We start from the raw sequence: 56631 nt of genomic DNA, 5'->3' as shown, positions 1-56631 counted from the left end.
TGGAACGTCGCGTGGCCGAGTGGGCCGTCCAGCGAGAACGAGGCCCGCTTGAAGGCCGCTCCCGCGAAGCGGGTCGTGCCGTGGAACTGGGCGCCGCAGAACTCGGCGTACTCGGCCTCGCAGCCGCTGAAGTCCGCGTCGACGAGCACCGCGCCGCTCAGGGACACGGACGTGCCCGGCCAGTGGCGGAGGCGGTCGGCGAGGACGCGCTGCGTCTCCCGCCGGGGTGCGTCGTCCCGCACGTCGGACACGACCGGGACGCGCAGGAGGGCGCACAGGGTCGTCACGATCCGCTGGCGCAGGTCGGGGCGGTCGTCGCCGAGCTGCGACAGCGCCGCCAGACCCGACGGGCCGGCGAACGACGGTACACCCGCATCCGGAACCACATCGCCGCCGGACGGCGGGACCGTCCAGCCCAGCGGCCAGCCGGACTCGCCGTCCTCGACGTTGCCGGTCCAGTGCGCGCCCGTGAGGTCGGCGGTGGGGTGGTCGAGGTGGAACCGGCCGGCGAAGCGGGCGCCGGCGAAGGTGGCGGCGGCGCCGAAGCGCGCGTTGTAGAACCAGGCCGGGCCGGCGAACGCCGCGTCGCGGAACGTCACGTCGCCGGTGAAGCGGGCGCCGTCGCCGCCCTCCTCCCAGTCCTGGTAGTCCTCCACGAGCACGGCCACCGGCCAGTCCGGGTCGGCCTCGTTCGGCTCGTCCCACGGCGCCGGGTCGAGCTCCTCGACCGTGTCCCACGCCTCGTCGTCGTCCCACCACGTCTCGGCGCCCCGGCCGAACCACGCCATGCCGCCGAACCGCGCTCCGGTGAAGTCGGCGCGGCCGCGGAAGCGGGTCCGGCCGAATGCCGCGTCTGCGGCGAACCGCGCGCCGGCGAACGTGGCGTCGCCGGTGAACAGGGCCCGCTGGAACGTGACCGTCTCGTCGAACGTCGCGCCGTCGAAGCGGGTCGTGCCGTGCAACCGCGTGTCGGCGAACGTCGCGCCCGCGAGGCGGCAGCCGCTGAAGTCGGCGTCGACGAGCGTCTTGCCCGCGAGATCGACGCTGATGCCGTCCCAGCCGGCCCGCAGGCGGTCGGTCAGCAGCCGCAGCGCCTCGGGCCCGACCGCGCAGACGGCATCCGCGACCGGCTGGCGCCGCGCCGGGTCGGCATCGGCCTGTTCGATCAGGGTCACGAGATCCACCGCGACAGCCTACTTCGAGGCACCGTTGCCCGATCCCGCCGCCGACCAGGACCACCACCGGGCCCGAGCCCGCCCGCGAGAGCGAGAGTGCCGTCCCGTCCCGCGACGTCACCGTCTCCATCGATGCAGTTCAGGGGTGAGAACGGGGCGGATGTGGGCAGGATCCGGGGCATGCGTGCCGCCTACGTCGAACGGCTCGGCCCGCCGGAGGAGATCCGGTGCGGCCCGCTGCCGGACCCCGTCCCCGGCCCCACCGACGTGCTGGTCGAGGTGACGGCGACGACCGTGAACCCGGTCGACACGTTCGTGCGCTCGGGGCTCTTCCGCACGCCGCTGCCGATGCCGTTCGTCGTGGGCCGCGACCTGGTCGGCACGGTGCTGGCGGCCGGGCCGGGGGCGGCCGGGTTCGCGCCCGGCGACGTCGTGTGGTGCAACAGCCTCGGCCACGCGGGCCGGCAGGGCGCCGCCGCGGAGCGGGCCGTGGTGCCGATGGAGCGGCTGTACCGCGTACCGCCCGGCGTCCCGCCCCGCACGCTGGTCGCGGCGGTGCACCCGGCCGGCGCCGCCCACCTGGCGCTGTTCACGCACGGGAGGCTGCGCGCCGGCGACACCGTGATCGTCGAGGGGGCCGCCGGGCACGTCGGCGCGGCGCTCGTCGCCTTCGCCGCCGACGCCGGCGCGCGGGTCGTGGCGACGGCGTCGGCCGCCGACGCGGCGTACTGCACGGCCCTCGGCGCGGCCGAGGTGGTCGACTACCGCGCCCCGGACCGCGCCGAACGCCTGGCGGCGGCATCCCCGGACGGCGCGGCCCTGTACCCTGTACCTCGACACGTCCGGCCACAACGACCTGGCGGCGGCACTGGACCTGCTCGCGCTCCGCGGCCGCGTGGTGGTCCTGGCGGGCGCGGCGTCCCGCCCGGTGCTGCCGGCGGCCGCCCTGTACATGCACGACCGCACGGTCACCGGCTTCGTCATCTCGCACGCCACCACGACGGAGCTGGCCGAGGCCGCGGCGGCGACCAACCGCCTGCTCGCCGCCGGCAAGCTGCGCCCCCGGGCCACCGTCGTCCTGCCGCTGTCCGCGACCGCCGAGGCCCACGCCATGCTCGAACGCGGCGACCTGCACGGCCGCCGCGTCGTGATCACCCCGGGTGACTGAGCCGCGGCGCCCGATGCGGCCGGCGCCGACCGGCCGCATCTGCACGCCGCAGGACGTGGCCTCGGCGGTGACGTACCTCGGCTCGGCCGCGAACGGCCACATCAATGCCGAGACGCTGTCGGTGGCGGGTGGCCGGCACCTGACGAGGTGAGCGCCGCGCCAAATTGGGTACCCCTCCGTGGAGGACCGAGGAGGTTGACGATGCGCAGAGCATTCGGGCGGTGGGCGATCGCCGCCATTGCGGTGCCCCTCGCGGTGGCCGGAGCGAAGAAGGTCAGCGACCGGATCGAGGCCCGGCGCGGTTCGACGCGGGCGTCGCGGTTGCTGCGGCGGGGCACGACGCTCGCCGAGAAGCTGACGGGGCGCAAGAAGCGCCGCTTCGCCTGGTAGGACGGGGCCCGGTAGCCGGCGGCTGCCGGGCCCCGCACGTGCGTTCAGACCTCCAGCAGCCACCAGGCCACGGGCACCCCGCCGGCCGGGGCGGCCGCGTTGAGGTACACGCGCAGCTGGCCGCTCGCCTGGACCGGGACCGCCGCCTTCACCCAGACCGCCGTGCTGCGCTGGGCGACGGCGAGGGCGTGCGTCGAGGCGTACACCTGCAGGCCGGTCACCGTCGCGCTCGTCGCCCCGGCGGGCACGGTGACGACGCCGCTGCGGGCGAAGCGGACCTGGCCGCGCACGTCGAGCGCGGTCTTGCTGAACTCGTCCGGCGCCGACGCGACCACGCCGATGCCGCCGAGGTCCGACGCCGCGCCCACCACGCCGTAGCCGAGGTCGCTGCGGCCGACGAGGCCGTTGCCGTTCGAGCTGAAGCCGACCACACCGGCGTCGAAGCCGGACGCGTCGACGCCCACGTCGGCCGACGCCTTGACGCCGACCGCGCCGCCCACGCCGACCGCGTTGCGCACCTCGAAGGTCGCGCCGGCCGCGGTCGAGCGCAGGATCGTGCCGGCGGCGCCGGCGTCGTTGTCGGCGCCCTGGACGACCGGGTCACCCGGTGCGGCCCCGGCCGGGCCGGCCGCGAGCACGCTCGCGCCGACCGCCGCCGCGCCGAGGCCGGTGAGCATCCCCCGCCGGCCGATCCGCTTCGCTGACTCCTGCTGTGTCATGCAGACCATCCCTCCCCCTGGTTGCTGATAGGAGGGCCGGTCTCGCAGGAAAATACCCGCGGACCGGCACGACGGCTACTGACCGATGTTCGACTGCGGCCCGGAGTACGTGCGCAGCAGCGACGGCACGTCCGCCGCCGCGTCGAGCGTGTAGGAGTAGAAGCTCGACGGGTTGAACGCCGAGCCGTTGGTCTGCTGCTTGCCCGTGCAGTTCACGACGATGCTGCCGCTCTGGCGCAGCTGCGCCGCGGACGTGTCGTTGTAGTACGGGTTCGCGACCTTCTCGAAGTAGCTGTTCTCCAGCACCATCTTCGTGGCGCCCCGCGACAGGTTGCCGTACGAGGCGATGTTCTGCAGGTAGTTGTTGTACAGGTGCGCGTAGGCGACGTTGTCCGTGCTCGGGTTGCGCTGGTTCGTGTCGTGGATCCAGTTGTGGTGGATCGTCATGCGCGCCGTCACGTTGTCGGTCCAGCCGATGCCGAACGCCTTGTTCGTGGAGCCGAGGTTGTTCCACGACACCGTCAGGTTCGTGGTGTCCTTGCGGCTGTCGATGAGCCCGTCGTTGGTGCGGCTGATCGTGTTGTGGTCGATCCAGACGTGCTCGGCGGTGTCCAGCTGGATGCCGTCGTAGTCGAAGTCCTTGTCGTCCGGGTCGTCGGAGGCGACGAGCGTGTCGCCGATGGTGAGGTTGCGGATGATGACGTTGCGGGTACCGGCGGCGAGGTTGAACCCGCCGTTGAAGATCCGGCCGGTCTTGCCGACGCCGATGATGGTCTTGTCGGACGTCACCGGGATCTCGTAGCCGTAGGGGGTGACGGTCACGGTGGCATTGACCCGGATGACGTACTTGCCGCTCATCGCCGCGTATCGCTTGAGATCGGCGAAGGTCGACACGGTGACGGTCGTGCCGCCGGCGCCGCCGGTGGTCCCGGCGGCGAAGCCGTCGGCGGTGTCCGACCAGGTCCGCCCGGAGCCGGTCGTCGTGCCGGTCGTCGGCGCCGTGCCGGCCAGGTTGAACGCGAACTGCATCCGCGCCACGTCGGCGCAGGGCTCCTGCACGATCGGGTTGCCGCCCGCGGTCGAGCCGTCCTTGTCGCTCACGCACAGCCCGGTGGCGGCGTTCTTGATGAGGTACTTCCCGGCGGCCGCGGACGACGCCGTGAAGGTCCACAGCTGGTTGGTCTTCGTCCCGTCACCGCACCCCCACTGCTGCAGCTGCAGCCCGGAGGTCGTGGCGCTGTTGGGGACGTCGACGCACCTCGTGCTGCCGACATTCACCAAGTTGTACTGCGAGGAGCCGGCGACCTTCCATTGCTGCTTCGTCGAGCCGGCAGCACACGCCGCCTGCTGCAGCAGGGCGCCGTTGTCGGCCGACCCGCCGGCCACCTCGACGCACTTGCCGCTGGCACCCGGCACGACCGTGTACACGCCGCCGGCGACCGGCGTGGTGGCCGCCTCGGCGGAGGGCAGCATCACCAGCGCGACCGCGCCGGCGGGCACCGCCACCGCGGCGGCGAGGAGCACTCTCTGCACACGCATGGAAACTCCCATAGGGTTAGAACGGGTTCCAGCCGTCGGAGCCGGCCAGGTACTTCTGCGGGGTGTAGCTGGCGGCCTGCGCGTCGCTGAGCTGCGGCCGGTTGCTGTTGGTCCCGGCGCCGGCGCCGGTGTTGCGGTACTCCAGGAAGCGCGCGTTCTTCCACGAGTTCGACGACATGTCGGTCCACGGCTGCGAGGTGCGGATCGTCGCCGAGAGGCTCGACTCGCGGTACAGCACCTGGGCGGCGGGACCCCACGGCCGGCCGAGCGTGGTGACATTGTTCGCGGCACCGGTGATCGTGCACTGGTAGAAGAGGATCCCGTAGGTCTTGCTCGCGTCGGTGTTGGCCGCGGTGATCGGGCCGCCGGTCGATCGCTTCTCATAGATCGTGCTCGACCGGAACACGACGGTCGCGCCGCCGAAGATGAAGTCGACGGTGCCCTCGACGTAGGAGTTCACGACGTACGCGCGGTAGTTGTTCACCAGCAGGGTGTCCTGGTTGCCGAGGAACCGCACGCCGTCGAAGACCGACCGGTCGGCGTTGAGGTTCGCGGCCACGGCCTGGCTGCCCTCGCCGTAGTCGTTGGACATCGTGAGGTTCATCGCGACGAAGTCGTGGCCGTTGACGAACACCGTCGCGCTGCCCGACGTGCCGTAGCCGCCGGCCGAGCTGTGGTTGTTGACGATGACGACGTTCGACGGCCCGGAGCCGAGGCCCTGCAGCGTGATGAACGGCTTGTTCGACGGGATCGTGACGATCTCGCGGTACGTGCCCGCCTTGATGGTGATGACCCGGCGGGCCGGGTTATTCGCCGGTACCGCGTCGATCGCCGCCTGCACCGTGCGGTACGTGCCCGAGCCGTCGGCGGCGACGGTCGGCGTGGCGCCGTTCGTGGTCGTCGGCGTCGTCGGAGTGGTGCCGCCGACCTGGTTGAACGCGAACTGCATGCGGGCGACGTCGGCGCAGGTCTCCTGGACGATCGGGTTGTTGCCGGCCGTGGAGCCGTCCTTGTCGCTCACGCACAGCCCGGTGGCGACGTTCTTGATCAGGTACTTCCCGGCCGCGGCGGACGACGCCGTGAAGGTCCACAGCTGGTTGGTCTTCGTCCCGTCGCCGCAGCCCCACTGCTGCAGCTGGAGGCCGGAGGTCGCGGCGCCGTTGGGGACATCGACACAGCGCGAACTCCCCGCATTCACCAAGTTGTACGGCGAGGAGCCGGCGACCTTCCATTGTTGCTTCGTCGAGCCGGCAGCACACGCCGCCTGCTGCAGCAGGGCGCCGTTGTCGGCGGATCCGCCGGCGACCTCGACGCACTTGCCGCTGGCGCCCGGCACGATCGTGTAGACGCCGCCGGCGACCGGCGCGGTGGCGGCCTCGGCGGCCGGCATCACCACCGCGACCACGGCGACGGTGGCGGGCACCGCGACGCCGAGGGCGGCGAGCAGCACATGTCGGCGGAGCCGACGCTGTCTGGGCATGGGGCGTTCCTCTCTGGAGCTGGTCACGCAGAGCTACGGTGCCGCCGGGGCGGACCGGCGGCACCCTGGTAGATGCGCCGACCGTGGGAGCGATAACACAAATTCGCGGACATCCCGGAAGATCTTGGAAGGCAACGGCGACCATCGCTGCTTTACAGCCCGGACGTGCCGTGCAACCATGCGGGACGCGATTTTCCGCCCCGGCGGCCACCGGACGGCCGAGCGACGGCCGCCGCAGCGGCGCCGGGGTCGCCGAGCACGTCCGGAGGGACCAGACCGTGACGGAGAGTAGGACCGCGCCGATCGGCGGCGCGGCTGGGCGCACGGTCGGCAGCACGCTCGGGAGCACCGCCGAGGACACGGCCGAGCTGGTGCGGGCCGCCCAGGCCGGCGACGACCGGGCTCTCGAACGGCTCGCCGCCGCGTTCCTGCCGCTGGTCTACAACGTCGTCGGCCGGGCCCTCGACGGGCACGCCGACGCCGACGACCTGGTCCAGGAGACGATGATCCAGTTCGTGCGGGGCCTGCCGGACCTGCGCGAGCCCGAGCGGTTCCGGTCCTGGCTGATCGCGATCGCCTACCGGCAGGTCCAGCTGCACCTGCGCAACCGGCAGCGCAACCAGCGCCGGCGGCAGGAGGGGCCGGCGGAGGTCGCCGACCCGCGCGGCGACTTCGTCGACCGGACCGTCACCGAGCTCGTCCTCACCGGCCAGCGGCGCGAGCTGGCCGACGCCACCCGCTGGCTCGACGAGCGCGACCGGCACCTGCTCGCCCTGTGGTGGCAAGAGGCGTCGGGCGCGCTGACAAGGGCCGAGCTCGCCGCCGCGCTCGGGGTCGGGCCGGCCCACGCCGCGGTCCGCGTCCAGCGGATGCGGGCCCAGCTGGAGGTGGCGCGGTCGGTGGTGCGCGCCCTGCGGGCCGAGCCGCGCTGCGCCGAGCTCGACGCAGTAGTCCGGCCCTGGCACGGCACCGCCGACGGGCTGTGGCGCAAGCGGCTGGCCCGGCACGTGCGCGGCTGCCCGGACTGCGGCGCGCAGCGGGCCGGCCTGGTCGCGCCGGAGCGGCTGCTGCGGGGGCTGGCCGCGGTACCGCTGCCGCTCGCGCTGGAGACGCTGCGCGTGACGAGCCTCGGGTCCGGCGCGGCGACCGCCCCGGTGGCGAGCACCGGGCTGCTCGCGCACCTGCAGCACGCCGCGGGCACCAAGCTCGCCGCCGCCGGGGCGGCCGTCGTGGTGGCCGGCGGCGGGATCGCGTTCGCGGTGTACGAGACGCCGCTCACCGACGGTGGCGGCCCGGTCGCCGCACCGCCGCCCGCGGCCACGGCGACGGTCGGGGCGCCACCCTCCGCGACCGGACCGTCCGGAGCCGTGAGCGCCGCACCGTCGGCGCCCGCCGCCGTCCCGCCGCCCGGCGGCACCGGTGTAACTTTCGCGGACCTCTACGTGGCGCCCGGCGGGTCCGACTCCGGCGACGGCACCGCCGGGCGGCCGTTCGCCACGCTCGGCAGGGCCGTCGCCGTGGTGCGGCCCGGCCAGACGATCGCGCTGCGCGGCGGCACCTACCGGCCGACCGCCCCGGTGACGATCGGCACCAGCGGCGACGCGCAGCACCGCATCACGCTGAGCGCCTACGGCGACGAGCAGCCCGTCATCGACGCCGCCGGCATCCCGGCGGACAAGTACCTGGTTACGCAGCGCGCTTCCTACTGGACCGTCCAGGGGATCGAGGTCCGCAACGCGCCCAGCCACGCCTGGGTCTGCTTCTCGTGCCGGTACAACACCTTCCAACGCCTCACGATGCGCGACAACGCGTCGTCCGGCCTCACCCTGCGTGACCCGGGCACGGTCGGCAACCAGATCCTCAACAGCGACTTCGCCGGCCGCAGCGGGATCGGCCTGGGCATCAAGTTCGGCGACGGCGAGGGCAACGTCGTGCGCGGCTGCCGGATGACCGGCGCGTCCGGCGACGGCGTCGACCTCGGCGAGTTCACCAGCCCGGTGACACTGGAGTACAACTGGGCCTACGGCAACGGCAAGAGCGGCTTCAACCTCGGCGGCGGCAGCCCGCCCGCCGCCGCCGAGCACAAGCTGCGCCACAACGCGGCATGGGACAACGCCCGGCACGGCTTCGCCGACGACGGCAACCCGGCCGCGATGGAGCTGCAGAACAACACCGCGTTCCGCAACCGCGGCGCCGGCTTCAACATGACGTCGGCGGCGGCCGTGCTGCGCAGCAACGTCGCGGTCGGCAACGACACGCCCAGCAACACCAACGCCGGGGTGCGCAGCAGCCGCAACACGTGGGACGAGGGCGGCTGGGACGCGTCGATGTTCTCGTCGACCGACCCGGCCGTCGCCCAGGGCCCCCGCCGGGCCGACGGGACGGTGACACCGACCGATTTCCTGCGCACCGGCAACGGCATGGGGTCGTCGATGTCCGGCGGATGATCATGTACCGTGCGCGCATGCCACGTGCGCCGCGCGCCCCATTGATCGCGGGCCTCACCGCCGCCGCCGTCGCGGTCGCCGGCCTGACCGCGCTCGTCTGGTCCACGTGCACAGCGGTGGGTCCCGCCCGCGCCGAGCCCTCCCTGCGGGCCATCACGGAGGCGAACGCGCTGATCCTGGCGATCCCGGCGGCGCTGCTGGGTCTGGCCCTGCTGGTGCTGGCGGTCCTGGTCCCGACCGGCCGCCCGGCCGCGCGCAGCGCGCTGGTGTGGGTGGCGAGCACCGGCACCGCCCTGGTGCTGTGCTTGTGCCTGCTCCACTACTCCGTGGCGTACCCGAGCGGCTACGACGCCTGGCTCGTCCGCCCGTGGATCGGCGCCGTGGTCACGGTGGTGACGCTGTTCGCGCTGGTGGTCACGGCGGTCGGTGTCGGCCTCCCGGTCACGCGGCAGGTCCTGGCCCGCCCGCCCGCGCCGCTGAGCCCTGCCACGACGCTGAGCCCGCCGGCCCCGTTTGCCCAGCCCGCGCCGCTGAGCCCTGCCGCGACGCCGAGCCCGCCGCCCCCGTTTGCCCAGCCCGCGACGCCGAGCCCGCCCGCGCCTGCGCTGCCCGACTCGGCCGCGGGCCTCACCTCGGCGGCGGGCCTCACCTCGGCCGCGCCGGCCGCGTCCGACGCCGCGTCCGACGCCGCGTCCGACGCCGCGTCCGACCCGCCGGCCGCGGCCGGCGTGGCCGCGCTCCACGGCTTCGCGGTCACCGCCGGCCCCGGCGACGCGCCGGCGCCACTGCGGCGGGCGCTGGCCTGGATCGTCGCCGGCAGCGCGGTCGGCATCCTGGCGTTCGCGGCGGCCGTGGGCCTCGACAGCACGGTGACGGCCGACCCGTTCAACGTGATCATGTACGCGTTCTTCGGCGGCCCCCCACTGCTCGCCGGCGCGCTGCTGGCGTCGATCACCACCGGCCTCGCCCGCCGCGGCCGGCTCATGTTCGCCCACTTCGCCCGGGCGGGCGGCGCTCTCCTCCTCGCGGGTCTGTGGTTCGCCCTCGTCCAGGACGCCGAGATCGGGGTCATCAGCCTGGGCCGCTACCCGGAGGCCGACCCGGTCCCGCCCGCCGTCGCCGTGGCCCTGCTGGTGCTCGGCGCAGCCGCGATCGCCGCGACCGTCACCGGCCTGACCGGGCTCGCCGACCCGCGGACCGACCGGTACATCCGCGACACCGAGACCCGCATCGACACCCCCTGGATGACGTGGCAGCGATGGCCGGCCCCGCCGCTCACCGTGGTGGCCGCCGAGGAGTCGACGCGGGCCGACAGCTGGCCGGCTCCCTGAGCCTTGGTTCGTCGCGGCTGGTCTCCTCGGGAGTGGTGGCCCAGCCGCGTCATGTGGTCGCCGCTGCCGGGGCTCACCGTCGTGGCCTGGGTCGGCACGTTCGTGGTCATGCTCGCCACGCCCCGCCACCGGTACGGTAACCGTTGGGCCTGGTTCTGGCTGTTCACCGTAGGCCAGGTCGGCGCGCCGCTCTACCTGCTGCTGGAGACCCGTCCCCTGTGGCGCGACCGCGCGTGGTCCGACCGCACTCCGGCGAACCCGGTTGGCGGCGGGGTCGGCTGCCTGTGGTCGATTCTGCTGCCGATCGCCGCATCCCTCGTGCTGTTCGCGGGCACCGCGCTCGGGTGACCCGGCGAGGACCGGCGGGCCGGCACGCCCGGCGGACCGAGCGGCTGGTCGGCCGGGCGCTTCCCGGGCCGGGAACCGGGCGCGAAAGACGGCCCGGCCGCGCGGCGCGGCCGGGCCCGAGCGAACGTCAGGCGGTGGTCGCGGCCACCTCCTCCGGGGTCAGGCGCGGCTTCACGACCGCCGAGCGGGCGGACGCCGCCGGAGCCGCCGGGTCGGCCGGGCGGCGGGTATGCCAGTCCGTCACCGCCTGGTAGGCGGCGCCGACCTCGAGGAGGCGGTCTTCCTCGTACGGGCCGGCGCCCAGGATCGTGCCCACCGGCACCGCCGGGTTGGCGCCGACCGGGGCGAAGCCGATCGGCAGGCCGAGCTCGGGCAGGCCCAGGATGTCGAACGGCACCGGGCCAGTCTGCAGGAGGACGTCGCACTTGCTCATGACGCCGTCGAGGAGCTCGCGCAGGAGGTGGTGCTTGGCCCGCTGGCCGGTGATCCACTCGTCGCCCGACAGGAACAGGCCCTGCAGCCAGCTCAGCAACGATACGCCGAACAGCTTGGGGTCCTGCTTGAGGTACGGCAGGAACGGCTCGGTCCGCTCGCTCAGCCGGATCGCGTTGAAGGTCCCCGTGAGCAGGCCCCAGTCGGCCGGGTACGTGACGTCGACGAGCTTCGCGCCCGGGATCGCGGCGAGCGTGTCGAGGAACGTGCGGCGCAGGGCGACCACGGCCGCGTTGCCGGTGAGGAAATCGGGCGGGACGCCGATGGTGGTCGACCGCCGCAGTACCACCCGGCCCTTCTTCCGCACGGGCAGCGCGGCGGTGACGAGGTCGGGCACGGCGGGCAGGCCGAGCGTGCGCGGGTCGTTGGGGTCGGGCCCGGCCAGCACGGCGGTCATGACGGCCGCGTCGAGCACGTCGCGGGCGAGCGGGCCGGAGTGGTCCCTGGTGTACGACAGGGGAATGATCCCGTAGATCGACGTGCGGCCCATCGTCGGCTTGAGCCCGGTGAGGTTCTGCTGGTTCGACGGGCCGACGATGCTGCCGCCGGTCTGGGTGCCGATCGACGAGCAGGCCAGGCGGCCGGCGACCGCCGTCGCGGGGCCGGTCGACGAGCCGCCCGGGTCGACCGACGGGTCCTGCGGCGTCCACGCGTTCACGGTGGTGACGGTGCCGTTGGGCTGGGTGGCCCGGGTGGTCGCGAGCGGGCCCATCTGGCCCTTGCCGACGACGATGCCGCCGGCGGCCTTGAGCCGGGCGACGGCCGTCGCGTCGTACGGCGGCACGAACCCTTCGAACACGAACGAGTTCGCGGTGGTCTCGACCCCGGCCGTGAAGTAGTTGTCCTTGATGCACAGCGGGATCCCGGCGAGCGGCCCGCTGCGGCGCCGGTCCGCGGCCTTCGCGGCGGCCCGGGCGGCGTCGGCGGTGACCGCGTTGAACGCCTGGTAGGTGGGCTCGAACCGGGCGATCCGGGCGAGGTGCGCCTCGACCAGCTCGGACGGGCTGGTCGCCCGGCGGCGCAGCAGGGTGGCGGCCTCGGCGAGGGTGGCCTCGGTGAGGTCGGCGCGGGCCGCGGGGCGCACGTCGACGTCGGGCACCTCGACCGGGCGGCCCTGCTGGAGGGCGGGCGCGGCGTGGGCCGAGGTCCACGGGATCGCGGTGGCGCCGATGGTACCGGCGGCAGCCGCCGCCGAGCCGGCCAGGAAGACCCGGCGGTTCAGTCCCCGGCTCATCGCCCGCCCGCCTTTCCGGTCCACGCCTCGGTGATGGAGGGGTACTCCAGCGGCGGGGCGAGCTGCTGACTCTCGGCGGCGCTGCCCGGGGGCCGCCAGCCGTTGACCGCGGCGGGGCTGGCGAGCAGGAACGACCGCAGCGACGCGAGGACCTGGGTCTGCGTGGGGGCCCCGGTGGCGGGGTCGGGCTCGGTCGGCAGCAGGTTGATGTCGACGCCGGAGATGGCGAGCCGGGCGAGGATGAAGGCGTTGAGCTGTTCGGTGGACAACGAGGACGGGCCTACGGCCATGTGGTACCTCCGCGTGGTGGTGAAGGCGGCGTTGAAGATCGCAACGCGCGGCCGTTTCCCGGCCACCACGCGGCCGTTACGATCCCGTTTCCGTCAGCCGGCTTCCGTCAGCCGGCTTCCGTCAGCCGGCTTCCGTCAGCCGGCCTCCGTCAGGCGGCGCCCTTGCAGGTGATGACGAGGTCGCTGTGCCACTGCGCGCCGGTCGACGGCAGCGCGAGGGTCACCTTCCGCCAGCGGCTGTCCCAGGTGCCCACCGACACGTCGAGCGGCATCACGCTCGCGAACGCGTCCTCGCACGGCACGAGGGTGCTCACCCCGAACGCGGCGGTCGCGCCCGGGTCGATGCGGTCGCGGGAGCGGACCGTGAGGCCCGCGTCCGGCAGGCCGGCGACCTCGACCGGGCGCTGTCCGCCGTTGGCGATCATGATCTGGCCGTCGACGGCCACGCGCCCGCTGGTGTACTTCCCCGCGCGCAGCGCCACGACCCCGGCGAACAGCGCGACCTCCCCCGCCTCGCGGGCCGCCTCCCGGGCGACCTCCAGCCGCCACCCGGCGAGCACGCCCGCGGCGGCGCCGGCCAGGGCGATCACCACGACGCCGGCGAGCGGCAGGCGCACGGCCGCCAGGCGCGGCAGCCGGCTTCGCCTGGGTGGGCTCGCGGGCGGCAGGTCGAGGTCGATCACGCTCTCTGTCTACACGACGGCGGTCCATGGATCGACCCCATTGCCCTTAGATCGAGATTTGTCCATACTTCGACGCGTGCAGATCACCATCGGCCGCCTCCTGGCCGCCGCCATGCTCACTCTCGGATGCACCGGCATGACTGTCGTCGCGTCGGCGTCGCCCGCACTCGCGGACGGCTGTTACACCTGGAGCGGCACGCTCTCGCAGGGCTCGTCCGGCGAGGCCGTCCGCCAGCTGCAGATCCGCGTCGCCGGCTACCCCGGCTCCGGCGCGGTGCTCACCATCGACGGCGCGTTCGGCCCGGCGACCAAGGCCGCCGTGCAACGCTTCCAGTCCGCCTACGGCCTGACCGCCGACGGCATCGCCGGCCCCGCGACGTTCAGCAAACTCTATGCGCTGCAGGACGACGACTGCACGCCGGTGAACTTCTCGTACGCCGAGCTGAACGACTGCAACACCACCTGGGCGGGCGGCAACGTCAGCGCCGCGACGGCCAAGGCCAACGCCCTGGTGACGATGTGGAAGCTGCAGGCGCTGCGGCACGCCCTGGGCGACCAGCCGATCCGCGTCACGAGCGGCTTCCGCAGTGTGGCCTGCAACAACGCCGTGGGCGGCGCGTCGACCAGCCGCCACCTGTACGGCGACGCGGCCGACCTCGGCGCCGGCCCGCATTCGCTGTGCACGCTGGCCCAGGCGGCCCGCAACCACGGCTTCGCGGGCATCCTCGGCCCGGGCTACCCCGACCACAACGACCACACGCACGTGGACGGCCGCCCGTCCCGCTTCTGGTCCGCCCCCAACTGCGGCGTGGCCAGCCTGACCGGCAGCCTCGACCCCCTGCAGGACAACTGAGCCAAGGCCCGACCGAGACGCGCACCACCCTCCGCGCCCGCGGCGACACCTCCAAGCGTCGATCTTGCAGTTGTGGTGCCTGACAAACCCGGACATCGCGGGAGTGTCGCGGCACCACAACTGCAAGATCGACGGGAGTTCAACCGCGCCGCACGTCGTCCACGGTCGCGGGGCGGCTGACGTCCTCGGCCGCGCGGTCCCACGACAGGTCGACCCGGCCGTCCGCGATCTCCCTCACCGCAAGGCCGTCCGGGGTCAGCACCAACGTCCGCTGCCAGGTGCGCAGCGCCAGGAGCGTGACCGCCGCGGCGACCGCTCCGAAGAACGCGACGGACGGCCACGGGCTGCCGTCCCCGAACAGGCGCGCGTACGACCGCATCCACACCGGGATCAGGCCCCGGGCCGCCAGCGCGAGCATCGGGACGAGGATCGCAACTGCGGCGCCGCCGGCACGACGAACCGGCCGGGGCGCACGCGCAGCGCCTGCGGGACTGCGCGCCTTGGACGAGGTCGACGGGCCCCACGCAGTGGAGCCCGGGACCGAGGTCTTCCACCTACTCGGCGCGTAGCGCCGTCGACGGCCGCGTGCGGCCGGCCCACGTGGCCGGGACCAGGGCGCCCAGCACGGCCAGGGCCACGCCCAGCAGGGCGCACACCGCCAGGACCGGCCAGCTGTAGACGTCGACGACGTCCGTCGGGATGCCGGTGCCGGCCGCGCCCGCGATCATCGGCAGCAGCCGGTGGTGCAGCAGGAGGCCGAGCGGCACCGCGAGCAGGCCGCCCACCAGGCCGACCACCGTCATCGACGCGATGACCATCAGCCGGACCTGGCCGGGGGTCATGCCGATCGACTTCAGCACGCCGATCTCGTGGACCCGGTCGCGGGTGTTGAGCACGACCGTGTTGAACACGCCGAGCGCGGCGACGGCGCTGAGCAGGGTCGCCAGCGTCACCACCAGGCCGACCATCAGGGTCAGCGTCTCGCTGCCGGCCCGCTCGGCGGCCGCGACCGGCAGCACCGCGTTCGAGCCGACGGCCTGGTCGAGCGCCTTGGCGTAGGCGTACGGGTCGGTGCCGGGGGCCAGGCCGATCTCGAAGCGGTTCGGGCCGGCGGACCCGAGCAGGGCGCCGAGCGAGGAGCGGTCCATGAACAGCGTCGGGTCGGCGGACCGGCTGAACACCTCGCCGACGATCGTGACCCGCAGCGGGCCCTTGCCGGTGCTGACGGTGATCGTGTCGCCGACGCGGGTGCCGGTGAGCCGCAGCATCCGCGAGCCGGCGACCGCCTCGCCCGCACTCGCGTACCACCGGCCGCCGATCAGCGGATAGCCGGTCCAGGTCGCGCCGCCGTCGTAGGCCTCGACCTCGATCGGCTCCGCGATGCCGGCCATCGTGACCTCGGTGCGGGTCACGCCGACCACCCGGGCCGTGCCGGGCTGGGCCTCGATCGTGCCGCGCACCTTCGCCGGGTCGACCGGGTCGAGCGCCTCCCCGGGGTTCGGCCCGCCGGCCGGGCGCACGACCCGGCCCTCGCCGTCCGGCTGGTCGCTGACCACGTCGACGAGCACCTGCACCGCGGCGGTCCGGGCGAAGTGCTGCTTGACCACGCCGAACGAGGAGGACAGCCCGATGGCGAGCACGACCGTGGTCGCGCCGAGGAGCACGGCGACGACCGTCATCGCCGAGCGGCCGGGCCGGGCGAACGGGGTGCCGAGGCCGAAGCTGACCGGCCGGGGCAGCGCGGTCGCGGCGAGGAGGCGGCGGATGCGGTACCCCCGGCCCGCGCGTGGCGCCCGCCCGACCGCGACGGCCTGCGTGGCCGGCAGCCGCCCGGCCCGGGTCGCGGGGACGACCGCGGCCAGCCCGACGACGACCGGCACGGCGACCAGCGCGGCGAGGCTGACCCACAGCGGCACGATCCGGGCGCCCGGCAGGCCGTACGCCTCCTCGGTCTGGGCCAGCAGCGGCAGGGCGAGCAGGTTGCCGAGCACCACCCCGAGCGCGGCGGCGGGCAGCCCGACGAGCATCGCCTGCCCGGCGTAGACGGCGACGACCTGGCGGGGCGTGTACCCGAGCGACTTGAGCACGCCGATCGTGCGGTACCCGGAGACGACCGCGCCGCCGACGACGTTGGCGACGATGAGCACCGACATGATCAGGCCGAGGACGGCGAACGCGACGACGAACGGGACCATCGTCGCGAGGTTGCCGTTCACCTCCAGGCGGACGGCGTGGTAGCGGGTGGTGCCGCCGATGGCGTCCGCCGGCAGTCCGGCGGTGGCCGTGGCGAGGGCGGCGCGGACCGCGTCGTCGGTGCCGGCCGAGCTGAAGCGGTACAACATCTGCGTTCCGGTCTCGGCCTCCTTCGCCCGCAGCACGTCGGTCTGGCTGGGCCACACCCACGCCTGTGCGGTCCCGGTCACCGAGGCGGCGAACCCGACGATCTTGAGCTTGGGCTGCCCGGGAACGCCGATCGCGATCTCGTCGCCGACCTTCAGGCGGGGGCCCTTGATCTGGGCGGACAGCACGATCTGCCCGGGGCCGGCGAGCCAGGTGCCGTCGGTGACCTCGAGCCGGTCGACGGCCGGGGCGGCCTCGGAGCGGCCCACGATGTCGACCATCGGGCCGCGCCCGCCGTCGATGAGCAGCGACGCCTTGACCGTGTCGTAGGGGCCGGCGGCCGCGGTGACCCCGCTCGCGGTGGCCGTGGCCTTGAGCGCGTCCGCGGTGACCTTCGACGGGTCGTAGGCGACCGCCGCGTGGGCGCCCTGCTGGCGGGCGAAGGCCCGGTCGAACGGCGCGGTGGAGGTGGCGATGAGCCCGGCGGCGAGCACGGCGGTCGCGCCGGCCAGCAGCACGACGGTACCGATGACGACGCTCTGCAGCCGGCGGCGGCGCACGGCGGCGGTCGCGGCCCGGACGACCGCCCTCACGACAGCTTCCCGTCGTGCAGCGTGACCGTGCGGGTCGCGCAGCGGTCGGCGAGCGCGGCGTCGTGGGTGACCAGCAGCAGCGTCTGGCCGTCGCGGTTGAGCTCGTGCAGCAGCTCGGCGACGCGCGCGCCGGATTCGGTGTCGACGGCGCCGGTCGGCTCGTCGGCGAGCAGCAGCGGCGGCCGGTTCACCAGCGCGCGGGCGATCGCCACCCGCTGCCGCTCGCCGCCGGAGAGCCGGGCCGGGTACGCGTCGGCGCGGTGGGCGATGCCGAGCGCGTCGAGCAGCTCGCCGGCCCGGGCCAGGGCGGCCCGCCGGGGCACGCCGGCCAGCTGGGCCGGCAGCAGCACGTTGTCCCGCGCGGTGAGGTCGTCGAGCAGGTGGAAGAACTGGAACACGATCCCGATGTGCCGGCGGCGGAATCGGGCCAGGCCGGTCTCGGACAGCCCGCCCAGGTCGGTGCCGGCGACCCGCACCGTGCCGTCGGTCGGCCGGTCCAGGCCGGCGACCAGGTTCAGCAGGGTCGACTTGCCGCTGCCGGACGGCCCCATCACGGCGACCGCCTCGCCCGGCGCGACGCCGAGGTCGACCCCGTCGAGGGCCGGCGGCCCGGCCTGCTCGTAGCGCTTCCCGGCGGCCCGCAGCCGCACCACGTCGTCAGTCATGGCGGGGACCGTACGGAGACCGGCAGCAACCGGACATCCGGCGCGGGATCGGTCTGCGGTACCTCGTCGCGCCGATGCGGCCGCGCGGGTCATCCCAGCGATGTAGGTGGCGCGGCCGACGCCGCCGGCGGTGCTCTGCCAGCACAATGTGGTGATGATGGACCGGCTGTCGCGCATCCGGTGGCCGGACGTCGCCGTGGCCGTCGTCCTCGCCGCCCTGTCCGTCTGGTGGACGGTCCACGGCGGCAGCGGCGACGCGCCGGCCATGCCGTTCCAGGACTTCCCCGGGGTGCCCGCCCGGCCGGTCGGCCCCGGGCAGGTCATCATCCACGAGGACGACGACGGCATCGGCCGCGAGATCGCGCTCAACCTGGTCATCACGCTCGCCGTGGCCCTGCGCCGGGCCTGGCCGCTGACCGTGGTGCTCGTGCAGTTCGCCGCGATCCTGGCCTTCGAGAACGGCGCCGACCTGGTGACCCTGGTCGCCACGCTCATCGGGGTGTACTCCGCGTGCCTCTACGGGCGCTCCACCGCGCTCTCGCTCGGGGTCCTGGCGGCGCTCGCGACGATCACGACGCTCGCCTTCGACCACACCACCCCGCAGCTGCCCGACTGGGCCGGGGTGTTCGCCCTCGTCGCCCCGATCGGGCTGCTCGGCGTCACCGTGCGGTCCGCCCGGATCCGGGCCGAGGCCGCCCACCAGCGGGCCCAGGCCCTCGAACGCGGCCAGGAGGCGGCGACCCGGCTGGCCGTGGCCCAGGAGCGGGCCCGCATCGCCCGGGAGCTGCACGACGTGGTCAGCCACCACGTCAGCGTGATGACGATCCAGGCCGGGGCGGCCGGGAAGGTCCTCGACGCGCGGCCCGAGCTGGCCCGCGAGGCCCTGACGGCGATCGAGGCGAGCGGCCGGGAGACGATGACCGAGCTGCGCCACCTGCTCGGCGTGCTGACCCCCGGCCCCGGCGACGACCTGCTGCACCCGCAGCCGGGCCTCGACCAGCTCGACGCCCTGGTCGACAACGTGCGGCGGGCCGGCCAGCCGGTGGAGGTGCGCCGCGACCCGGTGACGCTGCCGCGCGGGACCGACCTGACCGCGTACCGGGTCGTGCAGGAGGCCCTCACCAACGCGCTGCGGCACGCGCCGGGCGCCCGGACGGAGATCACGATCGACGTGGTGGACACGACGGTGCACATCGAGGTCCGCAACGATCCCGCGCCGGCCGGCACCGCGCCCGCCTCGACGGGCAGCGGCACGGGCCTGGTCGGCCTGGCCGAGCGGCTGCGGCTGTACGGCGGGACGCTGGCGGCCGGCCCCCGCCCGACCGGCGGCTTCCGGGTGCTCGCCAGCATCCCGGTCGACGCGAACCTCCCGGCGGGTTCGGCATGACCGGTCCGGAGCGCAGCGGATTGCGCGGGACCAGGGTGGTGATCGCCGACGACCAGGCGCTGGTCCGGACCGGGTTCACGATGATCCTGGTCGCGGCGGGGTTCGAGGTCGTCGGCGAGGCGGCGGACGGCGAGGAGGCGATCGCCGCGGTACGGCGGGAACGCCCGGACGTCGTCCTGATGGACATCCGCATGCCCCGCCTCGACGGCCTGGAGGCGACCCGGCGCATCCTGGCCGACCGTCCCACGACGACGGCCGGCGAGCCCACCCGGGTGCTCATCCTGACGACGTTCGACCTCGACCAGTACGTCTACGCCGCCCTCACCGCCGGGGCCAGCGGCTTCCTGCTCAAGGACGTCACTCCCGACCACCTGGTGCACGCGGTCGGCCTGGTGCGCGACGGCGACGCCCTGCTCGCCCCGGCGATCACCCGCCGCCTGGTCGAGCGCTTCGCCGGCGCCGGCACCGAGGCGTCGGCCCTGCACCGCGACCTGGCGTCGCTGACCCCGCGGGAGGTCGAGGTGCTGACCCTGCTGGGCCGCGGCCTGAGCAACCCGGAGCTGGCGGCGGCGCTGCAGCTCAGCGAGGCCACGGTGAAGACCCACCTGACGCACATCCTGACCAAGCTGCACCTGCGCGACCGCGTCCAGGCGGTGGTCGTCGCGTACGAGACGGGCCTCATCACGCCGAACAGTCGCTAGGACTTCCGGCCCGCCGCGCCCGGTCGCCGACCTGCTTCGGGGTGAGCGGCCGACGGGGCAGCGCCCTGGTCCTGACGGCGGCGGCGCTCGCCTGACGCCGCCGTTCCACAGACGTTGGTCGATCTACCCTCACCCCTGGATCAATCTGAGGGTAGATCGACCAACGTCTGTGGAACGGCCGCGGTCGCCGAGCCGGCAAGCGGCGGCCGATAGGGTGGGCCGATGCGAGTCGTCGTGGCAGAAGACCTGGCCCTGCTGCGCGACGGGCTCATCCGGCTGCTGGAGGCGCACGGGTTCGAGGTCGTCGCCGCCGTCGGCAGCGGGCCGGAGCTGTCGCAGGCGCTCGCCGAGCAGCGGCCCGACGTCGCCGTGGTCGACGTGCGGCTGCCGCCCACGCACACCGACGAGGGGCTGCGCGCGGCGCTCGCGGCCCGCGCCGAGATGCCGGGGCTGCCGGTGCTCGTGCTCTCGCAGTACGTCGAGCGGCTCTACGCCCGGGAGCTGCTCGCCGACGGGCGGGGCGGGATCGGCTACCTGCTGAAGGACCGGGTCTCCGACGTCGGTGAGTTCGTCGAGGCCGTCCGGCGGGTGGCCGGCGGCGGCACCGCGCTCGACCCCACCGTGGTCGCGAAGCTGCTCGACAACCGCGAGCGGGTGCTGCCGCTGGACCGGCTCACCGCCCGCGAGCGCGAGGTGCTCGGCCACATGGCCCAGGGCCGCTCCAACGCCGCCATCGGCACCGCCCTGTTCATCACCGAGAAGGCGGTCGCCAAGCACACCAACAACATCTTCGCCAAGCTCGACCTGCAGTCGTCGGAGGACGACAACCGCCGCGTCCTCGCGGTGCTCGCCTACCTCGACGCATAGGGGTAGTAGTACCACCGCGAGACGGGTTCCACGCTCCTCGAAGCGGGCCGCCCGAAACGGGACGCTGAGCGCATGACAACGACGCTCACCACCGAGGCAACACCGAACCCGGGGCCGGTGCGCCGCACGGAGCGGGCCCTCGCGCCCGACCTCGCCCGCGGCGCCATGCTGCTGTTCATCGCCCTCGCCAACGCCGCGAACTTCGCGTTCGCCGGGCAGCCCGGGCTCGACCCCACCCCGCACGGCCTCGAGCGGGTCGTCAACTTCCTCATGGCGACGTTCGTCGACAGCCGCGCGTACCCGGTCTTCGCCGTCATGTTCGGCTACGGCCTGGTCCAGATCGCCCGCCGGCAGGGCGACGCGGCCCGCCGGGTGCTCCTGCGCCGCAACACCGCGCTGATCTGCTTCGGCCTGGTGCACGCGACCCTGCTGTACTTCGGCGACTTCCTCGGCGCGTACGGCATCGTCGGCATCCTGGCCACCCTGCTGCTGCTCGGGCGGAGCGACCGCTTCCACCGCGTCGTGCTGTGGCTCTGGGGGATCCAGACGGTGTCGGCGACCGTCATCGGCGTGCTCGCCCTCGCCGGCCTGCGCGGCGGGGACAGCGGGCTGACGAACACGCCCAACGCGTCGCTGGAGGCCACGTCGTACTGGCAGTCGCTGCAGCACCGCCTCGCCGAGTGGCCCGTCCACACCGCCACCGTCGTGCCGTTCATCGTCATCGTCTGGCTCGGCATCTGGGCCGCGCGGCGCCGCATCCTGGAGGACCCCGCCGCGCACCGCACCCTGCTGCGCTGGACGGCCGGGGTCGGGCTCGGCATCGCGGTCCTCGGCGGCCTGCCGTACGCGCTGGTGGCGGCCGGTGCCGTCACGTTCGATGCCGGTACCGTCGAGGCCATGGCACGCCTCCACGCGATCACCGGCGAGTACGGCGGCCCCGGCTACGTGGCCCTGTTCGGGCTCCTCGCGCTGCGGCTGCGCGGCAAGCGGTTCGTCGCGCCCGTGGTGGCCCTGGGGCAGCGCTCGATGAGCGGGTACCTGCTGCAGTCGGCGGCCTGGCTGGCCCTGTTCTCGCCGTGGGCCCTCGGCCTCGACGGCACGCTCGTGGCGGCCGGCGCCGCGATCGGCGTCTGGCTGCTGTCGATCGGCGCGGCGCAGGCGCTGGGCGAGCGGCGGGGACCGGCCGAGGCGCTGCTGCGGCGGATCACGTACCGGCCGGGCCGATGACGGGCGTCACCCGAAGGCTGGCCGGGGCCGTGGCGCTGAGCGCCGCGGCCACGGCCGCTTGGCTCGTCACCGGCCGCGGCGAGTTCTGGCCCCGGTGGGTCGCGTTCGCGGCCGGCGTGGTCCTGCTCGGCGAGGCGGTGCTGCGCCGGGCCCTGCGCCTGCCGCCCGGCCCGCGCCGCTGGCTCGCGGTCGACGCCGCCGTCTGCGGCCTCGTCGCGACCGCCGACCTGGCCGTCTACGTGCTCACCGGCGGCGGCTACTTCTGGCCGGCCTGGACCATCCTCGGCATGAGCGCGATCGTCGCCGTGCACGCGTGGGCGGCCACGCGGGAGAACGCCCTCGCCACCCGGATCGCGGCCCTGACCCGCTCCCGCCGCACCGCCGTCGACCGGCAGGCGGCCGAGCTCAAGCGGGTCGAGCGCGACCTGCACGACGGTGCGCAGGCCCGCCTGGTGTCGCTCGCGCTGAGCCTGGGGCTGGCCAAGGACCTGGTCGGGCGCGACGCGGACGGGGCTGCGAAGCTGGTCGAGGAGGCCAGGCAGGCCGCGGTCGCCGCGCTCGACGACCTGCGCGCGGTGATGCACAGCATCCACCCGGCGGTGCTCGCCGACCGCGGCCTCGGCGACGCCGTCCGGGCCCTGGCCCTCGACCTGGCGGTGCCGGCCACGGTGAGCGGCGACCCGCCGGCGGGCCTGTCCCCGGCGACGGAGACGGCGGTGTACTTCGCCGTCGCCGAGGCCCTCGCCAACGTTGTGAAACACAGCGGCGCGACGCAGGCCGAGGTCGCCTTCGCCACGACCCGGGGCGCGCTGCGGGTCGAGATCCGCGACGACGGCACCGGCGGCGCCGACCCGGCGACCGGCTCGGGCCTGCGCGGCATCGCCGACCGCCTCGACGCGGTGGACGCCCGCCTCGCGGTCACCAGCCCGCCCGGCGGCCCGACGCTGGTCACGGTGACGGTGCCACTGCGCTGACGCCATCGGACAACCACGTCGCGCAGTTCGCTCACCCCCAGTAGATCACGGTTTGCGGACCTCCGAGCCCGGCGAAGTGGTCGCTGCCGTTCTATGGTGGTTTGCATGGCTCGCGACGCCCGATCGACCGGCATCGTCGTCCTGACCCTGCTTGCCCTGGTGGCGGCGGGCTGCACCGACCGCCGGCCGGCCGCCACGGCACCGGCCGCCACGGCACCGGCCGCCGCGCCGTCGTCGTCCGCGCCGGCGGCGCCGTCGGCCGCCCCGAGCCTGGCGAGCGTCATCCCCGCCGCGGCGCTGCTGCAGCCGGGCGACCTCAACGGCGCCAAGTTCACGCCCATGGCCGCCGGCGACGGCGCGCACCTGCGGCCGCTGCGGCCGTGCGCGGCCAAGTACCCGAGCGACGCCACCCGCACCGCCGCCGTCGCCGTGCAGGCGCACGTCGTGGAGGCGCCGGGCGAGACACCCCGGGTGCTCATGCAGTACGTCGGGCTGCATCCCGGTACCGCGGCCCAGGCCTTCGAGGAGATCGCCGCGGCGGTGCGCGCGTGCCCCGGCAGCCTCGACCCGGGGCAGTTGCGGTGGGAGGTCGCCGGGTCGGCCGACGCGGGCGACGAGTCGCTGTTCGTGCGGGTCAGCGAGCGGTTCAGCTACGGCGACCCGGCCAACGTCGTCACCCCGGTCACGCCCGCCGTGCTGATGCGCGTCGGCGACCGGGTCACGGTCGTCGCCGACCTCGGCTGGGAGTCCTCCGGCGGCGACGAGGCCTGGGTCCTGCGCCTCGCCGCGATCGCCGCCGAGCGCCTGCGCACCGCCGCCTGACCGAACTCACCGCGCGACCCCAAGCAGCGCCGCCGGACCGAACTCACCGCGCGACCCCAAGCACCGCCGACTCCGCGTGAGCAGGGCCCCGCGTCAGGCGGACGCGCGACCCTCGGCCCGGGCCCGGTCGAGCAGCGCCTCCAGGCGGCGCCGGCGGGACCGGCGGTGGGCGCGCAGCGCGAACACCAGGCCCACCAGCGCGGCGAGCAGCAGCAGCTGCGACCACGGCAGCACCCACGCGGTCGCCGTCGTCGTCACGGTGTTCGCCGCGACCGGGCCGGCGCCGGTGTCGCCGAGCACGATCGGGGTGAGCGTCACCGTCGTGCGCACGCGGCCCAACGGCCAGACGCCACCGACCCGCACGTCGGCCCGGTGCGTGCCCTTCGGCAGCAGCTCCCCCACGTCGGCCGTGGCCGACCCGCCGCCGGCCGAGACGGTGCCCTTCCCGGAGAGCCACACGTTGCCGGTGTTGGTGACGGTGTAGCTGACGCGGGCGCGGCCCGGCCGCAACGGGTTCCAGGAGCGCTCGTAGCTGGTCGTCAGGCCGGTCACCGACAGCGTCGCCGTCGGGGTGCCGCTGGCCCGCAGCATCAGCCGGAAGCCGACCCGGCTCTCGACGTTGACCTGCCCGCCGGCCGACGTGACGGTCGCCGCGATCCCGGCCGGGTGGTCGCCGGGCGCGGCGCCGGCCGGGGCGGTGATGGTGAACGGGACGACCACCGTCTCCTTCGCGCCGACCCGCACGGTCGGCTGGACGGCGACCCAGGTGCCGCCGTCGACCGACGCGCGGTCGGACGGGAGCATGTTGAACCGGCCCTTGTCGGTGAGGTACCCGTCGGCGGCCTTCAGCGCGAAGACCGCGGGGGTGTCGCCGAAGTTGCGCACCGCCAGGTGCTCGGTCACCGCCTGGCCCGGGTCGAGGGTGCGCTCGATCCAGCGGCGGCCGTCGGGTCCGCCCGCCGTCGCCGGCTGGACGGTCCAGGTGACGGTGTCCTCGGGGCCGGCGTACGCGGGAGCGGCCGGGACCAGCAGCAGGACGGCGACGAGAGCGAGCAGGCGGCGCATGGTGACGAAACCCTTCCGCGGAAGGGGGCCGGTCGCCCGGCCCCCTGACGCGACTACTCGAAGAGGGACAGGGTGAGGGTGGCGGTGTACTGGCCCGCGGCCACGTCGGCCGGGGTGCGCAGGTACAGGTCGGCGTTGACGGCGTACGAGTCGCCGGCGACCGCCGCCGAGTCGAACGTCGACACCAGCAGTTCCTGGTCGGTGAGGCCGACGTTGTTGCCGGGCTGGGTCGGGTCGTCGAGAACCGTCACGACCTCCTCGCCCTCGGTGACCAGGCCGCCGCTCTCGCCGCCGTCGACGAGGTGCGGCTTCCAGCCGAGGTGGTCAGCGGTGATCGGGGCCTGGCCGGCCGAGCCGGTGAAGTTCGTCGAGCTGCCGAGCACCGCCCAGCTGGCGCCCGGCGGCACCTCCTCGGCGGTGCGGGTGTCGGTGACGGTCACGGTGGGCAGGGTACCGGTGAACTGGCGGACCAGCAGGGTGGAGCCGTTCTCGGTCAGCGCGACGGCGCTGCCGGCGACGCTGAGGGCGAGCACGCCTGGTTCACGGATCTCGGCGATGTCGACGGTGACCTGCACGCCGGCAGAGTCGCCGTCCTCGGCGTAGGCGGCCGCCGGGAAGACGGCCACACCCGCCAGGACGGCACCGGCGGTCACCAGGTGCAGACGGACACGAGCGTTCATTTCGGGGGGATCTCCTAACTAGGCGCAGGTGAGCGCGCTGTACGAGGCGGTGCTGGTGGTGGTCACGGTGGTACCTCCGACGACGCCGGTCGCCCGGACCGTCACCGACCCGGCCGGCGCCGTGGCCGCCCGCACCGCGAACGACTGGTAGGCGTTGGCACCGGGCGCGACGGCCGTGAAGGACCGGTCGCCGTACGGGGTCTGCAGGTCGACGGCGATCGCCGAGCCGTGGTCGTTGCGGGCCTGCACGGCCAGGAACGCCTTGCCGGCGATGCAGCGGGGCTGGACCGTCACGGTGACCGGCACGACCGCCGGGGTGGTGCCGGGGTCGTCGGCGAAGACCCGCCACTCGGTGATCGCGACCGCCGAGTAGGTGGTGCCGTTGCCGTTGGCCCGGATGGTGGCCCGCAGCCGCGAGGTCGTCACCGGCGTGAAGGTGACGGTGTTGAAGGCGGTGGTGCTGGTGCCGTACGCCGACGCCCCGGCCACGTCGAGCCAGGCGGTGCCGTCCCAGTACTGCAGCGACCAGCCGTCGGGCTCGGCGACGCCGTCGCCGGTCCCCCGGTTCGAGTCGCGCCAGAACTTGAGCTCGGCGCCGGTGAGCCGGACCGGCCGCGACCACTCGTACTGCACCCACTGGGTGGCCGGCCGGGTGCCCGACCAGGTGCCCCAGAGCTGGGCCTGGCTGGGGTTCGCCGGGTCGGCGCCGTCGTTGAGCGCGCCGACGCTGTTCCAGCCGGCGGTGTACGACGCGGTCGGCGTCGCGATCGGCCCGACGTTGCCGGACAGCGGCCCGGACAGGTCGGCCGGGATCGTGACCGTCTTCGCGGTCTCCAGGTTGCCGGCGTTGTCGAGGGCCCGGAACGACACCGTGTGCTTGTTGCTGTCGGGCGCCGCGACCGGCCCGGCGTAGGTGGCCCACGCCCCGGTGTCGACGGCGTACTCGATGCGCGCCACGCCGGAGGTGGCGTCGGCCGCCGCGATGACGACGGAGCGCCCGTCCACCGTGGCCGAGCTCACCGGTACCGTGGCATCGATGCGCACCGGAAGGCTCGCCGGCGCCGAGGTGTTCCCGGCCCGGTCGGTCGCGGTGGCCGACACCGTGTGCTGGCCGTCCCCGGACACGGTGACGTCGGTGAACCGCACCGGCGACGCGCTCACCGGCGTCCCGCCGTCCACAGTGGACGTCAGGGTCATCCGGCCGCCGCGGTCGTCGACGCCGGCGACCCGCACCTTGACCGCGGAGCGGTACCAGCCGCCCGTGCCGGCGCTGCCGCTCGGCGTGAGCGTCAGGGTCGGCGCGGTCACGTCCCCGGCGGTGTCGCCGGGCGAGATGACGGTGACCGTGGCCGGCACGCGGCCGGCGGCGTAGCCGAGCACGCTGCCCTGGACGGTGAACGACCCGGGCGCGGCGACCTGCTCGGCGGTGACGGCGTCCCAGTACACCGGCAGCTGCAAGGTGTCCGACCCGAACGTCACCGGCAGGGTGCCCGGCAGCTCGGTCTCGCCGACCTCGACCGTGATCCCGGGCGCGGTGACCGGCTGCGACGGCTGGGCGGCGAGCACCTTCCACTCCTCGACCGCGACCGCCGAGTGGGTGCTGCCGTTCGTCGAGGCGTTGAACACCGCGCGGACCTGCGTGGTGGTCACCGCGTCGAAGCTGGTGTTCTGGAAGCCCGACGTGGACGTCGGGTAGCCGCTCGGGTTCGGCACGTCGGCCCACTGACCGGTCGCGAGGTTCCAGTACTGCAGCTTCCAGCTGGCGGGGGCCGCGACGCCGACACCGGTGCCCTGCGCCTGGTCGTTCCAGAAGTCGATCTGCGAGCCGCTGACCCGCACCGGCTGGTCCCAGGTGTACTGCGCCCACTGCTGCGGCGGGTTGCTCCCGGTCCAGGTGCCCCACATGTCCGGCGGGAGCGGGTTGGCGCGCACGATCTCGTCGTTGAGGGCCTTCACCCAGTACTGCGTGGGCACCGGCTCGTTCGAGACGGTCACCTTCGCCTCCTGGGCGATGTTCGCCCGCGGCGTGCGGTCGCGCTCCTGCTTCGGCGTCTGGGTGACCAGCTGCATCCGCGGCGGGGTGAGCGTGTCGTCCCACTCGACCTTGTCGATCGCGACCGAGCGCCGGAAGTGCCCGCCCCCGGCGGCGTCGGCGGTGTGGTACACGATCCACCACTGGCCCTTGTACTCCAGGATGCCGGGGTGGCTGGTGGTCGACGAGACCGGGGCGAGGACGGTCCCGCGGTAGGTCCACGGCCCCTCCGGCGCGGCGGCCGTCGCGTAGGCGATGCAGGCGTGGTAGTTCGCCGGCGTGCACGACGACGTCGGGCCGGCGTTGTTGCCGGCGTAGGCCAGGTAGTACGTGGCACCGCGCTTGAAGATCCAGGGCGCCTCGAAGTAGCCGGTCAGGCCGGTGACGGTCCGCTGGGTGCCGACCGGGGTCCTCATGTCGGCCTGGAACTCCTGCATGCGCAGGTTGCTGAAGGAGCCCCACCAGACGAACACCCGCTGGCCCTCGACGAGGATCGTCGGGTCGATGTTGTGGATCGTGTTCGCGACCGGCACCCGCTGCGAGATGATCGGCCCGCCGGCGTGGTCGGTCCACGGCCCGGTCGGGCTGTCGGACACGGCGACGCCGATGGCGAACTTGTCCGACGCCGGGCTGTCGCGCTCGTTGATCGGGACGTACCAGTAGTAGCGCCCGTCGACGCCCTTGACGACCTGGCCGGCGTAGGCGCGGCCGGCCGTGGCCCAGGCGAAGACGGTCTCCGGGCGCATGAGCGACGGGTAGTGCGTCCACTGGCCCGACGCGACGTCGGACGTGCGGAACGCGCCCCACTCGTTCATGACGAAGTCGTTGGTGGTGGGCCCGGCCTGGTCGTGGCCGGTGTAGATGTACAGGTCGTCGCCGGCCACCAGTGGCGCCGGGTCGGCCGAGTAGTAGCTGCCGTCGGCCAGGATCGGGTTACCGGCGTGGGTGAACGTGTACGAGTCGGCGGCGCTCGCCGGCCCCGCGGGTGCGACCAGCAGCGCGGCCGCGACCAGGCCGGCGGCCGCCGCCCTCAGGAAGAGCTTCAAGGTTCTCCTCGGAAGAAGGGGTGGCGGCACCCTGCCGGATGCCGCCACCTCGAATCGGCTAGCCGCAGCTGAGCGCCGCGTAGGGAGCGGTGATCTCGGCCGTCCCGGACGGGCCGGTGACCTTCACCGTCACCGTCCCGGCCGCCACCGTCGCGCCGCGGGTGTTAAACGCCTGGTAGGCGGTCTTGCCCGGGGCGACCCCGGCCACCGTCCGCGACCCGTACGGCGTGACCAGCTCGATGGTGAGCGGCACGTCGTCGGCGTTGCGGGCGTTGACCGACACGTAGGCGTTGGTCCCGATGCACTGCGTGCGGGCCTGGACCTCGACGTCGAACTGCGGTGCCGGCTGGCCGGGGACGTCGTAGACCTCCCACTCCTGCACGCCGGGAGCGCCCTTGCCCTCCTCGGTCCCGCTCGAGGTGAGCAGCGCCCGCAGCTTCGTCGTCGTGACCTTCGTGAACGTGACGGTGTTCCACTGCGTCGCGGAGGTGCCGTACGCCGAGGCGCCGGTCGCGTCCTTCCAGGCGCTGCCGTCCCAGTACTGCAGCTTCCAGCTCGCCGGGGCGGCGACGCCGGTGCCGGACTCGTCGATGTCCTGCGTGAACCAGATGCGGGTCCGGTCGACGGTGACGGGCGCGGCCCAGTCGAGCTGGATCCACTGCTCGCCCACCTGCGGCCAGGTGTTCCACACGTCGGTGTTCGGCCCGACCGGCCCGGTCGGCTGCACGCCGTCGGCGATGTTGTCGGCGGTGAGCCAGCCCGGCGTGTACGACGCGGACGCCGTGGCCGTGCGGGCGACGTTGACCGGCGCCTGACCGGCCGGCACCTGGACGGAGCCGGCGGCCGAGGTGTTGCCGGCCTTGTCCACCGAGCGGTAGTCGACGGTCGTGGCCGCCGACCCGATCGGCACCGGGCCGGCCGCGGCGGTCCAGTCCTGCGTCACCACCCCGCCGACGGTCAGCCGATACTGCAGCGCCGCGATCCCCGACAGGGCGTCCGTGCCGGTGATCGTCACCGAGCGGCTGGCCGAGTCGAACGTGGCCGCCGCCGTCGGCGCGGTGCGGTCGATGCCGACGGTCAGCTCGGAGACCGGCGAGACGTTGCCGGCCGCGTCCCTGGCCCGCGCCTTGATCGCGGTGGCGCCCTCGGCGGACACCGTGACCGGCCCGGTGTAGGCCTGCCATGCCCCGGCGCCGACGGCGAGCTCGATCGCCGGCGACGCGTCGCGGTTGTCGGTCGCGGTGACCGTCACCGTGACGTTCGACGACGTCCAGCCGTTCGGCAGGGCCGGGTCGGTGGCGACGACCACGACCGGCGGCGCGGTGTCCTGCGGGCCGCCGGCGCCGACCACGACGGTCGCCGTGGCGGTCTTGTCGGTGCCGGCGACCTGGCCGGTCACGTCGAAGGTGTTCGCCGCGGCGTACTTCGCGGGGTCGATCGCCGCCCAGGTGACGGCGATGCCGCTCTGCCGCGAGCCGTCGTTGTAGCCGACCGTGACGCCTGCCGGCAGTACCGGAGCGACACCCACCTTCGTCGTGACGCTGACGGGATCGATGGTGTTGATCTGCACCGGGTCGCCGCCGCGGACCCACACGTGGGCGGTCGCGGTGAGCGTGGTGCCGGCGACGAAGCCGGAGACCGTGAAGTCGCCGACCGCCGCCACCTTCGCCGGGTCGATCGCGCCCCAGGCCACGGCCACCGGCAGGCGGGTCCCGTCGGCGTACGTGACGTCCACGGTGGACGGCAGCGTCGGTACCACACCGACCTGGGTCCGGGCGTCGACGCCCTGGATGGCGCTCGCGGCCGCCGCGAAGACGCGCCACTCGGAGACGCCGACCGCCGAGTAGGCGGTGCCGGCCGCGTTCGGCAGGGCGTTGAACGTCGCCCGCAGCCGCGTCGTGGTGACCGGGTCGAACGAGACCTGATTGGTCCGCCCGCGCACGGCCGGGTCGAACCCGGTCGCGCCGGTCACGTCCACGAACGCCGTGCCGTTCCAGTACTGCAGTTTCCACGACTTCGGCACGGCCACGCCGCTGCCGCCGGTGGTGCTGTCCGACCAGAAGTCGATCGACGCCTTGTCGACGCGCACGGCCTGCGGGAAGTCGTACTGCAGCCACCGGGTCGCCGGCTCGTTGCCGGTCCAGGTGCCCCACAGGTCGGTCTGCGCGCCGCCGGTGAACAGCGACGGCTTGCCGTCGTTGACCGCGTTGACGTTGTTCCAGCCGGCCGTGAAGCTGGCCGAGGCGGTGGCCGTGGAGGCCACGTTGATCTCGCCCTCGGTGAGCGCGGTGGCGTTGACGACGACGTCCTTCGTGGACGTGCCGACGGTCAGCCGCAGCGTGTACCGCCCGGACTTGGTGAACCGGGCGACCGTGGTCGGCGCGTCGGCCGGGTCGAAGGCGACCGAACCGCCGTCCGGCGCGTCGACGACCGTCCAGGCCGACGTGAGCGGGTTGCCGGGGTTGCCGTCGTCCTGGGCCAGGCCGATCAGCCGGGCCGAGCCGGCCTGGCTGTAGGACGAGTCGACCCAGGCGTCGGCGAGCGGCTCGGCGTTCGTGGCGGCCGGCGCGGCGACGCCGGTGCCGAACGCCTGGACCTCCTTGATGCCGGTCTTCGCGCCGGGGGCGTGCTGCACGGTGATGCGCAGCTTCTTCGCCGTGACCTGCGGGAAGCGGACCTGGTTGAGGTTGCCGCGCGGGTAGGCCGGGAACCGGCTCTGGTTCGCGACCGCCTTCCAGCCGCTGCCGTCGTCGTACTGCACCGTGAACTGCGCCGGCGGGGCGTAGCCCTGGACCGTCGCGGTGCTCGAGGTGTTGTAGAAGTACACGCGCACGTCGTCGATCTGCTTGTCGCCCTGCAGGTCGATCTCGATCGAGTCCTGGGCGTTGGGCGAACCCGCGGTACCCCAGAACGGCTCGTTGATCGTGGTGCCGTTCAGCGCGCCGGACGGGCCGCGGCCGCTCGCCGAGAACGTCGCGGTGGCCGGGCGGCCCTGGGCGATGTTCGCGGTGCCGGTGCTGGCCGGAGCGATGTCGGCGCCGGCCTTGGCCATGACGTCGACGATCCGGGCGTTCGCCGGGAAGGTGACGTCCTGCGGCGCCTTGACCGACTGGGTGGTCTTCGTCAGCACGGTGATGCCGGCGGCCGCCTCGACGGTGCCGGTGGCCGGGTCGTAGACGACCTTGCCCAGCTTGTCGGTGGTGAACGCGAGCTGCCCGTCGAGGTAGACCGAGTAGCCCTCCGGGAGGCCGTAGTAGTTGGTGCCGCCCGGCGCGTCCCAGACGACCGTCAGGTCACGGTCGCGGTAGCGGATGTTGTTGGCGGTGAAGTGGTCCCAGCCGATGTTGATCGGGTCGAGCTCCACCTTGGCGTCGGAGCGGGGGCGCAGGCCCATCGCGTCCTCGATGACGGTGAAGTTCGTCGCGCCCAGGATCGTGTGGTGGATCCAGGAGCGGTAGCCGATGCTCTGGCCGGTCGCCGAGCCGTCGGCCCAGAACTCGTTCTGGTCCGGATACCGGTTGTCGCCGTTGTTCTGGTAGTGCGCCCAGGCGTTCCAGTACAGCAGCTTCTTGTACCACTCGGCGTCGATGTAGGGCGTCTGGTAGTTGCGCAGCACCTGCGACAGCATCCGGAACGTCACGGTCGAGTTGATGATCGAGAAGTTGTTGCTGCCGGGGTCGCCCTGCGCGGCGGCGGCCGCCTTGTCGGCCTGGTTGGCCGTGGTGAAGGGGAAGATGGGGTACTGCGCGGCGTCGGCGAACAGCCGCAGCGCCTCCACGTAGGGCTGCGTGTAGTCGGCGTCGCCGGGCTTCGGCATCAGGCCGACCGCGAACGGGTAGTAGTTGTTGATCTCCTTCCACGGCACCAGCGTGTTGGACGACACGTGCCGGTGCTTGAGGAGGTTGCCGTTCAGGCCCATCTCGTCGGGCGTGGCGCGGGCCGGTTCCCAGAGGTACTGCAGGACCGCCGCCTTGATCTGCGCGGCGAACGCCTCCATCTCGTCCGCCTTCGACGTGTTGCCCGCGGCGCGGTAGGCCGCGGCGGCCGCCTTGGCGTTGGAGTAGAGGTACGCGTTCTCGGTGCGGTCCAGGTACCCGGAGCGCCAGTCGAACGACACCGCGTCGGCGTCGTTGCCGGTCATCGCGCCCCAGTTGTACTCGATGAGGCCGTTGCCGTCGAAGTCGTAGGCGTCCTGCAGGCCCTTGACGTCGTACTCGGCGTACTCGGCGAGGTTCTCGGCGATCGCCTTCGGCCCGCCGTGCAGCTGGTAGGAGCGCCAGGCCGCCTCGGAGATGTACTCGGTGTAGCTGTTCGACCAGTTCGCCGGGTCGCCGGGGTTGTCGACGTACTTCGAGCTCTTCGACACCTCACCGGCCGACACCCACGGGCCGTAGGAGTAGACCGGGTCGCGGAAGTACTTCAGGTCGTCGACGAACATGCCGACGGTGAGCACGATCGCGTTGTTGTACCCGAGCACACCCTCCATCGAGGTGGGGAACTGGTAGTCGTTGCCCGGGATGTCGGCGTCGAGGAAGTTGTACCGCATGAGCCACCAGCGGTAGAACAGTGTCTTGTCGATGTTGTTCTCGGGCGTGTCGAGGTACGGCACGTTGTCCGCCCACCACCGGTTGTACGTGGTGACGTGCTCGGTGTAGGCGTTGGCCGGACTCGCCGAACGGTACTGCTGGTACTCCGTCAGCGAGGCCGGGTTCTCCTTGGTGACGAAGCCCAGCTGCACCTTCGTCCTCGCCGAGCCGCTCGCCGGGACGCTGACGGTCTGCTTCAGCGTGCCGTCGACCGGCGTGAACCCGTCGCCGGAGAAGCGCGGGAACAGGTTGGTGAGCCGGTTGAACGCCCGCACGGCGCCGGTCAGCTCGCCGCTCGCCTCCGCCGTCTTCGCGAACGAGGAGTTGGCGGTGAGCGTGACGCTCTTGGCCGCGCCGTTGGTGCTCGACAGCTCCAGGTTCGTCACGACCACGTTGGCGTCGGTGATGAACTTGGTCTCGACGATCCGCAGCCCGTTGGCGGTGTTGTTGAACACGCCGCGCCAGTAGCTCGGGGTCTGCTTGCGCTGGGCGGCGTCCTCGGCGAGCGTGACGTCCGCGCCGTTGAGGGAGACGGTGATGGTGTACGCGCCCTGGCCGCCGGCGATCGACTCGACGTAGGCGACCTCGCCGCCGAAGCCGAGGGTGGCGGGCTGGTGGGTCTTCATGAAGACGGCGCGGCCGCGGCTGAAGAGGTACTGGTTGGCGTCGCCGTTCGACCCGCCCGGCTGGTTGCCGGTGCGGGCGAGCATGCGGTCGATCCAGAAATCGTTGTCGGTGGAGGTGCCGGCGCCCGCGGCCACGTCGGCGTCGAAGACGGCCTGCAGCTGGTTACGGACGTGGTACCCGGTGCGCTCGTCCGGCATCGGGTTGGCGGAGCCGCTGAAGACGGGGTACGGGGTGTTGGCGTTGGGGGGTGCCGCATGGGCCGGCAGGGCGACGAGGAACGTCACCGCCAGCCCGGCGAGGGCGGCTGGAGCCGCGGTTCGTGGTCTCATTTCTCCGTTCCCAGTGGGCGAAATCGATCACAAAGGTTTTCGGCTTTTGTGGCGGTTCAGAGGTCGTCGCGGGCCATCGCGTCGCCGTTGCGGGCCAGGACGTGCACCTGGGCCTCGTCGGACAGCAGCCAGAACAGGAAGTTCCAGGCCTGGTCGGCCTTCTTGGAGTCGCGGGAGATGCCGACCGCGTCGCCGCCCTGCGGCAGGACCACGAACGGCAGGACGTGCCTGGCGCCGTGGTCGGTGCCGGCCTGCAGGTGGGAGGGGTTGATGCGGGCGGCGAAGGGCAGCCGGTCGATGCGGCCGGTGACGTCCTGGTAGAGCCCGCGGCGGGTCCAGTCCGGCACGTCGGCGACGGCACCGGCGAAGAGGTCGGGCAGGGCGTTGCGGCCGGCGGCCGCGTCGACCCGCCCCGGGTAGTCGGCCTCGGGGACGAGCGTCAGCTCGACCTGGTTGGTGTGGGTGGCGTTGTAGGCGTCGACGAGCAGCGTGGCCTGCACCTCACGCGAGCTGGGCGCCCACAGCAGCAGCCGCCCGCCGCTGTCGGCCCCGTCGACGGGCGGTGGTGGCGGCGGTGGCGGTGCACTGCAGGCGGCCAGCGCGAGCGCGGCGAGGCCGGCCGCGAGCGCGCGGACGATGCGGGATGTCATCGGTCGTTCTCCCAGCGGCCACGCGCAGGACCGGGCCCGCCCGCCGAGGGTTTCGGAATGGTTTTCGGCGGCGCGCTCGGTGATGCGTATCCGGGGCCAGGATCGAAGGGGGTGTCGAGGGTCGGACCATGCGGCGGAGCAGGCATTCCTGTTTCGACCCCGACCGGCTAGCGGACCCGGAACGCGACCGAAAAGGTTTTCAGGAATCTACTGCGACGGGCAGACCCCGTCAAGGTCGCGAGCGCTGCGCCTCAGGCCGGATCGACGCTGCACACCGGCCCGCCGACCCGGCCACGGACGGCCCATTCATGATCGCGGACGTGTGTGCGCCGCCGGCGACCCGGCAACGTCCGCGATCACGAACCGCCACATCGGACGGTCGGCGGCTTCGTCCCGGCCGCGGTGCCGTCGGGGGTGAAGGCCCAGGTGGACAGCTCCCCCGGTGCGTAGTCCCACCACATCAGGCCCCGTCTCATGCCCTGCGGAGCAACCCGGCCGGCGGGTGATACAGGGGCTTGCGCGGGGTACAGGCAACCCGTGGAGTACCGCTTCGTCGTGGTGGCGAACCGCCTGCCCGTCGACCGCGCCGACGACGGCGGCTGGACCCGCAGCCCGGGCGGGCTGGTCAGCGCCCTCGAGCCGATCGCGCGCAATTCCGGCGGCGCCTGGGTCGGCTGGACGGGGGCGGTCGGCGACGAGACCGCGCCGTTCGATCACGACGGCGTGTACCTGCGGCCGGTCCCGCTGAGCCCCGAGGACGTCGACCGCTACTACGAGGGCGCGTCGAACTCGACGATCTGGCCGCTGTTCCACGACGCCGTCGAGCAGCCGGTGCACAAGCGGGACTGGCGCCGCTCGTACGACGCGGTCAACCGGCGCTTCGCCGAGGCCACGGCGGAGGTGGCCGCCGAGGGCGCCACCGTGTGGATCCACGACTACCAGCTCATGCTCGTGCCGGCGCTGCTCCGCGCGGCCCGGCCCGACCTGCGGATCGGGTTCTTCCTGCACATCCCGTTCCCGCCGGTGGAGCTGTTCATGCAGCTGCCCGGCCGCGGCGACCTCCTGCGCGGGCTGCTCGGCGCCGACCTGGTGGGCTTCCAGCGGCCCCTCGCCGCGGAGAACTTCCTGCAGCTGGCCGCCCGGCTGACCGGCCTGCACCCCGACGGGGAGACCGTGGCCTACGAGGGACGCACGGTCACCGCCCGCGCGTTCCCGATCTCGATCGACGTCGCCGGCAGTGAGCGGATGACGTCGGATCCGGCGGTACTGCGGGAGCGTGAACGCCTGCAGGAGGACCTCGGCGGCGACCGGAGGATCCTGCTCGGGGTGGACCGGCTCGACTACACCAAGGGCATCGAGCAACGGATCGAGGCCTACGGTGAGCTGCTGGCCGAGGGTGCCCTGGCCGCGGACGAGGTGGTCCTGATCCAGCTGGCGACCCCCAGCCGGATGCGCGTCGCGCAGTACCAGCAGCTACGGGAGCGGGTCGAGCGCGAGGTCGGCCGGATCAACGGCGAGTTCGGCGACGTGGGGCGGGTGCCGGTGCACTACCTCTTCCAGTCGCGCTCGCCGGAGGAGCTGCAGGCGTTGTACCTCTCCGCGGACGTCATGGTGGTCACCCCGCTGCGCGACGGCATGAACCTGGTCGCGAAGGAGTACGTGGCCGCCCGCCAGGACGAGGGCGGCGCGCTGGTGCTCAGCGAGTTCACCGGCGCCGCGGCCGAGCTGCCGGACGCCTTCCTGGTCAACCCGTACGACGTCGACGACCTGAAGCGCGGCATCACGGCCGCGCTGCGCGCCACCCCGTCCGACCTGCGCGACCGCATGCGCCGCATGCGCACCCACCTGCGCGAGCACGACGTGGACCGCTGGGCCCGCTCGTTCCTCGACGCCCTGGGCGGCATCAAGCTCGACCCTCCATGCCCTCAATGAGGTCACCGAACCGCCGCAGCGCAACCCGCACACGGCCGGACCAGTCCGGGTCGCCGAGCAGGATGAGCGCCTCACCACCGAGGAAGGCGGCGCCGACGAGCGTGGCGACGTCCTCGGCGGTGAACGGCCCGAGGGACCCGAACCGCTCCTCGGCCTCCCGCGCCACGGCCGTCAGCACGTCCGTCCAGCCGCGCAGCATGCCGAGCACCTGATCCGCGACGGCCCGCTCGGTCCAGCCGGCGGCGATGGCTTCCTGCAGAATCCGGACGTACCCGGAGCTGACGTCGACGTCGAGGAAGTCGCAGGCCTGCCAGTAGCGCTTCGAGAGCGGGACCTGGGTGGCGTACATCTGGCGCTGGCGGGCGACGAGCCGCTGGTTCTCGTGCGCGAGCATGGCGAGGACCATGTTCTGCTTGCTGCCGAAGTGGTAGTGAATTTGGCTGACGGGCACGCCGGCGGTGCGGGCGACGGTGCGCGTGGACAGGTTCGCGTAGCCCTCGGCAAGCAGACACGCTCGGGTCGCTTCCATGATCCGGGTCGGAACCTCTGTCGGCACGGCGACACTCCTCGATTCGGTCGGTCGACCGAACGATATCGTACGGGCATTCGGTCGGTCGACCGACCGAATGCGCGGAGGCGCGGAGGCGACTTCGGTCGGTCGACCGACCGAAGCTCCGTACAGCACGACGGCAGGCACGCCAGACATCGCCTCGGTCGGTCGACCGACCGAAGCTCCATACAGCACGACGGCAGCCACGCCGGACCTCACTTCGGTCGGTCGACCGACCGAAGTGCCTCGACACAGCCGACCGAACGCCACCCACCGCCGGCCGACCCCGAACGGAACATCGCAACAGCAGCCGCACACCAGAGGAGGAGCAGCATGCGGGCCAGAACAGCGGACACCGAAGGGTACGTCGAACGCGACGGCGTCAAGATCCACTACGAGACGTACGGCGACGGCTGGCCGACGCTGCTGCTCATGCCCGCCTGGACGATCGTCAACAAGCGGTTCTGGAAGGCGCAGATCCCCTACCTCGCCCGCCATCACCGCGTCGTCACCTACGACGGCCCCGGCAACGGGCGGTCCGACCGGCCCGTCGAGCCGGCCGCGTACAGCCAGGAAGCCCAGGTCGCCTACGCACGAGCCGTGCTCGACGCCACCGGCACCGACCAGGCCGTCCTCGTCGCGCTGTCCAAGGGCGCGAACTGGACCCTCGACCTGGCGGCGAACCACAGCGACCGCGTGCTCGGCTCGGTGCTCATCGGCCCGTCCGTCGACTACGCCGACCCCGGCTCCCCCCGCTTGCGGTACACCGACCGCACCGGTCTCGGCCCCTCACGCGTGCCGTTCGTCGAGGCCGACCCGCTCGAACACTGGGCGAAGTACCACCGCGACCAGTGGACCACCGACCTCGACGACTTCCTGTGGTTCTTCTTCGGCCAGTGCTTCCCGGAGCCGCACTCGACGAAGCAGATCGAGGACGCGGTGGGCTGGGGCCGGGAGACGTCAGGCGCGGTGCTCGTAGCCGACAGCCTCGCCGACCGGCCGGACAGAAAGACCCTCGACGAGTGGTGCGCCCGCATCACCAGCCCCGTGCTCCTGCTGCACGGCGATGAGGACCGGGTCAGTCCCGTCAAGCGCAGCGAGACGATCGCCGAGCGGACCGGTGGCGAGCTGGTCACGCTGCGCGGGGCCGGGCACATCCCGCTCGCGCGCGACCCGGTGGCGGTGAACCTGCGCATCCACGAGTTTGCCGCACGGCTGGCGCCGAGGCAGCAGCGAAACCGGCAGTGGTCACGCTGGGCAGGACGGCCGAGGAAGGTGTTGTACCTCTCGTCGCCGATCGGCCTGGGGCACGCCCGCCGTGACGTGGCGATCGCCGCCGCGCTGCGGGAGCGGCACCCGGGCGTCGAGGTCGACTGGCTCGCGCAGCACCCGGTGACCCGGGTCCTGGAGGCGGCCGGCGAGCGGGTGCACCCGGCGAGCCGCTGGCTGGTCAGCGAGTCGGCGCACATCGAGGACGAGGCGGGCGAGCACGACCTGCACTGTTTCGAGGCGCTGCGCCGGATGGACGAGATCCTCGTCGCCAACTTCATGGTCTTCCACGACGTCGTGCGCGACGGTGAGTACGACCTCGTGGTGGGCGACGAGGCGTGGGACGTCGACCACTTCCTGCACGAGAACCCGGAGCTGAAGCGGTACGCGTACGCCTGGCTCACCGACTTCGTCGGTAACCTGCCGATGCCGGACGCCGACGCCCGCGAGGCGCTGGTGACCGCCGACTACAACGCCGAGATGATCGAGCACATCGCCCGCTTCCCGCGGGTGCGCGACCGGGCCGTGTTCGTCGGCAACCCGGGCGACGTGGTGGACGCGTCGTTCGGGCCGGGCCTGCCCGGCATCCGGGAGTGGACGGCCGAGCACTACTCGTTCGCCGGGTACGTCACCGGGTTCGATCCGGCCGCGCTGCCCGACCGGGAAGCGCTGCGGGCTGAGCTCGGGTTCGGGCCGGACGAGCGGGTGTGCGTGGTGACGGTCGGCGGCTCGGGCGTCGGCGGGCACCTGCTGGGCCGCGTGGTGACGGCCTTCGAGCCCGCCGCTCGGCTGGTGCCGGGCCTGCGGATGGTCGTCGTCACCGGGCCACGCATCGACCCGGCCGCGTTCGGCCGGCGCCCAGGCCTCGATGTGCGCGCGTTCGTGCCGGACCTGTACCGGCTGCTCGCCGCGAGCGACCTCGCGATCGTGCAGGGCGGCCTGAGTACCTGCATGGAGCTGACCGCGCTGGGCCGCCCGTTCCTGTACGTCCCGCTGCGCCACCACTTCGAGCAGCAGTTCCACGTGACGCACCGGCTGCGGCAGTACGGCGCCGGCCGTCGCCTGGCGTACGCCGACCTGAATCCGGACGCCCTGGCCGCGGCGATCGCCGCCGAGATCGGCCGGGAGACCGCATACCGACCTGTCGAGACCGACGGGGCCGCCGAGGCGGCGGCCCTGCTGGCCGACCTGCTGTGAGAGGAGGCCGTCGTGGGTAACTGCCTGATCTGACGAACCCGCACCGCGGTGCCCCGGCCTCAGCGCGGGTCGGGGTGCTGCGTGCGCTCGCCCAGCACCGTGCGGTACAGGGCCTCGCGCAGGGCCAGCTCGCGCGGGTCGTCCCACAGGTGGAAGCCGGCGCGGTTCATCGCGTAGGCGAAGCCGATGCCCGTCTCCGGGTCGGCGAAGCCGAACGAGCCGCCGGCGCCCGGGGTGCCGAAGGCCTGGTTGCCCGCGGCGCCGAAGCGGAAGCGTGGAAACGGTTTCACGTAGCCGAGGGAGAAGATCGAGTCGACCCGCAGGACCACGTCGTGCAGGCCGCCGCTCGGCGGCTCGGCCGGGCGGACCAGGGCGTCCAGCGTCGCCGGGGTGAGGCCGAGCACCGCGCCGCCGGTGGCCGCGTCGGCGTACGCGCGGGCGATCGCCCGCACCTCGCCCGTGCCGTTGGCCGCCGGCAGCTCCAGGCGCCGCACCTCCGGCAGGTTGTAGTTGCCCGTCTCGGACAGCACCTTCGGGTTGGCGAACGAGCGGGCGGTCACGCTGCGCGGGTTGAGGAAGCCGAGGACGAACCCGCGGGGCATGGTGCCCATGTGCAGCAGCATCTCCGCCGGGCGGAACCCGTGGACGTGCGCGATGCGGTCCGGGTCGACGGAGTCGGGCACGCCGATGTGGAACTCGGCGCCGAGCGGGGCGGCGATCTCCTCGGCGAAGAACCGCCCGAGCGAGCGGCCCGCGGGGTCGACGCGCCGGATCAGCTCGCCCTCATACCAGCCGAGGGAGATCGCATGGTACCCGTGGCGCGTCCCCGGCTCCCAGGCCGGACGCTGCGCGGCCAGGGCGGCGGCGACCACGTCGAGGTCGGCGAGGTCGGTTACGCTCAGCGGCCGGTCGATGGCGGCGAGCCCGCCCTGGTGCGACAGCAGCTGCCGGACCGTCATCGACGCCTTGCCCTCGGCGGCGAACTCCGGCCAGTACGTCGACACGGTCGCGTCGTAGTCGAGCAGCCCGCGCGCGTTGGCGACGGCGACCGCCAGCCCGGAGACGCCCTTGGTGGTGGAGAAGACGGTGACGAGGGTGTCCTCCCGCCAGGGTGCCCGGGATCGGCCGTCGCGGTAGCCGCCCCACAGGTCGACGACCTTGCGGCCGTCGCGGAAGACGCAGCAGGCGGCCCCGACCTCGCCGCGCTCGGCGAAGTTGCGGCGGAACGCGTCGGCGACCGGGCCGTAGCCCTCGTCCACGTCCCCCTGGACGAGTTCCGGCGGCACGTCGACCTTGAACACCATGGTGGCCTCCCACGCGCGGGTGCGGCCGACCATACACCCGCGCGGATCAATGTGCTCGCGCCCGGACCGGCGGGCCGGATGTGCTCAGGTCCCGGCCCGTACGGCCGAACCAACCTGGGTGTGGCAGAGGGTGGCCCGGTGGCGGCGCGCCGCGTCGCGCGGGCCGGTGCTACCCGCCCGCGACCGGCGGGCGGCCACGCGTTCGGTGTCGTGGTTCTTCGCCGTCGGCGGGAGCGTCGTCGGCGCCTGCGCGCTGCTCGTCCCCGGGTTCGCCGGGGGCACCACGACCGGCGTCGTCATCACCGTCCTGACCGCGGTCGCCATGGTCGCGGCCGCCGTCGTGCTGCGGGTGGTGCCGCAGCGGGTCCCGGACGCGTTCTGGGTCGGGGTGCCGTTCATCGCGCTGGGCATCATCGGCAGCCTCAACCTCGTCACCCACGACGTCAGCGTGAGCGCCCACCTGTACTTCCTCTGGCCGCTGCTGTACGCGGCGACGTTCCTGCGGTACGACGTGGCCTACCTGCTGCTCGGGTCGGCCTGCGCGGCCGACGCGGCGGTCACGTTCTCGCTGCAGCCGTTCGACGTCGGCCTGACCGACGTGGCGGCGCTGCTCACGGCGTACGTCGTGTCGACCGTCGTGGTCACCAGCCTGCGCCGGCGGGCCGACACGCTCGTGGCCCGGCTGGAGGAGCAGGCGCTCACCGACCCGCTGACCGGACTGCCGAACCGGCGCGCGTTCGACCACGACCTGGCCCGCGCGTTGCGCGCGACCCGGCGGGACGGCACGGAGCACTGCCTGCTCATCGTCGACGTCGACCACTTCAAGACGATCAACGACACCTGGGGGCACGCCACCGGCGACGAGGTGCTCGTGGCGGTGGCCGCGGCGCTGCGGCGCACCGCGCACGCCGCGGACGCGGGCGCCCGGCTCGGCGGCGACGAGTTCGCGATGATCGTCGCCGGTGACGTCGCCCGGGCCCGCCGGCACGCCGCCGCGCTGCGGCTCGCCGTCGCCCGCGGGTCGCAGCTGCCCGGCGGGCTGCCGACGCTGAGCGTCGGCGTCGCCTCGACCGCGGCCGGCGCCACGACGGCGGAGGCGCTGCTCGCCGCCGCCGATCGGGCGCTGTACCGCGCGAAGCTCGACGGCCGCGACCGTGTCGCGCTGGAGACACCGGCGGCCGGGCCGGCCCGGCAGAATCGGGCCCATGAGACGGTGGGCGGCGCTGGCCGTGGTGCTGGCCGTGGGCCTGTCGGCGGGCTGCACCACCGACCCGAGGAAGGCCACGCGTAAGGTCGACGACGCCGTCGCCACCGCCCTGGGCATCCCGGTCGCCGAGCTGGCCGCCGCCGGCGTGCGCTCCGATCCCGGTTCGATGCCGATCCCGTGCCTCGACGCCTGCCCGACCGCCCAGGTGGAGCTCCCGGCCCGCGGCGGCGACCGGGCCGACTGGCTGCCGCTGCCGGTGCTGGAGCGGCTGGTCGCCGCCGGGTACGCGGTCGAGGCCACGCAGGAGCCGTTCGGCGCGCCGTCGCCCGGCCCGGCCGGCACCGACGACGTCGCGGCCTGCCGGCGGGTGCTGCCCGCCGGCGGGTCGTGCACCCTGCGCAAGCAGGTGCTGATCCGGCTGCAGGTCTACGGCGACACGTTCGGCATCCGCGCCGACGGCGGCTGAGCGGTGAGGAACGCCAGCACGTCGTCGGTCTGACCGGTCACCGCGTGGCCCGCCCCGGGCAGGAACCGGACCGTGGCGTGCGGCACGAGCGCCTCCAGCCGCCGGCGGGTGCCGGCCGCGTCGAGCAGCGCGTCGCGGCCGCCGAGCACGGCCAGCAGCGGCGCCCGGATGCCGCGCAGCGCCGCGTCGCCGAACACCGGCAGCACCTCCCGCCGGGGCCGGAACGCGGCCTGCAGGCGCAGGAAGTAGTCCATGAACGGGCCGGGCAGCGCCGCGCCGAGCGCCCGCCCGACCGCGACCCGCCGGCCCCAGCGGCCGAACGGCAGCAGCACCACCGACAGCAGGACCGCGCCCCACCGCTGCCGGCCGACGCCGCCGGGGTTCAGCACCACCAGCCGGTCGACCCGGTCCGGCCGCCGGATCGCGTAGTCGAGGGCCAGCCAGCCGCCGAGCGAGATGCCGGCGAACGCGGCGCGGTCCACGCCGAGGCCGTCGAGCACGTCGTCGAGCCAGGCCGCGTACGCGTCGGACGCCAGCGGCGGGCGGGCCGGCGCGCTCAGCCCGGCCTCGCCGATGACGTCGACCGCGTAGACGCGGAACCGCTCGGACAACCCGGCGGCGTCGCCCATCCAGGACGCCGAGTTGGCGATCGCGCCGTGCAGCAGCACGAGCGGCGGCGCGCCGGCCGGGCCGCAGGCGACCACGAACGTCTCGCCCTGCCCCGTCGGGACCCGCAGCTGCTCGCTCGGCACCGGCCAGCGATCGAGCAGCCGGCGGTACTCCCGCTGCAGCTCCTCCGCGATCAAAGAGTCTTTATACGTCTCCATAGTGCGCAGTATAGGGAGCAATAGGGAGTGTTTGTCATCTAACACATGTTGCGTCGAAATTTGCGTCGTTCTCGTTGCAGATGTTTCGATCGTGGAAACTTCGGAGAAGGGCAACTCGTGGGAACTCGCGTGGCGGCCGTGGTCACCAGCCGGGCCGGAGCCATCGTCGTGCTGCTCGTCGCGGTCGCGCTGACCGCGCTGGTGTTCCTCACCTCACCCGCACAACCGGCGCCCGGCCCCGCCGACGGGCTGCCGGCGGGCGCGCAGTCGACGCGGGTGACCGAGCTGGCCGACCGGTTCCCGAGCGGCCGCTCCGCGGCGGTGATCGTCGTGTTCGAGCGGGCCGGCGCGCCGCTCACCGAGGCCGACAAGACGGCGATCGGCGCGGCCCTCGACGGTCGCGCGGTCTTCTCCGACGACGGCCGGGCGGCGCTCGTGCCGGTGCCCCTCGCCGGCTCACCGGACGAGGACGTCGTCCGCGGCCAGGTCGACCAGGTGCGGGCCGCGGTGCGGGCCGCGGGCCTGCCGGCGGGCCTCACCGCCCAGGTGACCGGCGGTCCCGCCTTCGGCCGCGACTTCGGCGCCGCGTTCGAGGGCGCCGACGTGCGGCTGCTCGTCTCGACCGCGAGCGTCGTCGCCGTGCTCCTGCTCCTGACGTACCGCAGCCCCTTCCTCTGGATCGTCCCGCTGGCCGTCATCGGCACGGGCGACCAGGTCGTGGCGAAGCTGCTGCCGTGGGTGGCGCGGCTGGTCGGCGAACGCACCGACGCCTCGATCGCGGGCATCGTGTCCGTGCTCGTCTTCGGCGCCGGCACGGACTACGCCCTGCTGCTCGTCTCCCGGTACCGCGAGGAGCTGCGCCACACCGACGACCGCCGCCAGGCGATGGCCGCCGCCGTGCGCGGCGCCGCCCCGGCCGTCGTCGCCAGCGCCGGCACGGTCGTCCTGGCGCTGCTCACGCTGCTGGCCGCGGTCCTCACCAGCAACCGCACCCTCGGCGTCGCCGCCGCGATCGGCGTCACCGTCGCCCTGCTGTTCGGCCTGGTGGTGCTGCCGGCCGCGCTGGTCAGCCTGCCGCGCGGCGTCTTCTGGCCGTTCGTGCCGCGGGTGGGCGGCGACGACCCGACCGAGCGCGGCCTCTGGGCGCGGGTCGCCCACACGGTCGGCCGCCGCCCGGCGCTGGTGCTCGTCGCGGCGACGGTCGCCCTCGGCGGTCTCGCCCTCGGCCTGACCGGCACGTCGATCGGCCTGGCCCAGACCGAGCAGTTCCGGACGCGGGTCGAGTCGGTCGCCGGGCAGGAGGCCCTGGCGCGGCACTTCCCGGCCGGCTCCGCCCAGCCGGTGACGGTGGTGGTGCCGGCCGCGGACGCGGACCGGGTGACCGCCGCGCTCGGCGGGGTGGCCGGCGTCGCCGCCGTGGGCCGCCCGGAGCGCTCCGCCGACGGCGACCTGGTCAAGGTCGGCGTAGACCTGACCGCCGGCTCCGGCACCCCGGAGGCCGACGCGGCCGTGCGCGCCCTGCGGGCCGTGCCGGGCACCCTGGTCGGCGGCCCGCCGGCTTCCGACCTGGACAAGCGCGAGGCGCACCTGCACGACGCCCGCGTCGTCGGGCCCCTGGTGCTGGCCGTGGTGCTGTTCGTGCTGGTGGTGCTGCTGCGGTCGCTGCTCGCCCCGCTGCTGCTCCTGCTCACGGTCGTGGTGAGCTACGCGGCCAGCCTGGGCGCCGCCGGCCTGGTCCTGACCCAGCTGCTGGGCATCCCGGCCCTGGACGCCAACGTCCCGCTGCTGAGCTTCCTGTTCCTGGTCGCGCTGGGCGTCGACTACAACATCTTCCTCGTCACCCGGGCGCGGGAGGAGGCGTCCCGCCGCGGCGACACCCGCGCCGGGACGATCCGGGCACTGGCCGCCACCGGCGGCGTGATCACGTCGGCGGGCATCCTGCTGGCCGCCGTGTTCGCGGTCCTGGGCGTGCTGCCGGTGATCGTGCTGACCCAGATCGGCGTGATCGTCGGCATCGGCGTCGTCCTGGACACGCTGGTGGTGCGCACGGTGGTGGTACCGGCGCTGGCCCTGCTGCTGGGTGAGCGCTTCTGGTGGCCGGCCCGCCCGGCGGCCCACCCGGCCCACGCCCGCCCGGCCGTGGGCGCCCACGCCGCCGAGGCCCTACGCTGACGTGATGGACGAGGTGGGCGAGGTGATGGCCGAGTTGGCCACGATGGAGGACCCGAAGGCGCGCGCGGTGAACGAGCGGCACGGTGACGACCACGGTGTGAACCTCGGCAAGCTGCGCGCGCTCGCGAAACGGCTGAAGACGCAGCAGGAGCTCGCGCGGCAGCTCTGGCAGACGGACGACACCGCGGCGAGACTGCTGGCGATCCTGATCTGCCGCCCGAAGGCGTTCGAGCGTGACGAGCTGGACGCCATGCTGCGCGCGGCCCGCGCCCCCAAGGTGCACGACTGGCTCGTGAACTATGTCGTGAAGAAGCACCCGCGCGCCGAGGAGCTGCGCCTGGCCTGGTCCGCCGACCCGGATCCGGTGGTCGCGAGCGCCGGCTGGGCGCTGACCACCGAACGCGTGGCGAAGCAGCCGGCGGGCCTCGACCTCGCGGGGCTGCTCGACGTCATCGAGGCGGAGATGCAGGACGCCCCGGACCGCCTCCAGTGGGCGATGAACCACTGCCTGGCGCAGATCGGGATCGAGCACCCCGGCCACCGCGCCCGTGCGATCGACATCGGTGAGCGCCTGGAGGTGCTCAAGGACTACCCGACTCCCCCCAACTGCACGTCGCCGTTCGCCCCGATCTGGATCACGGAGATGGTGCGCCGCCAGCCGGCGTGATCCTTTGCTCGCCGCCCGCGGGGTTGGTCCGGCCGGGCGGGGGAAGTGCTGGGCCGTCCGCCGGCCCTGCACCGATCCGGTCCGAGGTGCGTCATGAGAATGCGCATCACCATCGCGGGTGTGTCGCTCGTCGCCGTCGTCGCCGCCGTCTCGATCCTCCTCGTGGGAGAACGCCCGCACTCGGTGGCCGCACCGCTGCGGCCCGGCTTCCACGTGTCCGGCGGGCGCCTCTACGACGCCGACAACCGCGAGTTCGTCATGCGCGGCGTGGGCCACAACCACGTCTTCTACCCCGAACGAACGGCCCGGGTGTTCAGCGACGTCAAGGCGATGGGCGCGAACGCGGTCCGCGTCGAGCTGTCGACCGGCGTGATCGCGAAACGCAACGACGCGGCCGACGTCGCCCACGTGATCGCGCTATGCCGGCAGAACCGCCTCGTCTGCGTCCTGGTGGTGTCCGACACCACCGGCTGGGGCTACCGCCCGGCCGCGATCGCGCAGGCCCGGGCGGTTGACTACTGGATCAGCATCCGCCAGGCGCTCATCGGCCAGGAGAAGTACGCCATCCTCAACGTGGCGAACGAGCCATACGTCCTGGACAACTACCAGAAGTGGCCGGCCGACACGGCGGACTCGATCCGCCGCCTGCGCGCGGCCGGCATCCGCCACACCCTGCTGGTCGACGCGCCGGACTGGGGCCAGGACGTGTCCTTCACCATGCGGGACCATGCGGCGGAGGTCTTCGCCGCGGACAAGTACCGGAACACCGTCTTCTCGATCCACATGTACGGCGCCTTCTTCCGCACGACGACCGTCCACGACTACGTGGGCCACTACCTCGCGGCGAAGCTCCCGATCGCGGTGACCGAGTTCGCGTACACCCACCACGACGGCGACGTGGACGAGGACGCGATCATGGCCGAGGCCCAGTCCCAGCGCATCGGCTACCTCGCCTGGTCCTGGAGCGGCAACAGCGGGGACGTGGGCAACCTCGACATGGTGACCGCCTTCAACCCCCGCGCGCTCACGTGGTGGGGCCGCCGGGTGTTCAACGGCCCCAACGGCATCCGGCAGACCTCCCACGAGGCAACCGTCTACACCCCGTAGCCGTCACGGCTCCAGCGCCGGCGCCTCAGTCGGCGAGGTGTTGCTCGATGGCCTGGGCGACTCCGGCGACGCCGTCCCGGACGGTGCGTGCGTAGCCGATGAACAGGCGGTTCGCCAGCGGGACGGCCCAGGCCGCACGCTGAGCGATGTTGTAGACGCGGTAGGTCACCACCGTCCCGTCGGTCGACTCGGCGGCGCTGAGCTCCCCGCGGTACCACCAATGGCCTTGGAACCCGACGGCGCCGTCACGGTGGTCGATGTCGACATAGGCGCGACCGGACTCCCCGAGCATCGGACCGAGCACCCACTCGTCGTCGATCAGGCGCTGGACCTGCGCAAGCGGCGCGCGCACGGGCGCGGACGCCTCGAAGAGAAGCCGCATCACGACGCCCGGAGCGTGGTAGGACGAAGCATGCGTACACGGTGCCACAGCTCCGGCCCGAACTTCTCGACCGGCCGCCGGCGTTGTAGGTTGCCCGCCATGGCTGCGACCGGTTTTCTCGCCGCGGTGACAGGTGTCGTCCTCCTGGCCTCCCCCACCCCGGCCGTGAGCGCGCCCGCGGACGAGGCATTGCCGTGCCCGTATGCGTCCATTCCCACGATCCCGCCCACGCCGCCGTCGCCGCCGCGCGACACGTCGAAGGCCCCCGTCGGCGGTGAGCGCCTCGGCACCACCGGACTCGCCGTCCCGGCGGGCACCGCGGCCCCGCCGACGCTCTCGGCCATGTCGTGGGTCGTCGCCGACCTCGACACCGGCGAGGTGCTCGGTGCGTGCGCGCCGCACCTGCGGCGGCGGCCGGCCAGCGTGCAGAAGCTGCTGCTGGCCGCGACCGCCATGCCCAAGCTCGACCCCAACCTGGTCGTCGAGGCGACCCCCGAGGACCTGGCGCTGCCGGCGGACAGCTCGGCGGTCGGGATGATCGTCGGCGGGAAGTACCCGGTGTCGACGCTGTGGTACGGGTTGCTGCTGCAGTCGGGGAACGACACCGCGAACGCGCTCGCGCGGGTCAACGGCGGGGACGGCGGCGTGGCGGCGACGATCGCGGCCATGAACGCGGAGGCCCGGCGGCTCGGGGCCGACGACACGCACGCGGTCACGCCGTCCGGGCTCGACGCCCCCGACCAGCTCACGAGCGCCTACGACCTGGCCCTCATCGCGCGGGTCGACCTCGACCGGCCCGACTTCCGGCAGTATGACACCCAGCCGACGTTCCAGTGGCCCGCCCAGCCGCCGAAGGACCCGAAGGGTTTCCAGATCCAGAACGAGAACAAGCTGCTCACCAACTACCCGGGGGCGCTCGGCGGGAAGACGGGCTTCACGGACGAGGCGCGGCACACGTATGTCGGCGCCGCCCAGCGCGACGGCCGGCGGCTCGTCGTGACGCTCATGGGCGCCGAGATCGTGCCCGGCCGCACCTGGAAGCAGGCCTCGATGCTGCTCGACTGGGGGTTCGCGCTGCCGAAGGGCTCGTCGGTCGGTCACCTGGTCACCCCGGCCGAGGCGGAGGAGCTGCACCGCACTCCCCCGGACGAGTCGGCGAAGGCCGAGGCCGCAACGGGCCGGCCGGCGTCGCGGCACGAGCACCGGTGGGGCCTGATCGGGATGCTCGCGGGTCTCGCCCTGCTCATCGCCGTGGCCGGCGTGGTGGCGGTGCGGCGGCTGCGATAGAAACGACGGCATGGCGCTCGACCGGCTCGACCTCAGCGTGCCCGTGCGGCGGATCGGGCTCGGCCTGGCCGCCGTCGGCCGCCCCGGCTACATCAACCTCGGCCGCGACCGCGACCTGCCGCCCGACCGCACCGTCGAGGCGCTGCGCCGCCGCAGCCACGACCTGCTCGACGCCGCCTACGCGGCCGGGCTGCGCTACGTCGACGTGGCCCGCTCCTACGGGCGGGCGGAGGAGTTCGTCGCCGGCTGGCTCGACGGCCACGAGGACGTCGTCGTGGGCTCCAAGTGGGGGTATACGTACGTCGCCGGCTGGCGGGTCGACGCCACCGTCCACGAGACCAAGGACCACTCGCCGGCGACGTTCGAGCGGCAGCTCGCCGAGACGCGGGGGCTGCTCGGCGCGCGGCTGGACGTGTACCACATCCACTCCGTGACCCCGGAGAGCCCGGCCCTGACCGACCGGGCCCTGCACCACCGCCTCGCCGAGCTGGCGGCCGAGGGCGTGACGATCGGCCTGTCGACCAGCGGCCCGCACCAGGCCGACGCGATCCACCGCGCGCTGCCGATCGAGGTGGACGGCACCCCGCTGTTCCGCAGCATCCAGGCGACGTGGAACCCGCTGGAGCCGTCGGCCGGCCCGGCCCTGGCCGCCGCCCACGCCGAGGGCTGCCACGTCATCGTCAAGGAGGTCCTGGCCAACGGCCGCCTGGCGGACCGGGACGCCGAGACGATCGCGGCGGCGCTGCGCCAGCCCTGGGCCTCGACGGTGCTGTCGGGCGCCGCCACGGCCGCCCAGCTCGCCGCCAACCTGGCCGCCCTGGACGTCACCGCCGACCCGGCGCCGGTCACCCCGGAGCCCCCCGAGGTGTACTGGCAGCGCCGCGCCGCCCTGGCCTGGTCATGAGGGTTCGGGTGACGGTCCACGACCTCGGCGGGAGCGCGCGGCTGCAGCGGGTGCTCGTGCCCGGCGATCCGCTGCGGCGGACGCATCAGAGCCGGATGCTGTGGCGGCACACCGGGGCGCTCATCGGGTCGCGGGCCGACCTGTTGCGGCTCGGGGCATTGGTCCGGCTCGCCGCCGTCAGTCCGCACAGTGCGCTGTACGTGCCGCTGCGGGGCAATCCGCGCAGCGCCTACGCCGAGGAGTGGCGGCTCGCCGACCTCGTCGTCGTGCGCACGGACGTGCCGCTGCGGCGGTCGGCCTGGCCGGACGTGCGGGCGCGGCTGCGGCGCGGGCGGTCGCGGACCATGGACACGCCCGCGCCCCGCGAGGAGCGCCGGCCCGACGACTGGCGCCGCGACGGGCGCGCCCTCGGGGTCACCGAGCATGCCGAGACGGTGTTCCTCGCCGGCACCGCCGAGGCCCTCCTCGAGGCCGGCGACGAGCTCACCTGGTGCGGCAACCAGGTGGCGGTCAACCGCGACATCCACCGCTGGGGCGGCCCGGCGCTGCTGTCGCAGTTCGTCGGCCCGGACCGGCACACCGGCCCGCGCCGCGACACGTCGTGGCAGTGCATGGTGCTCGCCGAGGACGAGCTCTTCAAGCTGGGACGTCAGCGCCGGCGGGGCGGGGCCGAGTCGGCGACCTTGTAGGTGACGAGCGGCGCCGTCGTGGCGACCGGGGTGGCCAGCTCGTGGTCGACGAGGTCGGCGATCACCTGCTCGATGCGCTTGTACGCGGTCGGCGCCTCCTCGAACAGCAACTGCCGGTCGCCGCAGACCACGACCGAGCCGAGCGGGGTGCGGCGCAGCTCCTCGACGGTGTGCTTGGCCTTGCCGCGGCGCAGGGCGTCGGCCCGCGACATCTTGCGCCCGGCGCCGTGGGCGACCGAGAAGTTCGCGTCGGGGCCGGCGTGGGCGGCGACGAGGTACGAGTGGGTGCCGCGCGTGCCGGCGATCAGCACGTCCCGGCCGTCGCCCGGCGCCGCGCCCTTGCGGTGCAGGAACTCGCCGTCGCGGATCTCCACCAGGTTGTGGCACTGGTCGACGATCGGCTCGCCGACCGGTGCGCCGAGGGCGTCGGCGACCCGCGCGGCGAGCAGCCGGCGGTTCACCGAGCCCCAGCGGACGGCGTCGTCGTGCCGGGCGAGATATGCGGCCGCGTCAGGAGCCGGGCCGGCGCCGTGGACCTCGGTGTGGCCGCGCAGGATCCGCTCGCCGAAGCCGCGCGAGCCGCTGTGCACGACGAGCACCAGGTCGCCGGCGGCGAGCCCGAGCCGCTCGGCGTGGCTCTCGTCGAGCACGGCGTCGACGCGGGCCAGCTCGACGAAGTGGTTGCCGCGGCCGACCGTGCCGAGGCTCTCGACGTAGCCGCCGGGGATGTCCTCGCCGACGAGGTCGGATGCCGGCGCCGGGTCGAGCGGCGCGTCGAGGTCGGGGAACCGGGCGGCGAGCCGCTGCGGGTCGGGCCGCTTGACCCGGATCGGGAACACGGCGATGCCGCAGCCGATGTCGGAGCCGACCAGGAACGGGTAGAGCACGGACGAGGCCATGGCCGCGCCGATCGGGGCGCCCTTGCCCGGGTGCAGGTCGGGCATGGCGGCGACGTGGCGCATGCCGTCGAGCGCGGCCACCTGGTGGCACTGCGCGACGGCGTCGGACTCGATCCAGCTGGAGGCGCCGGCGAACACGGTGACGGTGGCCGGCGGATGAGGCAGGGACACAGACGCTCTCTCTGGTCAGGGATCCGGGAACGATCATCGGGGCGGGCGTCACTGCGTCATGAACCCGACTTTCCCGGAAACGCGGCAGCACGGCAAGCCAATAACCCGCACATCATTGATGCGTGATCGACGAACTTGGCACCGTGCTCGGGATCTGGGCGCACCCGGACGACGAGGCCTACCTCTCCGGCGGCCTCATGGCGCTCGCCCGCGCCGCCGGCTCGCGGGTGGTGTGCGTGACCGCCACCCGCGGCGAGCTGGGCACCCCGGACCCGGTCGCCTGGCCGCCCGAGCGGCTCGCCGGGGAGCGGACCGCCGAGCTGGCCCGCTGCCTGGCGGTGCTCGGCGTCACCGAGCACCGGTGGCTCGACCACCGCGACGGCGCCTGTGCCGCGGTGCCGGTCGAGACGGCGGCCGCCGCGCTGTGCGAGATCGTCGACGAGGTGCGCCCGGACACCGTGGTGACGTTCGGACCGGACGGCATCACCGGCCACGCCGACCACCGGGCGGTGGCGGCCTGGGCGGCCGTCGCGTTCGAGCGGTCCGCGCCGCGCGGCGCCCGCCTGCTGCGGGCCGCGATCCCGCCCGCCCGCGCGGCGCGCTGGAAGCCGCTGACCGACCGGTTCGGCGTCTTCGAGGCCGGCTACCCGCAGGCGGCCGACGGGCTCGCGCTCGACCTGCGGCTCTCCCCCGAGATCACCGCGCTGAAGGTCCGGGCCCTCGCCGCCCAGGCCACCCAGACGTCCGGCCTCATCGCGGCGATGGGCCCGGACGTGTACACGGCCTGGGTCAGCGAGGAGTCGTTCGCCTAGAGCGCGATGACGTGCCCGACCCGGGGATCGGTGCGCCCGGCGAGGACCTCCAGCCACGCGTCCCGCAGCCCCTCCGGGCCGTGGCTGACGACCACGTCCAGGTGGTCCGCGACCACCGGGGCGAACCGGTCCCAGGCCGCGGCGAACCGGGCGTCGAGCCCCTCGCGGCCCCAGTCGGCGGTCCGCTTGCGGATCTGGGTCGGCGCGAAGAACACGCTGCCGGCGCTCAACGCGTTGGGGACCTGGCTGGTCAGGCCGACGGCGACGTCGCCGACCAGCCCCGGGTGCTGCCGCAGCGCCGCGCGGACGTCCGGCCGGCCGGACACGTCGACGTAGAGCGCCGGCCGGGCCGGATCGAGCGCCTCGACGCCGTCGTACGGCAGCACCTCGTCGTAGCAGCCGAGCCCCTCGGTGAACCGGACGTTGCCGGGCGAGGTGAGCCCGACCAGCCGCACGCCGGCGTCGCGCAGCTCGAACGCGGCAGCGTACGCGGTCTTGCTCGACGCCGAGGACAGCACGACCACCTCGGCGCCCTGGAAGGCGTTGTCGACGAGGAAGTCGGCGAGCATGAACGAGGTGAAGAACAGCGGGCGGAGCAGGATCTGCAGGTCGTCGACGGGGATCGCGAGGTAGCTGTTGTACGCCGAGGGCAGGCCGGCGCGGTGCGGGCCGGCGTCGCGGAAGCGGTGCTCCTCGACGCGGTCCGGCCGGACGACGAGGTGGCTCGCCGGGGGGAGGTACCCGTAGTACCGCCGGCCCTCCGGCACACCGTCCACGGTGGACGCCGCCACCTCGGCGAAGCCCCAGACCGGCACCAGCCCGCGGCCGGGGTCCCCGGCCGGGAAGAACTCCCAGTAGCGGAAGGCGTCGCCGAGCACGCCGTAGGTGACGTTGTTGGCGGTCATCCCCACCCGCTCGACGCGCAGCAGCACCTCCCCGTCGGCGAGGGCAGGCACCGGCGCCTCGGCGACGGCGGCATCGGCGAGGTCGTTGCGGGCCACGGACAGGGTCCACGATGCGGTCATGGCGGCGACGGTACCGCCGGTGCCGCGTCCGGCACAGACCGGTGATTTCGCCGATGCCCGCCCGGCGGCCCCGTCCGGAGACTGGCTGCACGCTTCACCCCCGTCCCCTGTGGAGGCAGCCAAGATGCGCATGCGCACCCGTCTCTCCGTCCTCGGGGCCGCCCTGGTCGCCGCGGTCGGCCTGGCGGTGAGCCCGGCGAACCCCGCCGCCGCGGCCACCAGCACGCCCGTGATCTTCGTGCACGGGTTCATCGGCAACGGGTCGAACTGGACCACCGCCCTGTCGGTGTTCCGGGCCGGCGGCTTCACCCGGCTCTACACGTACGACTACAACTGGTCCGGCTCGAACACGATCAGCGCGGCCGGCCTGCGCGACCGGGTCAACCAGGTCAAGGCCCAGACCGGCGCGTCCAGGGTCGCCATCGTGAACCACTCGATGGGCGGCCTCGTCACGCGGTACTACCTGGAGGAGCTCGGCGGCTCGTCCTCGGTCAGCCACGTGGCCTCGATCGCGGGCGCCAACCACGGCACGACCTACGCCGGCGCGTGCCTGATCTACGCGAGCTGCATCGAGATGTACCCCGGGTCGCTGTTCCTGCTGAACCTGTCGGCCGGCGACGAGACCCCGGGCTCGGCGAGGTACGCCACCTGGTACTCGGCGTGCGACGGCATCATCATCCCCTACACCAGCACCCGCCTCGACGGCGCGACGAACACCAACGTGGCCTGCGAGACCCACATCGGCTTCCTCACGAACACGAGCGTCCTGACCCAGATCAGGCAGTTCATCGCGAGCTGACCCGACCGGTTCCTCGGCGGCGCTCTCGGCCAGAATGGCGGGGGCGCCGCCGGCGCGTGCTCGCAATGCGTCGTCCACCTGGCGTTCATGTGGAGTTTGAACGCTGTTCACAGGTTGCTCTGAGGTTCGGCTGGTTGTGTCCTGCTTCGTCCCCTGCTATCCCCGCAGATTGGCGAAGACCCATGCGATGGCCGTTCCGACGACGCACCGTGCCGCCGGACCGCTCCCCCGGCACCGTCCCCGCTCCGCCGGGCGCCGCCCGCAGCGACGACCACGCCGGTCACGCGCTGCGCGCGCCGAGCAAGCTGCACGCGTTCAACCGGTACGAAATCAAGTATCTGATGCCCGGCACCGCCATCCCGGCGCTGCGCGCCGAGCTCGACCGGCGCCTCGATCGCGACAGCCACGGCGCCGACGGCGGCTACGGCGTGTGGAGCGTCTACTACGACACCCGCGACCTGCGCTTCTACTGGGAGAAGATCGAGGGCCTGCGGTTCCGGCGCAAGCTGCGCGTGCGCCACTACGGCGACCGGTTCACGGTCGACGACGACACGAACGTGTTCGTCGAGATCAAGCAGCGGGTCAACCGGGTCACCCAGAAGCGCCGGGTCGCGCTGCCGTACCGGCTGGCCCGCGAGCTGTGCGACGGCCGGGCCATGGTCGAGCACGAGCCGGGCCAGGGCGCGTTCCTCGAGGAGGTGCTGGAGCTGGTCAGCGGGCTCGACCTGCGGCCGGTGGCGATGACCGGCTACCAGCGCGAGGCGTTCGTCGGCCGCGGCGCCGAGTCCGGCCTGCGGGTCACCGTCGACCAGCGGCTGCGCGGGCGGGACCGCGACTTCCACCTCGGCGCCGACGCGGAGAACCGGCTCATCGTGCCGGCCCGGCTCGCGGTGGTGGAGTTCAAGGCCAACGAGCGGGTGCCGTACTGGCTCACCGACCTCGCCGCCGAGCTGAACCTGTCCGTGGTGCGCATCTCCAAGTACTGCCAGAGCGTCGAGGCCTTCGGCCGGGCGCCACGCTCGATCTTCCACGTCCCCGACACCGAGCCCGCCGGCGCGCCGGCTTCCGCCCGAAACGAGGCCTGACCCATGCCGTTCGACGTCCAGGACCTGTCCGGCACCTTCAGCGTCGGCGACATCGCCATCGCGCTGTCCCTGTCGTTCGTGCTCAGCGCGATGATCGGCTGGGTCTACCGGTTCACGCACCGCAACGTCTCCTACAGCCAGTCCTACGTGCAGACCCTCGTCGTGCTCGGCATGCTCATCGCCCTCATCATGCTGGTGGTCGGGTCCAACATCGCCCGCGCGTTCGCGCTCGTCGGCGCCCTGTCGGTGGTGCGGTTCCGCAACGCCATCAAGGAGACCCGCGACGTCGGCTTCATCTTCCTGGTCATGGGCGTCGGCATGGCCGCCGGCACCCGGTTCTACACCCTCGCGATCGTCGCCGCCGTCGCGATCAGCCTCGTCATCCTGCTGATGTACCGGTTCAACTGGTTCGCCTCCAGCGTCCAGCGGCAGGTCGTCAAGGTCCAGGTCCCGCCGGACGGCAACTACACCGAGCACGTCCAGGACGTGCTCATCGCGCACACCAGCGAGTTCGAGCTGGTCAGCATCGAGTCGATCCGCGGCGGCGCCCTGAACGAGCTGATGTACACCGTCCGGCTCAAGAAGGGACACGAGCCCGGGCAGCTCATCGCCGCGCTCGGCGAGCGCACCGGCGGCCAGCGCGTGACGGTCCTGACCGGCTACGACCAGACGGACCTGTGATGCCGCCCCGCAGGCTCCTGCACCGGATCCCGGTGCGGGTGCGGCACTACTGGAAGCTGCTCGCCGTCTGCGTCGCCTTCGTCGTCACCTGTGCCGTGGTCTTCAGCACCGTGCGGGTCGCGCCGCTGGTCACCAGCGCCAGCGACGCCGACGGCGACCAGGTCACCGAGGACGTCGCCGGCACCACGGACCTGTTCGACGCGACGGTGCCGCACCGGATCACGCTGACCTTCCGCGACGGCGACTACCAGCGGCTGCTCGACGAGTTCTGGGACGAGGGCGAGAAGAGCTTCCTCGAGGCCGACCTCACCGTCGACGGTACCCGCATCCCGAGCGTCGGCATCCGGCTCAAGGGCAACTCCACGCTGTCCGGGCTGACCCGCAACGGGCAGGCCCGCCAGGGCGGGTTCGGCCCGGGCCGGGGCCAGGGCGGACCGGCGCCGGGCGGCGGCAACGGCG

The 56631-nt window shown here is 73.6% G+C and carries 48 protein-coding genes and 2 pseudogenes (1 of these 50 only partly in view); 29 read left to right on the top strand and 21 right to left on the bottom strand.

Annotated features, from left to right (window positions below; genetic code table 11):
* Positions 1 to 1184 carry the 5' portion of a pentapeptide repeat-containing protein gene (locus IEZ31_RS32800; RefSeq protein ID WP_190253915.1) on the bottom strand. It extends 64 nt beyond the left edge of the window, so the window shows 1184 of its 1248 coding nt (coding positions 1-1184); it begins with the start codon at positions 1182 to 1184; its stop codon lies off the left edge, out of view.
* 123 nt (positions 1185 to 1307) lie between these two features.
* On the opposite strand from IEZ31_RS32800, the pseudogene IEZ31_RS59505 reads away from it, so the two are divergent.
* The 4 genes and pseudogenes from IEZ31_RS59505 to IEZ31_RS32785 all read left to right on the top strand — a co-directional run.
* Positions 1308 to 1637 (top strand): annotated as a pseudogene (locus IEZ31_RS59505) (alcohol dehydrogenase catalytic domain-containing protein); the annotation flags it as partial.
* Positions 1638 to 2001: 364 nt separating this feature from the next.
* Positions 2002 to 2343: a zinc-binding dehydrogenase gene (locus tag IEZ31_RS57020; protein WP_268241706.1), complete on the top strand. Its 342-nt coding sequence runs from the start codon at positions 2002 to 2004 to the stop codon at positions 2341 to 2343.
* Positions 2336 to 2494 (top strand): hypothetical protein, encoded by a 159-nt coding sequence (locus IEZ31_RS32790; protein WP_229836041.1) that lies wholly within the window; start codon positions 2336 to 2338, stop codon positions 2492 to 2494. The genes IEZ31_RS57020 and IEZ31_RS32790 overlap by 8 nt, the downstream gene beginning before the upstream one ends.
* A gap of 50 nt (positions 2495 to 2544) precedes the next feature.
* Positions 2545 to 2733, top strand: a complete 189-nt coding sequence (locus IEZ31_RS32785) for a hypothetical protein (protein ID WP_190253914.1) — start codon at positions 2545 to 2547, stop codon at positions 2731 to 2733.
* A gap of 44 nt (positions 2734 to 2777) precedes the next feature.
* On the opposite strand, the gene IEZ31_RS32780 is transcribed toward IEZ31_RS32785, so the two are convergent.
* The 3 genes from IEZ31_RS32780 to IEZ31_RS32770 form a co-directional block, all read right to left on the bottom strand.
* Complete coding sequence (locus tag IEZ31_RS32780) at positions 2778 to 3452, bottom strand: hypothetical protein (protein ID WP_190253913.1); 675 nt, start codon at positions 3450 to 3452, stop codon at positions 2778 to 2780.
* A 75-nt stretch (positions 3453 to 3527) separates the two neighbouring features.
* The gene (locus IEZ31_RS32775; protein WP_190253912.1) at positions 3528 to 4991 is read right to left on the bottom strand and encodes an RICIN domain-containing protein; all 1464 of its coding nucleotides are present in this window, start codon (positions 4989 to 4991) and stop codon (positions 3528 to 3530) included.
* Between the two features lie 16 nt (positions 4992 to 5007).
* Entirely contained in the window at positions 5008 to 6471 is a 1464-nt protein-coding gene (locus IEZ31_RS32770; protein WP_190253911.1) for a pectinesterase family protein, read from the bottom strand.
* A gap of 278 nt (positions 6472 to 6749) precedes the next feature.
* Here IEZ31_RS32770 and IEZ31_RS32765 point away from each other — a divergent pair, with 278 nt between their 5' ends.
* From IEZ31_RS32765 to IEZ31_RS32755, 3 genes are read left to right on the top strand one after another with little or no spacing between them, the layout of a single operon-like run.
* Positions 6750 to 8918 carry a sigma-70 family RNA polymerase sigma factor gene (locus IEZ31_RS32765; protein WP_229836040.1) on the top strand — a complete coding sequence of 723 codons (2169 nt, stop codon included), beginning with the start codon at positions 6750 to 6752 and terminating at the stop codon, positions 8916 to 8918.
* 17 nt (positions 8919 to 8935) lie between these two features.
* The gene (locus IEZ31_RS32760) at positions 8936 to 10249 is read left to right on the top strand and encodes a hypothetical protein (protein ID WP_190253910.1); all 1314 of its coding nucleotides are present in this window, start codon (positions 8936 to 8938) and stop codon (positions 10247 to 10249) included.
* Between the two features lie 51 nt (positions 10250 to 10300).
* Positions 10301 to 10597, top strand: a complete 297-nt coding sequence (locus IEZ31_RS32755; RefSeq protein WP_190253909.1) for a hypothetical protein — start codon at positions 10301 to 10303, stop codon at positions 10595 to 10597.
* Between the two features lie 127 nt (positions 10598 to 10724).
* Here the strand turns inward: IEZ31_RS32755 and IEZ31_RS32750 are convergent, their stop codons facing one another.
* The 3 genes from IEZ31_RS32750 to IEZ31_RS32740 form a co-directional block, all read right to left on the bottom strand.
* Positions 10725 to 12323, bottom strand: coding sequence for an amidase (locus tag IEZ31_RS32750; protein WP_190253908.1), 1599 nt, complete (start codon positions 12321 to 12323; stop codon positions 10725 to 10727).
* Positions 12320 to 12613 (bottom strand): hypothetical protein, encoded by a 294-nt coding sequence (locus tag IEZ31_RS32745; protein WP_190253907.1) that lies wholly within the window; start codon positions 12611 to 12613, stop codon positions 12320 to 12322. The genes IEZ31_RS32750 and IEZ31_RS32745 overlap by 4 nt, the downstream gene beginning before the upstream one ends.
* A gap of 149 nt (positions 12614 to 12762) precedes the next feature.
* Entirely contained in the window at positions 12763 to 13296 is a 534-nt protein-coding gene (locus tag IEZ31_RS32740) for a hypothetical protein (protein WP_190253906.1), read from the bottom strand.
* 112 nt (positions 13297 to 13408) lie between these two features.
* Between IEZ31_RS32740 and IEZ31_RS32735 the strand changes: the two genes are divergently transcribed.
* On the top strand, positions 13409 to 14149 hold the full coding sequence (locus tag IEZ31_RS32735) for a D-Ala-D-Ala carboxypeptidase family metallohydrolase (protein WP_190253949.1): 741 nt from the start codon (positions 13409 to 13411) through the stop codon (positions 14147 to 14149).
* 139 nt (positions 14150 to 14288) lie between these two features.
* Here the strand turns inward: IEZ31_RS32735 and IEZ31_RS32730 are convergent, their stop codons facing one another.
* The 3 genes from IEZ31_RS32730 to IEZ31_RS32720 form a co-directional block, all read right to left on the bottom strand.
* Positions 14289 to 14567, bottom strand: a complete 279-nt coding sequence (locus IEZ31_RS32730; RefSeq protein ID WP_190253905.1) for a hypothetical protein — start codon at positions 14565 to 14567, stop codon at positions 14289 to 14291.
* Between the two features lie 136 nt (positions 14568 to 14703).
* Positions 14704 to 17082 carry an FtsX-like permease family protein gene (locus tag IEZ31_RS32725; RefSeq protein ID WP_190253904.1) on the bottom strand — a complete coding sequence of 793 codons (2379 nt, stop codon included), beginning with the start codon at positions 17080 to 17082 and terminating at the stop codon, positions 14704 to 14706.
* Positions 17079 to 17747, bottom strand: coding sequence for an ABC transporter ATP-binding protein (locus IEZ31_RS32720; protein ID WP_190253903.1), 669 nt, complete (start codon positions 17745 to 17747; stop codon positions 17079 to 17081). The genes IEZ31_RS32725 and IEZ31_RS32720 overlap by 4 nt, the downstream gene beginning before the upstream one ends.
* Positions 17748 to 17901: 154 nt before the next feature.
* Between IEZ31_RS32720 and IEZ31_RS32715 the strand changes: the two genes are divergently transcribed.
* The 6 genes from IEZ31_RS32715 (at position 17902) to IEZ31_RS32690 (ending at position 23725) form a co-directional block, all read left to right on the top strand.
* On the top strand, positions 17902 to 19134 hold the full coding sequence (locus IEZ31_RS32715) for a sensor histidine kinase (protein WP_190253902.1): 1233 nt from the start codon (positions 17902 to 17904) through the stop codon (positions 19132 to 19134).
* Between the two features lie 20 nt (positions 19135 to 19154).
* Positions 19155 to 19835 carry a response regulator transcription factor gene (locus tag IEZ31_RS32710; protein ID WP_229836048.1) on the top strand — a complete coding sequence of 227 codons (681 nt, stop codon included), beginning with the start codon at positions 19155 to 19157 and terminating at the stop codon, positions 19833 to 19835.
* Between the two features lie 222 nt (positions 19836 to 20057).
* Positions 20058 to 20702 carry a response regulator transcription factor gene (locus tag IEZ31_RS32705; RefSeq protein ID WP_190253900.1) on the top strand — a complete coding sequence of 215 codons (645 nt, stop codon included), beginning with the start codon at positions 20058 to 20060 and terminating at the stop codon, positions 20700 to 20702.
* A 72-nt stretch (positions 20703 to 20774) separates the two neighbouring features.
* Positions 20775 to 21929, top strand: a complete 1155-nt coding sequence (locus tag IEZ31_RS32700; protein WP_190253899.1) for a DUF418 domain-containing protein — start codon at positions 20775 to 20777, stop codon at positions 21927 to 21929.
* A complete protein-coding gene (locus IEZ31_RS32695; protein WP_190253898.1) occupies positions 21926 to 22903 on the top strand; it encodes a sensor histidine kinase in 978 nt (325 codons plus the stop codon). The genes IEZ31_RS32700 and IEZ31_RS32695 overlap by 4 nt, the downstream gene beginning before the upstream one ends.
* Positions 22904 to 23008: 105 nt before the next feature.
* Positions 23009 to 23725, top strand: coding sequence for a hypothetical protein (locus IEZ31_RS32690; RefSeq protein WP_190253897.1), 717 nt, complete (start codon positions 23009 to 23011; stop codon positions 23723 to 23725).
* Between the two features lie 93 nt (positions 23726 to 23818).
* On the opposite strand, the gene IEZ31_RS32685 is transcribed toward IEZ31_RS32690, so the two are convergent.
* From IEZ31_RS32685 to IEZ31_RS32665, 5 genes are read right to left on the bottom strand one after another with little or no spacing between them, the layout of a single operon-like run.
* On the bottom strand, positions 23819 to 24790 hold the full coding sequence (locus IEZ31_RS32685) for a hypothetical protein (protein ID WP_190253896.1): 972 nt from the start codon (positions 24788 to 24790) through the stop codon (positions 23819 to 23821).
* 53 nt (positions 24791 to 24843) lie between these two features.
* Positions 24844 to 25470 carry a hypothetical protein gene (locus IEZ31_RS32680; RefSeq protein ID WP_190253895.1) on the bottom strand — a complete coding sequence of 209 codons (627 nt, stop codon included), beginning with the start codon at positions 25468 to 25470 and terminating at the stop codon, positions 24844 to 24846.
* Positions 25471 to 25488: 18 nt separating this feature from the next.
* Positions 25489 to 28548 carry a family 43 glycosylhydrolase gene (locus IEZ31_RS32675; RefSeq protein ID WP_229836039.1) on the bottom strand — a complete coding sequence of 1020 codons (3060 nt, stop codon included), beginning with the start codon at positions 28546 to 28548 and terminating at the stop codon, positions 25489 to 25491.
* 58 nt (positions 28549 to 28606) lie between these two features.
* The gene (locus IEZ31_RS32670) at positions 28607 to 34090 is read right to left on the bottom strand and encodes an OmpL47-type beta-barrel domain-containing protein (protein WP_190253894.1); all 5484 of its coding nucleotides are present in this window, start codon (positions 34088 to 34090) and stop codon (positions 28607 to 28609) included.
* Positions 34091 to 34146: 56 nt separating this feature from the next.
* Complete coding sequence (locus IEZ31_RS32665) at positions 34147 to 34740, bottom strand: type 2 periplasmic-binding domain-containing protein (RefSeq protein ID WP_190253893.1); 594 nt, start codon at positions 34738 to 34740, stop codon at positions 34147 to 34149.
* 474 nt (positions 34741 to 35214) lie between these two features.
* Between IEZ31_RS32665 and IEZ31_RS32660 the strand changes: the two genes are divergently transcribed.
* A complete protein-coding gene (locus tag IEZ31_RS32660) occupies positions 35215 to 36672 on the top strand; it encodes an alpha,alpha-trehalose-phosphate synthase (UDP-forming) (RefSeq protein ID WP_190253892.1) in 1458 nt (485 codons plus the stop codon).
* Here IEZ31_RS32660 and IEZ31_RS32655 read toward each other — a convergent pair.
* Positions 36644 to 37228, bottom strand: coding sequence for a TetR/AcrR family transcriptional regulator (locus IEZ31_RS32655; protein ID WP_229836037.1), 585 nt, complete (start codon positions 37226 to 37228; stop codon positions 36644 to 36646). The genes IEZ31_RS32660 and IEZ31_RS32655 overlap by 29 nt on opposite strands.
* A 327-nt stretch (positions 37229 to 37555) precedes the next feature.
* Here IEZ31_RS32655 and IEZ31_RS32650 point away from each other — a divergent pair, with 327 nt between their 5' ends.
* Positions 37556 to 39688, top strand: coding sequence for an alpha/beta fold hydrolase (locus IEZ31_RS32650; protein ID WP_190253891.1), 2133 nt, complete (start codon positions 37556 to 37558; stop codon positions 39686 to 39688).
* Between the two features lie 59 nt (positions 39689 to 39747).
* Here the strand turns inward: IEZ31_RS32650 and IEZ31_RS32645 are convergent, their stop codons facing one another.
* Positions 39748 to 40992 (bottom strand): serine hydrolase domain-containing protein, encoded by a 1245-nt coding sequence (locus IEZ31_RS32645; protein WP_190253890.1) that lies wholly within the window; start codon positions 40990 to 40992, stop codon positions 39748 to 39750.
* 118 nt (positions 40993 to 41110) lie between these two features.
* On the opposite strand from IEZ31_RS32645, the gene IEZ31_RS32640 reads away from it, so the two are divergent.
* Together IEZ31_RS32640 and IEZ31_RS32635 are read left to right on the top strand one after the other, a co-directional pair.
* Positions 41111 to 42283, top strand: a complete 1173-nt coding sequence (locus tag IEZ31_RS32640) for a GGDEF domain-containing protein (RefSeq protein WP_190253889.1) — start codon at positions 41111 to 41113, stop codon at positions 42281 to 42283.
* A complete protein-coding gene (locus IEZ31_RS32635; protein WP_190253888.1) occupies positions 42198 to 42665 on the top strand; it encodes a hypothetical protein in 468 nt (155 codons plus the stop codon). Before IEZ31_RS32640 ends, IEZ31_RS32635 begins: the two co-directional genes overlap by 86 nt.
* Here IEZ31_RS32635 and IEZ31_RS32630 read toward each other — a convergent pair.
* Complete coding sequence (locus IEZ31_RS32630) at positions 42626 to 43492, bottom strand: alpha/beta fold hydrolase (RefSeq protein ID WP_190253887.1); 867 nt, start codon at positions 43490 to 43492, stop codon at positions 42626 to 42628. The two genes, IEZ31_RS32635 and IEZ31_RS32630, sit on opposite strands and share 40 nt — an antisense overlap.
* Before the next feature lie 117 nt (positions 43493 to 43609).
* Here IEZ31_RS32630 and IEZ31_RS32625 point away from each other — a divergent pair, with 117 nt between their 5' ends.
* The 3 genes from IEZ31_RS32625 to IEZ31_RS32615 all read left to right on the top strand — a co-directional run bounded on the left by IEZ31_RS32625 (position 43610) and on the right by IEZ31_RS32615 (position 47438).
* Positions 43610 to 45664, top strand: coding sequence for an MMPL family transporter (locus IEZ31_RS32625; RefSeq protein ID WP_229836036.1), 2055 nt, complete (start codon positions 43610 to 43612; stop codon positions 45662 to 45664).
* Between the two features lie 4 nt (positions 45665 to 45668).
* Positions 45669 to 46331, top strand: a complete 663-nt coding sequence (locus IEZ31_RS32620) for a DNA alkylation repair protein (RefSeq protein ID WP_190253885.1) — start codon at positions 45669 to 45671, stop codon at positions 46329 to 46331.
* Positions 46332 to 46424: 93 nt separating this feature from the next.
* Positions 46425 to 47438: a cellulase family glycosylhydrolase gene (locus tag IEZ31_RS32615; protein WP_190253884.1), complete on the top strand. Its 1014-nt coding sequence runs from the start codon at positions 46425 to 46427 to the stop codon at positions 47436 to 47438.
* A 25-nt stretch (positions 47439 to 47463) separates the two neighbouring features.
* Here IEZ31_RS32615 and IEZ31_RS32610 read toward each other — a convergent pair whose 3' ends face one another.
* Complete coding sequence (locus IEZ31_RS32610) at positions 47464 to 47823, bottom strand: hypothetical protein (protein WP_190253883.1); 360 nt, start codon at positions 47821 to 47823, stop codon at positions 47464 to 47466.
* A 96-nt stretch (positions 47824 to 47919) separates the two neighbouring features.
* On the opposite strand from IEZ31_RS32610, the gene IEZ31_RS32605 reads away from it, so the two are divergent.
* The 3 genes from IEZ31_RS32605 to IEZ31_RS32595 are packed head-to-tail and all read left to right on the top strand — an operon-like array spanning position 47920 to position 50700.
* Entirely contained in the window at positions 47920 to 49107 is a 1188-nt protein-coding gene (locus IEZ31_RS32605) for a D-alanyl-D-alanine carboxypeptidase family protein (protein WP_190253882.1), read from the top strand.
* A gap of 10 nt (positions 49108 to 49117) precedes the next feature.
* A complete protein-coding gene (locus IEZ31_RS32600) occupies positions 49118 to 50011 on the top strand; it encodes an aldo/keto reductase (protein ID WP_190253881.1) in 894 nt (297 codons plus the stop codon).
* Between the two features lie 8 nt (positions 50012 to 50019).
* Entirely contained in the window at positions 50020 to 50700 is a 681-nt protein-coding gene (locus IEZ31_RS32595; RefSeq protein WP_229836035.1) for a hypothetical protein, read from the top strand.
* Here the strand turns inward: IEZ31_RS32595 and IEZ31_RS32590 are convergent.
* Positions 50661 to 51770 (bottom strand): RNA ligase RtcB family protein, encoded by a 1110-nt coding sequence (locus tag IEZ31_RS32590; RefSeq protein WP_190253879.1) that lies wholly within the window; start codon positions 51768 to 51770, stop codon positions 50661 to 50663. The genes IEZ31_RS32595 and IEZ31_RS32590 overlap by 40 nt on opposite strands.
* A 122-nt stretch (positions 51771 to 51892) precedes the next feature.
* On the opposite strand from IEZ31_RS32590, the gene IEZ31_RS32585 reads away from it, so the two are divergent.
* Positions 51893 to 52582 (top strand): PIG-L family deacetylase, encoded by a 690-nt coding sequence (locus IEZ31_RS32585; RefSeq protein ID WP_229836034.1) that lies wholly within the window; start codon positions 51893 to 51895, stop codon positions 52580 to 52582.
* Here IEZ31_RS32585 and IEZ31_RS32580 read toward each other — a convergent pair.
* Entirely contained in the window at positions 52579 to 53607 is a 1029-nt protein-coding gene (locus IEZ31_RS32580) for a DUF2855 family protein (protein ID WP_190253878.1), read from the bottom strand. The two genes, IEZ31_RS32585 and IEZ31_RS32580, sit on opposite strands and share 4 nt — an antisense overlap.
* Before the next feature lie 124 nt (positions 53608 to 53731).
* Here IEZ31_RS32580 and IEZ31_RS32575 point away from each other — a divergent pair, with 124 nt between their 5' ends.
* The 4 genes and pseudogenes from IEZ31_RS32575 to IEZ31_RS57015 all read left to right on the top strand — a co-directional run.
* Positions 53732 to 54406 carry an esterase/lipase family protein gene (locus tag IEZ31_RS32575; RefSeq protein ID WP_190253877.1) on the top strand — a complete coding sequence of 225 codons (675 nt, stop codon included), beginning with the start codon at positions 53732 to 53734 and terminating at the stop codon, positions 54404 to 54406.
* A gap of 182 nt (positions 54407 to 54588) precedes the next feature.
* Positions 54589 to 55491, top strand: coding sequence for a polyphosphate polymerase domain-containing protein (locus IEZ31_RS32570; protein WP_190253876.1), 903 nt, complete (start codon positions 54589 to 54591; stop codon positions 55489 to 55491).
* 3 nt (positions 55492 to 55494) lie between these two features.
* Entirely contained in the window at positions 55495 to 56172 is a 678-nt protein-coding gene (locus IEZ31_RS32565; RefSeq protein WP_190253875.1) for a DUF4956 domain-containing protein, read from the top strand.
* A pseudogene (locus tag IEZ31_RS57015) lies at positions 56172 to 56631 on the top strand (CotH kinase family protein); the annotation flags it as partial. The gene IEZ31_RS32565 and the pseudogene IEZ31_RS57015, both read left to right, overlap by 1 nt.

The organism is Dactylosporangium sucinum (assembly GCF_014647515.1).
Lineage (GTDB): Bacteria > Actinomycetota > Actinomycetes > Mycobacteriales > Micromonosporaceae > Dactylosporangium > Dactylosporangium sucinum.
The sequence above is the reverse complement of the archived record's forward strand: the minus strand, read 5'-3'. Positions and strand labels throughout refer to the sequence as shown.

What these genes read in the sequence shown, in the direction of transcription:
- IEZ31_RS32780 (WP_190253913.1), bottom strand. Translation starts at nt 3,452, where the DNA reads ATGACACAGCAGGAGTCAGCGAAGCGGATCGGCCGGCGGGGGATGCTC.
- IEZ31_RS32695 (WP_190253898.1), top strand. Translation starts at nt 21,926, where the DNA reads ATGACGGGCGTCACCCGAAGGCTGGCCGGGGCCGTGGCGCTGAGCGCC.
- IEZ31_RS32745 (WP_190253907.1), bottom strand. Translation starts at nt 12,613, where the DNA reads ATGGCCGTAGGCCCGTCCTCGTTGTCCACCGAACAGCTCAACGCCTTC.
- IEZ31_RS32715 (WP_190253902.1), top strand. Translation starts at nt 17,902, where the DNA reads ATGATGGACCGGCTGTCGCGCATCCGGTGGCCGGACGTCGCCGTGGCC.
- IEZ31_RS32665 (WP_190253893.1), bottom strand. Translation starts at nt 34,740, where the DNA reads ATGACATCCCGCATCGTCCGCGCGCTCGCGGCCGGCCTCGCCGCGCTC.
- IEZ31_RS32575 (WP_190253877.1), top strand. Translation starts at nt 53,732, where the DNA reads ATGCGCATGCGCACCCGTCTCTCCGTCCTCGGGGCCGCCCTGGTCGCC.
- IEZ31_RS32650 (WP_190253891.1), top strand. Translation starts at nt 37,556, where the DNA reads ATGCGGGCCAGAACAGCGGACACCGAAGGGTACGTCGAACGCGACGGC.
- IEZ31_RS32660 (WP_190253892.1), top strand. Translation starts at nt 35,215, where the DNA reads ATGCCCTGCGGAGCAACCCGGCCGGCGGGTGATACAGGGGCTTGCGCG.
- IEZ31_RS32605 (WP_190253882.1), top strand. Translation starts at nt 47,920, where the DNA reads ATGGCTGCGACCGGTTTTCTCGCCGCGGTGACAGGTGTCGTCCTCCTG.
- IEZ31_RS32785 (WP_190253914.1), top strand. Translation starts at nt 2,545, where the DNA reads ATGCGCAGAGCATTCGGGCGGTGGGCGATCGCCGCCATTGCGGTGCCC.
- IEZ31_RS32615 (WP_190253884.1), top strand. Translation starts at nt 46,425, where the DNA reads ATGAGAATGCGCATCACCATCGCGGGTGTGTCGCTCGTCGCCGTCGTC.
- IEZ31_RS32755 (WP_190253909.1), top strand. Translation starts at nt 10,301, where the DNA reads ATGTGGTCGCCGCTGCCGGGGCTCACCGTCGTGGCCTGGGTCGGCACG.
- IEZ31_RS32635 (WP_190253888.1), top strand. Translation starts at nt 42,198, where the DNA reads ATGAGACGGTGGGCGGCGCTGGCCGTGGTGCTGGCCGTGGGCCTGTCG.
- IEZ31_RS32760 (WP_190253910.1), top strand. Translation starts at nt 8,936, where the DNA reads ATGCCACGTGCGCCGCGCGCCCCATTGATCGCGGGCCTCACCGCCGCC.
- IEZ31_RS32680 (WP_190253895.1), bottom strand. Translation starts at nt 25,470, where the DNA reads ATGAACGCTCGTGTCCGTCTGCACCTGGTGACCGCCGGTGCCGTCCTG.
- IEZ31_RS32600 (WP_190253881.1), top strand. Translation starts at nt 49,118, where the DNA reads ATGGCGCTCGACCGGCTCGACCTCAGCGTGCCCGTGCGGCGGATCGGG.
- IEZ31_RS32700 (WP_190253899.1), top strand. Translation starts at nt 20,775, where the DNA reads ATGACAACGACGCTCACCACCGAGGCAACACCGAACCCGGGGCCGGTG.
- IEZ31_RS32685 (WP_190253896.1), bottom strand. Translation starts at nt 24,790, where the DNA reads ATGCGCCGCCTGCTCGCTCTCGTCGCCGTCCTGCTGCTGGTCCCGGCC.
- IEZ31_RS32775 (WP_190253912.1), bottom strand. Translation starts at nt 4,991, where the DNA reads ATGCGTGTGCAGAGAGTGCTCCTCGCCGCCGCGGTGGCGGTGCCCGCC.
- IEZ31_RS32705 (WP_190253900.1), top strand. Translation starts at nt 20,058, where the DNA reads ATGCGAGTCGTCGTGGCAGAAGACCTGGCCCTGCTGCGCGACGGGCTC.
- IEZ31_RS32670 (WP_190253894.1), bottom strand. Translation starts at nt 34,090, where the DNA reads ATGAGACCACGAACCGCGGCTCCAGCCGCCCTCGCCGGGCTGGCGGTG.
- IEZ31_RS32565 (WP_190253875.1), top strand. Translation starts at nt 55,495, where the DNA reads ATGCCGTTCGACGTCCAGGACCTGTCCGGCACCTTCAGCGTCGGCGAC.
- IEZ31_RS32750 (WP_190253908.1), bottom strand. Translation starts at nt 12,323, where the DNA reads ATGAGCCGGGGACTGAACCGCCGGGTCTTCCTGGCCGGCTCGGCGGCG.
- IEZ31_RS32630 (WP_190253887.1), bottom strand. Translation starts at nt 43,492, where the DNA reads ATGGAGACGTATAAAGACTCTTTGATCGCGGAGGAGCTGCAGCGGGAG.
- IEZ31_RS32720 (WP_190253903.1), bottom strand. Translation starts at nt 17,747, where the DNA reads ATGACTGACGACGTGGTGCGGCTGCGGGCCGCCGGGAAGCGCTACGAG.
- IEZ31_RS32730 (WP_190253905.1), bottom strand. Translation starts at nt 14,567, where the DNA reads ATGCTCGCGCTGGCGGCCCGGGGCCTGATCCCGGTGTGGATGCGGTCG.
- IEZ31_RS32580 (WP_190253878.1), bottom strand. Translation starts at nt 53,607, where the DNA reads ATGACCGCATCGTGGACCCTGTCCGTGGCCCGCAACGACCTCGCCGAT.
- IEZ31_RS32645 (WP_190253890.1), bottom strand. Translation starts at nt 40,992, where the DNA reads ATGGTGTTCAAGGTCGACGTGCCGCCGGAACTCGTCCAGGGGGACGTG.
- IEZ31_RS32570 (WP_190253876.1), top strand. Translation starts at nt 54,589, where the DNA reads ATGCGATGGCCGTTCCGACGACGCACCGTGCCGCCGGACCGCTCCCCC.
- IEZ31_RS32770 (WP_190253911.1), bottom strand. Translation starts at nt 6,471, where the DNA reads ATGCCCAGACAGCGTCGGCTCCGCCGACATGTGCTGCTCGCCGCCCTC.
- IEZ31_RS32620 (WP_190253885.1), top strand. Translation starts at nt 45,669, where the DNA reads ATGGACGAGGTGGGCGAGGTGATGGCCGAGTTGGCCACGATGGAGGAC.
- IEZ31_RS32735 (WP_190253949.1), top strand. Translation starts at nt 13,409, where the DNA reads ATGCTCACTCTCGGATGCACCGGCATGACTGTCGTCGCGTCGGCGTCG.
- IEZ31_RS32690 (WP_190253897.1), top strand. Translation starts at nt 23,009, where the DNA reads ATGGCTCGCGACGCCCGATCGACCGGCATCGTCGTCCTGACCCTGCTT.